At 60.4% G+C, this 57,671-nt stretch carries 50 protein-coding genes, 6 tRNA genes and 2 pseudogenes (1 of these 58 running past the window's edge); 13 read left to right on the forward strand and 45 right to left on the reverse strand.

The window, feature by feature from the left end; all coding sequences use genetic code 11:
* The 9 genes from AACY45_RS21740 to AACY45_RS21780 all read right to left on the reverse strand — a co-directional run.
* Positions 1–255: ABC transporter permease subunit (locus AACY45_RS21740; RefSeq protein WP_339547324.1), on the reverse strand; the 255-nt coding region annotated here is incomplete at its 3' end.
* On the reverse strand, positions 252–980 hold the full coding sequence (locus tag AACY45_RS21745; protein ID WP_339547325.1) for an ABC transporter permease: 729 nt from the start codon (positions 978–980) through the stop codon (positions 252–254). The genes AACY45_RS21740 and AACY45_RS21745, both read right to left, overlap by 4 nt.
* A 55-nt stretch (positions 981–1,035) precedes the next feature.
* Positions 1,036–1,818, reverse strand: coding sequence for a transporter substrate-binding domain-containing protein (locus AACY45_RS21750; protein WP_339547326.1), 783 nt, complete (start codon positions 1,816–1,818; stop codon positions 1,036–1,038).
* A gap of 477 nt (positions 1,819–2,295) precedes the next feature.
* A tRNA-Gly gene (locus AACY45_RS21755) sits at positions 2,296–2,371 on the reverse strand.
* Positions 2,372–2,373: 2 nt separating this feature from the next.
* Positions 2,374–2,449 (reverse strand) — tRNA-Glu (locus AACY45_RS21760).
* A gap of 84 nt (positions 2,450–2,533) precedes the next feature.
* Positions 2,534–2,609, reverse strand: a tRNA-Gly gene (locus tag AACY45_RS21765).
* Positions 2,610–2,612: 3 nt separating this feature from the next.
* Positions 2,613–2,688: transfer RNA gene (locus AACY45_RS21770), tRNA-Glu, on the reverse strand.
* Positions 2,689–2,792: 104 nt separating this feature from the next.
* Positions 2,793–2,868: transfer RNA gene (locus tag AACY45_RS21775), tRNA-Gly, on the reverse strand.
* Between the two features lie 2 nt (positions 2,869–2,870).
* Positions 2,871–2,946 (reverse strand) — tRNA-Glu (locus AACY45_RS21780).
* A gap of 370 nt (positions 2,947–3,316) precedes the next feature.
* Between AACY45_RS21780 and AACY45_RS21785 the strand changes: the two genes are divergently transcribed.
* Positions 3,317–4,075 (forward strand): hypothetical protein, encoded by a 759-nt coding sequence (locus AACY45_RS21785; RefSeq protein ID WP_339547327.1) that lies wholly within the window; start codon positions 3,317–3,319, stop codon positions 4,073–4,075.
* 55 nt (positions 4,076–4,130) lie between these two features.
* On the opposite strand, the gene AACY45_RS29335 is transcribed toward AACY45_RS21785, so the two are convergent.
* The 4 genes and pseudogenes from AACY45_RS29335 to AACY45_RS21800 all read right to left on the reverse strand — a co-directional run bounded on the left by AACY45_RS29335 (position 4,131) and on the right by AACY45_RS21800 (position 8,588).
* Entirely contained in the window at positions 4,131–4,844 is a 714-nt protein-coding gene (locus AACY45_RS29335; RefSeq protein ID WP_445261207.1) for a methyl-accepting chemotaxis protein, read from the reverse strand.
* Positions 4,830–6,098: pseudogene (locus AACY45_RS29340) on the reverse strand (HAMP domain-containing protein); the annotation flags it as partial. The gene AACY45_RS29335 and the pseudogene AACY45_RS29340, both read right to left, overlap by 15 nt.
* A gap of 132 nt (positions 6,099–6,230) precedes the next feature.
* Positions 6,231–7,615 (reverse strand): annotated as a pseudogene (locus AACY45_RS21795) (aminotransferase-like domain-containing protein).
* 211 nt (positions 7,616–7,826) lie between these two features.
* On the reverse strand, positions 7,827–8,588 hold the full coding sequence (locus AACY45_RS21800; RefSeq protein WP_339547329.1) for an SDR family oxidoreductase: 762 nt from the start codon (positions 8,586–8,588) through the stop codon (positions 7,827–7,829).
* A 232-nt stretch (positions 8,589–8,820) separates the two neighbouring features.
* Here AACY45_RS21800 and AACY45_RS21805 point away from each other — a divergent pair, with 232 nt between their 5' ends.
* A complete protein-coding gene (locus tag AACY45_RS21805; protein ID WP_339547330.1) occupies positions 8,821–9,825 on the forward strand; it encodes an NADP-dependent oxidoreductase in 1,005 nt (334 codons plus the stop codon).
* A 193-nt stretch (positions 9,826–10,018) separates the two neighbouring features.
* Here AACY45_RS21805 and pyrF read toward each other — a convergent pair whose 3' ends face one another.
* From pyrF to AACY45_RS21835, 6 genes are all read right to left on the reverse strand, one after another.
* Positions 10,019–10,720 (reverse strand): orotidine-5'-phosphate decarboxylase, encoded by a 702-nt coding sequence (gene pyrF / locus AACY45_RS21810; RefSeq protein WP_339547331.1) that lies wholly within the window; start codon positions 10,718–10,720, stop codon positions 10,019–10,021.
* Between the two features lie 161 nt (positions 10,721–10,881).
* On the reverse strand, positions 10,882–11,934 hold the full coding sequence (locus tag AACY45_RS21815) for an AI-2E family transporter (RefSeq protein ID WP_339547332.1): 1,053 nt from the start codon (positions 11,932–11,934) through the stop codon (positions 10,882–10,884).
* Positions 11,935–12,006: 72 nt separating this feature from the next.
* Positions 12,007–12,813 (reverse strand): DUF4892 domain-containing protein, encoded by an 807-nt coding sequence (locus AACY45_RS21820; RefSeq protein WP_339547333.1) that lies wholly within the window; start codon positions 12,811–12,813, stop codon positions 12,007–12,009.
* 23 nt (positions 12,814–12,836) lie between these two features.
* On the reverse strand, positions 12,837–13,496 hold the full coding sequence (locus AACY45_RS21825; RefSeq protein WP_339547334.1) for a glutathione S-transferase family protein: 660 nt from the start codon (positions 13,494–13,496) through the stop codon (positions 12,837–12,839).
* A gap of 50 nt (positions 13,497–13,546) precedes the next feature.
* Complete coding sequence (locus tag AACY45_RS21830; RefSeq protein ID WP_339547335.1) at positions 13,547–14,398, reverse strand: alpha/beta hydrolase; 852 nt, start codon at positions 14,396–14,398, stop codon at positions 13,547–13,549.
* Positions 14,395–15,201, reverse strand: a complete 807-nt coding sequence (locus AACY45_RS21835) for an alpha/beta fold hydrolase (protein ID WP_339547336.1) — start codon at positions 15,199–15,201, stop codon at positions 14,395–14,397. Before AACY45_RS21835 ends, AACY45_RS21830 begins: the two co-directional genes overlap by 4 nt.
* Before the next feature lie 193 nt (positions 15,202–15,394).
* Between AACY45_RS21835 and AACY45_RS21840 the strand changes: the two genes are divergently transcribed.
* Positions 15,395–18,397: an RHS repeat-associated core domain-containing protein gene (locus tag AACY45_RS21840; RefSeq protein ID WP_339547337.1), complete on the forward strand. Its 3,003-nt coding sequence runs from the start codon at positions 15,395–15,397 to the stop codon at positions 18,395–18,397.
* A 22-nt stretch (positions 18,398–18,419) separates the two neighbouring features.
* Here the strand turns inward: AACY45_RS21840 and AACY45_RS21845 are convergent, their stop codons facing one another.
* The 5 genes from AACY45_RS21845 to AACY45_RS21865 all read right to left on the reverse strand — a co-directional run bounded on the left by AACY45_RS21845 (position 18,420) and on the right by AACY45_RS21865 (position 22,522).
* On the reverse strand, positions 18,420–18,863 hold the full coding sequence (locus AACY45_RS21845) for a hotdog fold thioesterase (RefSeq protein ID WP_339547338.1): 444 nt from the start codon (positions 18,861–18,863) through the stop codon (positions 18,420–18,422).
* Between the two features lie 29 nt (positions 18,864–18,892).
* Positions 18,893–20,560: an AMP-binding protein gene (locus AACY45_RS21850; RefSeq protein ID WP_339547339.1), complete on the reverse strand. Its 1,668-nt coding sequence runs from the start codon at positions 20,558–20,560 to the stop codon at positions 18,893–18,895.
* Between the two features lie 108 nt (positions 20,561–20,668).
* Positions 20,669–21,121, reverse strand: a complete 453-nt coding sequence (sixA, locus tag AACY45_RS21855; RefSeq protein WP_339547340.1) for a phosphohistidine phosphatase SixA — start codon at positions 21,119–21,121, stop codon at positions 20,669–20,671.
* Positions 21,118–21,465, reverse strand: coding sequence for a DUF4389 domain-containing protein (locus tag AACY45_RS21860; protein WP_166590842.1), 348 nt, complete (start codon positions 21,463–21,465; stop codon positions 21,118–21,120). The genes sixA and AACY45_RS21860 overlap by 4 nt, the downstream gene beginning before the upstream one ends.
* 31 nt (positions 21,466–21,496) lie before the next feature.
* Positions 21,497–22,522 carry an NAD(P)H-dependent glycerol-3-phosphate dehydrogenase gene (locus AACY45_RS21865; protein WP_339547341.1) on the reverse strand — a complete coding sequence of 342 codons (1,026 nt, stop codon included), beginning with the start codon at positions 22,520–22,522 and terminating at the stop codon, positions 21,497–21,499.
* 196 nt (positions 22,523–22,718) lie between these two features.
* On the opposite strand from AACY45_RS21865, the gene AACY45_RS21870 reads away from it, so the two are divergent.
* The 5 genes from AACY45_RS21870 (at position 22,719) to fabB (ending at position 29,663) form a co-directional block, all read left to right on the forward strand.
* Positions 22,719–24,842: a TonB-dependent receptor plug domain-containing protein gene (locus tag AACY45_RS21870; protein WP_339547342.1), complete on the forward strand. Its 2,124-nt coding sequence runs from the start codon at positions 22,719–22,721 to the stop codon at positions 24,840–24,842.
* A 16-nt stretch (positions 24,843–24,858) separates the two neighbouring features.
* A complete protein-coding gene (locus AACY45_RS21875) occupies positions 24,859–25,773 on the forward strand; it encodes an ABC transporter substrate-binding protein (protein WP_339547343.1) in 915 nt (304 codons plus the stop codon).
* Entirely contained in the window at positions 25,770–27,668 is a 1,899-nt protein-coding gene (locus tag AACY45_RS21880; protein WP_339547344.1) for an ATP-binding protein, read from the forward strand. The genes AACY45_RS21875 and AACY45_RS21880 overlap by 4 nt, the downstream gene beginning before the upstream one ends.
* Positions 27,669–27,915: 247 nt before the next feature.
* Entirely contained in the window at positions 27,916–28,431 is a 516-nt protein-coding gene (gene fabA, locus AACY45_RS21885) for a 3-hydroxyacyl-[acyl-carrier-protein] dehydratase FabA (RefSeq protein ID WP_010211704.1), read from the forward strand.
* Positions 28,432–28,442: 11 nt separating this feature from the next.
* Complete coding sequence (gene fabB, locus AACY45_RS21890; RefSeq protein ID WP_339547345.1) at positions 28,443–29,663, forward strand: beta-ketoacyl-ACP synthase I; 1,221 nt, start codon at positions 28,443–28,445, stop codon at positions 29,661–29,663.
* Between the two features lie 71 nt (positions 29,664–29,734).
* On the opposite strand, the gene AACY45_RS21895 is transcribed toward fabB, so the two are convergent.
* Both AACY45_RS21895 and AACY45_RS21900 read right to left on the reverse strand, forming a co-directional pair.
* Positions 29,735–30,199, reverse strand: coding sequence for a DUF3859 domain-containing protein (locus AACY45_RS21895; RefSeq protein ID WP_339547346.1), 465 nt, complete (start codon positions 30,197–30,199; stop codon positions 29,735–29,737).
* 70 nt (positions 30,200–30,269) lie between these two features.
* Positions 30,270–31,289, reverse strand: coding sequence for an amidohydrolase family protein (locus tag AACY45_RS21900; RefSeq protein ID WP_339547347.1), 1,020 nt, complete (start codon positions 31,287–31,289; stop codon positions 30,270–30,272).
* A 147-nt stretch (positions 31,290–31,436) separates the two neighbouring features.
* On the opposite strand from AACY45_RS21900, the gene AACY45_RS21905 reads away from it, so the two are divergent.
* The gene (locus AACY45_RS21905) at positions 31,437–31,853 is read left to right on the forward strand and encodes an OsmC family protein (RefSeq protein ID WP_339547348.1); all 417 of its coding nucleotides are present in this window, start codon (positions 31,437–31,439) and stop codon (positions 31,851–31,853) included.
* A 62-nt stretch (positions 31,854–31,915) separates the two neighbouring features.
* Positions 31,916–32,788 (forward strand): pirin family protein, encoded by an 873-nt coding sequence (locus AACY45_RS21910; RefSeq protein ID WP_339547349.1) that lies wholly within the window; start codon positions 31,916–31,918, stop codon positions 32,786–32,788.
* Positions 32,789–32,893: 105 nt separating this feature from the next.
* Here AACY45_RS21910 and AACY45_RS21915 read toward each other — a convergent pair whose 3' ends face one another.
* The 4 genes from AACY45_RS21915 to AACY45_RS21930 form a co-directional block, all read right to left on the reverse strand.
* A complete protein-coding gene (locus AACY45_RS21915; protein WP_339547350.1) occupies positions 32,894–33,622 on the reverse strand; it encodes a dienelactone hydrolase family protein in 729 nt (242 codons plus the stop codon).
* A 66-nt stretch (positions 33,623–33,688) separates the two neighbouring features.
* Positions 33,689–35,593 carry a molecular chaperone HtpG gene (gene htpG / locus AACY45_RS21920; protein WP_339547351.1) on the reverse strand — a complete coding sequence of 635 codons (1,905 nt, stop codon included), beginning with the start codon at positions 35,591–35,593 and terminating at the stop codon, positions 33,689–33,691.
* Positions 35,594–35,681: 88 nt separating this feature from the next.
* Positions 35,682–36,134, reverse strand: a complete 453-nt coding sequence (locus AACY45_RS21925; RefSeq protein ID WP_339547352.1) for a PaaI family thioesterase — start codon at positions 36,132–36,134, stop codon at positions 35,682–35,684.
* Positions 36,131–36,604 carry a PaaI family thioesterase gene (locus AACY45_RS21930; RefSeq protein ID WP_339547353.1) on the reverse strand — a complete coding sequence of 158 codons (474 nt, stop codon included), beginning with the start codon at positions 36,602–36,604 and terminating at the stop codon, positions 36,131–36,133. Before AACY45_RS21930 ends, AACY45_RS21925 begins: the two co-directional genes overlap by 4 nt.
* Positions 36,605–36,763: 159 nt before the next feature.
* On the opposite strand from AACY45_RS21930, the gene AACY45_RS21935 reads away from it, so the two are divergent.
* On the forward strand, positions 36,764–37,003 hold the full coding sequence (locus AACY45_RS21935; RefSeq protein ID WP_339547354.1) for a hypothetical protein: 240 nt from the start codon (positions 36,764–36,766) through the stop codon (positions 37,001–37,003).
* A 64-nt stretch (positions 37,004–37,067) separates the two neighbouring features.
* Here the strand turns inward: AACY45_RS21935 and AACY45_RS21940 are convergent, their stop codons facing one another.
* The 12 genes from AACY45_RS21940 to sdhC form a co-directional block, all read right to left on the reverse strand.
* Positions 37,068–37,469 carry an MAPEG family protein gene (locus AACY45_RS21940; protein WP_339547355.1) on the reverse strand — a complete coding sequence of 134 codons (402 nt, stop codon included), beginning with the start codon at positions 37,467–37,469 and terminating at the stop codon, positions 37,068–37,070.
* The gene (locus AACY45_RS21945; RefSeq protein WP_095167541.1) at positions 37,469–38,206 is read right to left on the reverse strand and encodes a DUF599 domain-containing protein; all 738 of its coding nucleotides are present in this window, start codon (positions 38,204–38,206) and stop codon (positions 37,469–37,471) included. Before AACY45_RS21945 ends, AACY45_RS21940 begins: the two co-directional genes overlap by 1 nt.
* 222 nt (positions 38,207–38,428) lie before the next feature.
* Positions 38,429–39,742, reverse strand: a complete 1,314-nt coding sequence (brnQ, locus tag AACY45_RS21950) for a branched-chain amino acid transport system II carrier protein (protein ID WP_339547356.1) — start codon at positions 39,740–39,742, stop codon at positions 38,429–38,431.
* Positions 39,743–40,125: 383 nt separating this feature from the next.
* Positions 40,126–41,007: a succinate--CoA ligase subunit alpha gene (gene sucD, locus AACY45_RS21955; RefSeq protein WP_053156820.1), complete on the reverse strand. Its 882-nt coding sequence runs from the start codon at positions 41,005–41,007 to the stop codon at positions 40,126–40,128.
* Positions 41,007–42,173, reverse strand: coding sequence for an ADP-forming succinate--CoA ligase subunit beta (gene sucC, locus AACY45_RS21960; RefSeq protein WP_007919879.1), 1,167 nt, complete (start codon positions 42,171–42,173; stop codon positions 41,007–41,009). The genes sucD and sucC overlap by 1 nt, the downstream gene beginning before the upstream one ends.
* Positions 42,174–42,350: 177 nt before the next feature.
* Complete coding sequence (gene lpdA / locus AACY45_RS21965) at positions 42,351–43,787, reverse strand: dihydrolipoyl dehydrogenase (protein WP_339547357.1); 1,437 nt, start codon at positions 43,785–43,787, stop codon at positions 42,351–42,353.
* Between the two features lie 99 nt (positions 43,788–43,886).
* Positions 43,887–45,104 (reverse strand): 2-oxoglutarate dehydrogenase complex dihydrolipoyllysine-residue succinyltransferase, encoded by a 1,218-nt coding sequence (odhB, locus tag AACY45_RS21970; protein ID WP_339547358.1) that lies wholly within the window; start codon positions 45,102–45,104, stop codon positions 43,887–43,889.
* A 42-nt stretch (positions 45,105–45,146) separates the two neighbouring features.
* The gene (locus AACY45_RS21975; RefSeq protein WP_339547359.1) at positions 45,147–47,978 is read right to left on the reverse strand and encodes a 2-oxoglutarate dehydrogenase E1 component; all 2,832 of its coding nucleotides are present in this window, start codon (positions 47,976–47,978) and stop codon (positions 45,147–45,149) included.
* A gap of 262 nt (positions 47,979–48,240) precedes the next feature.
* Positions 48,241–48,945, reverse strand: coding sequence for a succinate dehydrogenase iron-sulfur subunit (locus tag AACY45_RS21980; protein ID WP_046032887.1), 705 nt, complete (start codon positions 48,943–48,945; stop codon positions 48,241–48,243).
* Between the two features lie 11 nt (positions 48,946–48,956).
* Positions 48,957–50,729, reverse strand: coding sequence for a succinate dehydrogenase flavoprotein subunit (gene sdhA / locus AACY45_RS21985; RefSeq protein WP_339547360.1), 1,773 nt, complete (start codon positions 50,727–50,729; stop codon positions 48,957–48,959).
* Between the two features lie 3 nt (positions 50,730–50,732).
* On the reverse strand, positions 50,733–51,101 hold the full coding sequence (gene sdhD / locus AACY45_RS21990) for a succinate dehydrogenase, hydrophobic membrane anchor protein (protein WP_003446906.1): 369 nt from the start codon (positions 51,099–51,101) through the stop codon (positions 50,733–50,735).
* Positions 51,095–51,469, reverse strand: coding sequence for a succinate dehydrogenase, cytochrome b556 subunit (gene sdhC / locus AACY45_RS21995; protein ID WP_095167532.1), 375 nt, complete (start codon positions 51,467–51,469; stop codon positions 51,095–51,097). Before sdhC ends, sdhD begins: the two co-directional genes overlap by 7 nt.
* A gap of 362 nt (positions 51,470–51,831) precedes the next feature.
* Here sdhC and gltA point away from each other — a divergent pair, with 362 nt between their 5' ends.
* Positions 51,832–53,121, forward strand: coding sequence for a citrate synthase (gene gltA, locus AACY45_RS22000; protein WP_339547361.1), 1,290 nt, complete (start codon positions 51,832–51,834; stop codon positions 53,119–53,121).
* 936 nt (positions 53,122–54,057) lie between these two features.
* On the opposite strand, the gene AACY45_RS22005 is transcribed toward gltA, so the two are convergent.
* The 3 genes from AACY45_RS22005 to AACY45_RS22015 form a co-directional block, all read right to left on the reverse strand.
* Complete coding sequence (locus tag AACY45_RS22005; RefSeq protein WP_339547362.1) at positions 54,058–55,716, reverse strand: cation acetate symporter; 1,659 nt, start codon at positions 55,714–55,716, stop codon at positions 54,058–54,060.
* Positions 55,713–56,024: a DUF485 domain-containing protein gene (locus AACY45_RS22010; RefSeq protein ID WP_339547363.1), complete on the reverse strand. Its 312-nt coding sequence runs from the start codon at positions 56,022–56,024 to the stop codon at positions 55,713–55,715. The genes AACY45_RS22005 and AACY45_RS22010 overlap by 4 nt, the downstream gene beginning before the upstream one ends.
* A 218-nt stretch (positions 56,025–56,242) precedes the next feature.
* Entirely contained in the window at positions 56,243–57,091 is an 849-nt protein-coding gene (locus tag AACY45_RS22015) for a glycine betaine ABC transporter substrate-binding protein (RefSeq protein ID WP_339547364.1), read from the reverse strand.
* A gap of 287 nt (positions 57,092–57,378) precedes the next feature.
* Here AACY45_RS22015 and AACY45_RS22020 point away from each other — a divergent pair, with 287 nt between their 5' ends.
* Positions 57,379–57,671: the beginning of a glycoside hydrolase family 17 protein gene (locus AACY45_RS22020; RefSeq protein ID WP_339547365.1), read on the forward strand. The gene runs 1,303 nt beyond the window's last position; the window shows 293 of its 1,596 coding nt (coding positions 1–293); it begins with the start codon at positions 57,379–57,381; the stop codon falls past the right edge of the window.

Here is a 57,671-nt window from a genome sequence, read left to right on the forward strand (position 1 = left end):
CAGGCTGTAGATCCCGGTGTAGCAGATCAGCAACTGGATATACAGCGGCGTACCGCGGAACAGGTAGGTGTAGAACTGCACCGGCCAGCGGATGTAGAAGCGCGGGGAAACCCGGGCAATCGACAGCGGGATCGACACCAGGAAACCGATGCAGATCGAGGCACTGAGCAGCCACATCGTCATCGCCAGGCCAGTGATGTGGTACCCGTCGCTGTAGAAAAACGGTTTCCAGTACTCCTGCAAGAGCTCAATCATCGTACTGCCTCCCGAGAACCCGCCGCGTAATGCTGCTCAAGCCAGCGCAAGACGACGTTCGACGCGCTGGTGATCAGCAGGTAGATCAGCGCCGCCAACACCAGGAAAAAGAACAACTGATAGGTACTTTTGCCGGCGTCCTGGGCGGCCTTGACCAGGTCGGCCAGGCCGATGATCGACACCAGCGCGGTGGCCTTGAGAATCACCATCCAGTTGTTGCCGATACCCGGCAAGGCGAAACGCATCATCTGCGGGAAGACTACGAAGCGAAAGCGCTGGGCGCGACTCAGGCCGTAGGCGGTGGCCGCCTCCATCTGCCCCCGTGGCACGGCGAGAATCGCGCCACGGAACGTCTCGGTGAAATACGCGCCATAGATAAAGCCCAGGGTGATGACCCCGGCACCGAATGGATTGATCTCGATGTAATCCCACTCCATGGCCACCGTGAAACTGGTCAACCAGGTTTGCAGGCTGTAGAAAATCAACAGCATCAGCACCAGGTCCGGCACCCCACGAATCAAGGTGGTGTAGAGCTGGGCGGGAACTCGCAACAGTTTGAGGCTGGACAGCTTGGCGCTGGCTCCGAGCAGGCCAAGCAGCACACTCAGCAGCAGGGACAAGATCGATAACTTGACGGTCATCCAGGTGCCTTCCAGCAACAGAGGGCCAAAACCCTGCAAGCTGAATGCGGAAAGCCCGAGCGTCTGTAAGAGAGCTTCGAACATAATTCACAGGACCTATAGCGATAAAGAAGCGCCCTCACAAGGAGGGCGCGGGACGTTACTTGCCGCTGTAGAGATTCAGATCACCGAAGTGTTTTTTCTGGATCGCCGCGTAGGTGCCGTCATCGTGCAGCGCCTGGATGCCTTTATTGATCAGGGCCTTGAGTTCGGTGTTGCCCTTGGCGATACCCACCGCGGTCTTGGCCGGCAACAGCGGGCTGTCGAGGGGCGGGCTGACTTCATAGCCGACCCCTTGTGGCGACTTCAAGAAACCCAGTTCGGCTTGCAGCATGTCCTGGATCGACGCATCGAGGCGCCCGGAAATCAGGTCGGCGTAAACCTGGTCCTGGTTGGCGTAGGCCTGGGTTTCCACGCCCGCCTTGTCCAGTACCTGCTTGGCATAGGCTTCCTGGATGGTGCCCTGCTCGTATCCGACTTTTTTGCCCTTGAGCGAAGCCAGGTCGATACCCACCGTGGAACCTTTCTTGTAGACCAGGGCGGTAGGGCCGGAGAACAGCTCACTGGAGAAATCGATGACTTTTTCCCGGGCCGGGGTCACGGTCATCGAGGAAATCACGCCGTCGAACTTGTTGGCCTTGAGGCCGGGAATCGTGCCATCGAAATCACTTTCAACCCACCGGCACTTGACCTTCAGCTCGGCGCAGATCGCGTTGCCCAGATCGATATCGAAACCCACCAGGCTGCCATCGGCGGCCTTGGATTCGAAGGGTGCATAAGAAGGATCGACGCCAAAACGCAGCTCCTTATAGTCCTTGGCCAGGGCAGCACCAGCAGCCAGGCAGAGGGTCAGCGCAGAAAGGGTCAGCAATGTTCTTTTCATTATTATCAATTCCTAAAACCACGACGGGCGCTTGTGACGCATGGGTAGGGTCAGGGGAATGGGTGCAAGGCGCTAAACCTGATCCCGAACCTCAAGCGCTAGCTTCAAAAGCAATCCGGTGCGTCGACCTTCGACCTCACACTTACGCACATAGATTTACTTGTACGTACAAGCATATGCAATCACTCAGCCAACTCCTCCGCTCAAGGCCAAACCGATCCTGGCAAAGGCACAAAAGCCCACAGACACTGGGTTTCGCCGCACAAGAAAAGCGTGTTCAGGATCAGGCCGATCAAGGTTAAGGCTGTTACCCGGGGCGGGTTTTGCCCGATATTGGTGCGTCCGGTAACAATTTGAGAGGTTTACCGGTGAGCGGAAACACTCGGCAGGCAGGAGGGGTTGCTGGCGGAATGGGCGGAAAACAGAAAACGCGCACACACAAAAACGCCGCTCAGTGAGCGGCGTTTTTGATGAATATGGAGCGGGAAACGAGACTCGAACTCGCGACCCCGACCTTGGCAAGGTCGTGCTCTACCAACTGAGCTATTCCCGCAATGGCGTCCCCTAGGGGACTCGAACCCCTGTTACCGCCGTGAAAGGGCGGTGTCCTAGGCCACTAGACGAAGGGGACACAGCAACTACTACCCGCAACACATGGCGTGTGCTGCGGTGACCAACAAAAACGCCACTCACTGAGTGGCGCTCTCGTTAAATTTGGAGCGGGAAACGAGACTCGAACTCGCGACCCCGACCTTGGCAAGGTCGTGCTCTACCAACTGAGCTATTCCCGCAAATGGCGTCCCCTAGGGGACTCGAACCCCTGTTACCGCCGTGAAAGGGCGGTGTCCTAGGCCACTAGACGAAGGGGACACGCTACCCGGAACACATGGTGTGTGTTTCGGTGTCCAGAGCCCCATCCGAAGACTGGGTTCTGGTTTCACTCAGCACCGCCCGAAAGCACTGCTGTTTAAAATTGGAGCGGGAAACGAGACTCGAACTCGCGACCCCGACCTTGGCAAGGTCGTGCTCTACCAACTGAGCTATTCCCGCAATGGCGTCCCCTAGGGGACTCGAACCCCTGTTACCGCCGTGAAAGGGCGGTGTCCTAGGCCACTAGACGAAGGGGACACAGCTACAACTTCACTCCCTACCGCGTTTCGCTGTTCGCTTTACGCTGTAAGTGGCGCGCATTCTATGGATGGATTGATGGGTCGTCAACCCCCCGATATAAATTTATTTAAATCAATGACTTCGCTGTCCTTTGCGGGGCGTTTCGAGGTTTTCGGCCGACCGGTGTTTGGCGCCTATATTCTGGCACTCGCCAAGGCGCTATAGTCCTTGGCACATCGATACTGGCATTGTGCATCCATCGACCACCTGCCTCTATCGACCGCTGCAGGGCCCGTTTCAACTCGTCGCACCGCCCTATCCGCCCCCAGGCTTAGCCACTACACTCGCACGCAAACCCAATAAAGAGGTCTTCACGGTGACACCACTCATGATCACCCTGCTAGTAGTAGTCGGGATCGCACTACTGATCGCCATTGGCTACATGAACAATGTGGTGGAAAACAATAAGCTGCAAAAGGCCCGCACCAAGGTTGAACTCAATGACCGCTTGCGCCGCTGCGGCGAAATCACCGAGACCTTCCCTGGTCAGTTGATGACACCCGCCCTCAAGCTGCTGCTGGCCCGCCTGGAACTCAATGTCTGCCAGCGCATGCTCAACCTGGAGAAATCCAGTACCTCCTTGAAAAGCCGTATCGAAGAGTTGAAGGCCTTGATTGCCCAGGGCGAATCGATTCCGGTGAACAATCCGCCCGCGCCGATCCTGACCGAGGCCAAGGCCAAGGACGTGCGTTTTCTGCTCGAAGCCCTGCATGGCCAGGTGACCCGCGCGGCCCACGACGGTTTCCTGCCCACCAACGAGGCGAAAAGCTGGATTCGGGAAATCCGCCACATCCTGGTGCTGCTGCATATCGAGTTTTTCAGCAACCTGGGCCAGCACGCCTTGCAACAGGAACAGCCTGGCCAGGCGCGCCTGGCATTCGAGCGTGGCGTGCAGTACTTGCGCAAGCAACCTGATCCACAGGCCTACAGCGAACAGCTCAAGTTGCTGGAAAAACTCCTGGCCCGCGCCAACTCCATGGTGCTGACCAACATTGCCCCGGTTGAAGGTGATGTGAACGAGTTGACCGAGGGCCTCAAGGAAGTCGAGGCTGAAGCGGACTGGAAAAAGAAAGTCATCTACGACTGATGCCACCTTCGAGGATCGCGGGGCAACAATGACCTGCGATCCTCCTGCCCCCACCTTACAGCCTGAAATGCCCTACCATCCCCTTCAGTTCCACCCCCAACTGCGCCAGCTCAATGCTCGACGCGGCATTGCCCTGCATGGCCAACGAGGATTGATCGGCACTGGCGCGGATGCTGGTGACGCTGCGATTGATCTCTTCGGCCACCGAACTCTGCTGCTCGGCCGCGGCGGCGATCTGCTGGTTCATCTGTTGAATCAGGGAAACGGCCGCCGCGATACTGCCCAGCGCGCTTTCGGTCTGCAGTGCGTCACTGACCGCCAGCTTGACCAACTCGCCGCTGCCCTGGATCTGTTGCACTGAAGACTGCGCCGCGCAGCGCAGGGAAATCACCAGGCGTTCGATTTCCTCGGTCGATTGCTGGGTGCGCTTGGCCAAGGCGCGAACTTCATCGGCCACCACGGCAAACCCCCTGCCCTGCTCGCCAGCCCGCGCCGCCTCGATGGCCGCGTTAAGTGCCAACAGATTGGTTTGCTCGGCCACACTCTTGATCACACTGAGGACACTGCCAATGTTCTGGATCTCGGCGCTCAAGCTGTCGATGCTGGAACTGGCGGAGGTCGCCGAGTCAGCCAGTTGCCCGATCCGCTGCATGCTCTGACGCACCACCTGCTGACCGGTTTGCACCTTGCCGTCAGCGGTTTGGGCGGCCTGCGCCGCTTCCTCGGCATTGCGTGCCACGTCGTGCACCGTGGCCGTCATCTGGTTCATGGCGGTGGCGACTTGCTCGGTTTCCTCTTTCTGGCTGCTGACCTCAAGGTTGGTCTGCTCGGTCCCTGCCGACAGGGACTGCGCGGAACTGGCCAGTTGCTCGATGCCCGCCTGCAGGCCACTGACGATCCGACTCAATCCCGCCCCCATCTGCTGCATGGCCTGCATCAACTGGCCAATTTCGTCACGCCGGGTCACCGCCACACTGGCACTCAAGTCACCGGCGGCAATTTGCTCGGCCAGCCGGATCACGCTGCGCAGGGGCGCAACGATCAGTCGGGTGATCAGCCAGGCGGCGATCAGCCCGACCACCAAGGCCAAGGCCGACGACACAATGATCAGCAACGAGTTGTGCTGCAACTCTGCCTGCATCGCCTGGTCTTGTGCCGCATAAGCCTGGTCGACCCGCTGCACCACTTCGCCGGCGCGTGCATGCAGCTGTTGATACACCTGTTGTTCGCGAGCCAGGAGCCCGGTGTACTCCGCCAGTTTTTCAGTGAAACTGGCGATGTGCCCGGCCACCTCGCTGAGCACCGTCTGATAACCCCCATCCTTGACCACCCCCATCAGCGCTTGCGCCTGGCTCAACGCCTGGTCAGCCTGCTCGATCCTGCCCTGCTCCCTATCCTGCGCGGCGGCCTTGCGGCTCTGGTCCAGGCGCAACCGCGCCTCGTTCATCGCCTGCAGCATCAGTTTCGATACCTGGCTGACCTGGCTGGCTTGCTCGATAAACTCAGCCCCCTCCTTACCCGCAGACTCCTTGAGCGTGTAGGCACCGTCGTCAGCCAGACCCGCCTGTAGGACATCCAGATTGTTGGCGACGCTTGAGACCGACCAACTGGCCATTTCCAGCGCCAGGTCCTTGGCCGACGTCAGCTCGACAAACTCATCGAAGGCCTTGCGGTACGCGTTCAGGGAATGTTCGACCTCAGTCATCACCGGGGCGTTGACCGCCGACTGTGCCTTGAGCTCGGCGGCCTGGTTGATCAAGGCATCAAGGCCCTGGCGCAAGGCCTCGACGCTTTTGTCATCTGCGTGCAAGGCATACTCCTGCTCCAGCAGACGCACCTTGAGCAGGCCACTGTTGAGCGCCGACATCTGCTTGAGCCCGTCGAAACGCTGGCTGATGCTCTGCAGCGACCAGACCCCGATGGCCGCCACCAGGGCCGTCAACAGCAGCACCAGGATAAAACCCAGTCCCAGTTTTTTCGCCATGCCGAGGTTGGCCAAATATCCTTGCACACCTGAAATCATTGCTCGTCACCCTCTTTCAGTGGCCAATGGCAATGGGGGCCATTTTCTCTTCCTGCAGGGTCGCAACCGGGCCCCCTCAAGCACAAGTCTCTGTTGTGGCAATCATGGCAAAAAGCTATGCATGCGTCGTTTTCAGAACGCTTGAGGTCGATCCACCGATGCGCAGGCCTGAAAGAACGCCAGTGCTTGCGCGTCGCCGGCATAGGCCACATTGATGCGCAACCAATCGCCGACCTCGCCGCTGGGGCTGAATTGGGCACTGCCAGCCAGGGTGATACCGTGCCGCTGCGCAAGGGCGCGTACTCGTTTCGGCGGACAAGCCCTGGGCCTGGCCCAGATATACAGGCCTCCCGTGGGTCTACCGAAGACCTCCCAATCGCCATCCTCCAACACCTGCAATGCCGCCGCCATCTCGCGCTTCAACCGCAGCCGCTGGCGTTGCACCAGCTTGCGATAGGCACCGTTGGCCAACAGGGTATTGAGCACCGCCTCACTGAAACAGGACGTCCCCAGGCTGGTGATCTGCTTGACCTGCGCCAGGCGTTCGACCAATACCTGATTGGCCACGATATAGCCGACGCGCAACGAGCTGCTGAGGGTCTTGGAAAAACTGCCGACGTAGATCACACAGCCAGTGCCGCCAGACGGGTCGCGCTGCGCCCCTGAAAGTCGCCGTAGGCATCGTCCTCGACAATACTCACCCCATGGTGCTCGGCCAGCTCCAGCAGCCGTTGCGCCACGGCCGGGGCCAGGCAACTGCCGGTAGGGTTGTGGAACAGACTGTTGATGAACAGAACGCGGGGCTGATGGTTACTCAAGAGCGACTCAAGTACCTGGATGTCCAGACCACGCGGGGTCCGCGGCACCTCGAGCATTCGCACGCCCCACAACTGCAGTTGCTCGAACAGGTTGGTATGCCCGGGCGTCTCCACCACGACACAGTCACCGGGCTTGAGCAGCGTGCGAATGATCAGGTCCAGCCCGTGCGTCGCGCCGGTGGTGGTGAGCACCTGGGATTGCTCGGCGACGATCGCAATCTGCTTCAAGTGCTTGAGAATCTGCAAGCGCAAGGCCGGCAAGCCATACACCGAGCTGTAGCTGAACAGGCCTTGCATGTCAGTGCGTGACACCTGGCGAATGGCGTACCCGAGGTCATCGCTTTCGCGCCAGCTTTGCGGCATGCCTGCACACCCCAGTGGCAAGCGGCCCAGCGGGCTGGCATCCGACTCGTCACGACCGGCCCCACCCGCGAGCGTTTCGTCAGGGCTTCGAGGGGGCGCAGGGGCAAGAACGAAGTAACTTGACCCGTGTCGCGACGCAAGTACGCCCTGTGCCACCATGCGCTCATAGGCTTCGATGACGCACGATTGGCTGAGCAGGTTGTCTCGGGCCAGTTGCCGAATAGAGGGTAACCGCGTTCCAGGCTCGATGGCGCCCTGGCGAATTCTGCCAGCCAGCGCATCGACGATCTGCTGCACGACGGGGACCAGCGCCTGACGATCGATTCTCAATTCCATGAGAGATCAGCTCCGACTGTTTTAGATTATTTCCTGAAGCAGTTAAGCACAGGCTGACGATCCGATCAGTGCGCCCCCCGGGTAAAACCCCCTGGCGCTAACCCTTTGAAACACATTCCCCGAAGACACAAAAAAGCCCACATGACTGCGGGCTTGGTCTTACTTGAACTCCAGCGGTTGCACTGACAAAAACTCGGTTTTCCTCAGTCCATTAAAAAGCCGTCACCCCACCGTCCACCGCCAACGAATGGCCAGTGGTAAACGCCGCACCATCACTGCACAGGTACAGCACCGCGCTGGCAATTTCATCCACCTTGCCAATACGACCCACTGGGTGCATGGCTGCGGCGAAGTCGGCCTTTTTGGGATCGGCTTCATGGGCTCGCCGGAACATGTCGGTATCAATGACCGCAGGACACACCGCGTTGACCCGGATCTTTTTCTTCGCATACTCGATGGCGGCTGATTTGGTCAGGCCGATCACCGCGTGCTTGGACGCAGCGTAGATACTCATCTTCGGTGCAGCACCCAGACCGGCGACCGAGGCGGTGTTGACGATGGCGCCGCCACCCTGGGCCAGCATCAGCGGCAGTTGATGCTTCATGCACAGCCAGACACCTTTGACATTGACCCCCATGATCGCGTCGAACTCATCGAGCGTACCCTCGGCGAGCTTGCCCTTCTCGATCTCGATCCCGGCGTTGTTGAAGGCGTAATCGATACGACCATAGGTACTCACGGCGTGTGCCATCAGGTTTTGTACATCGCTTTCCTGAGTTACGTTGCAACGCACAAACACCGCGTCGCCACCAGCCCCGCGGATCAGTTCTACCGTGCCCTCCCCCCCTGCCACATCGAGGTCCGCCACCACCACTTGCAAGCCTTCGGCGGCAAATGCCTGGGCGGTCGCACGACCGATACCGGCGGCCCCACCGGTCACCAACGCTACCCGGCCAGAAAACGTCATGCTCATTGCTGTGTCCTCGAATGATGGGAGTGATCGCGTTTTCCCAGTCTAGCCACCCGCCCCTGTCACACGTCAGCACTATCAGAAGGCCAGTTGATCGCTCATGAGTGGCAGTGATGAATAGGCCCAACCCACTATCACCGCATTGGATCGGGCTCTATTCGCTGGATCAGCAAACCTTGCGACATCGACCATGAGGGTCTATCAATCAGACTTCCTTCACCCTTGAGTACCCGCCATGACTGCCCAGACCAATCGTCAATTCCTGCTCGCCAAACGCCCGGTGGGGGCGGCGAACCGCGAGACCTTTACCTATCAGCAAGTACCGGTCGGCGAGCCGGCGGCGGGCCAGATCCTGGTCAAGAACGAGTACCTGTCGCTGGACCCGGCCATGCGTGGCTGGATGAACGAAGGCAAGTCCTACATCGCGCCGGTGGGCATTGGCGAAGTCATGCGTGCCCTGGGCGTGGGCCAGGTCATCGCCTCCAACAACCCGGGGTTTGCCGTGGGTGATTACGTCAACGGGGCACTGGGGGTGCAGGATTACTTCCTCGGTGAGCCGCGCGGTTTCTACAAGGTCGATCCGAAACTGGCGCCACTGCCACGCTACCTGTCGGCGCTGGGCATGACCGGCATGACCGCTTACTTCGCGCTGCTCGACGTGGGCGCCCCCAAAGCCGGTGACACCGTGGTGCTGTCTGGCGCCGCCGGGGCGGTCGGCAGCATCGCCGGGCAGATTGCCAAGCTCAAAGGCTGCCGTGTGGTGGGCATTGCCGGCGGTGCCGACAAGTGCCGGTTCCTGATCGACGAACTGGGTTTCGACGGCGCCATCGACTACAAGAGTGAGGACGTGGTGACCGGTCTCAAGCGCGAATGCCCGAAAGGCGTGGACGTGTACTTCGACAACGTCGGCGGCGATATCCTCGACGCCGTGCTCAGCCGCCTGAACCTCAAGGCCCGCGTGGTGATTTGTGGCGCCATCAGCCAGTACAACAACAAGGAAGCGGTCAAGGGGCCGGCCAACTACCTGTCGCTGCTGGTCAACCGGGCACGCATGGAAGGCTTTGTGGTGATGGATTACGCCGCACAGTTCGCGGCCGCCGGGCAGGAAATGGCCGGCTGGATGGCCAAGGGGCAACTCAAGAGCAAGGAAGATATCGTTGACGGACTGGAAACGTTCCCGGAAACCCTGATGAAATTGTTCAGCGGCGAAAACTTCGGGAAGCTGGTGTTGAAGGTTTAATCCAGGTCAGCGTTGCTGGCTTGTCACGCCTTTGCCGGCAAGCCAGTGCCTACAGAAGCCACCACCCAACAGGCCGAGCGTTAGCTCGCCTGCAAACCGGAGGGTGATGCCCCCGGTTTGCCGAAAGTGCCTCGCCGTAAAAGCGAACCCTAAGTAGCCGTTACCGCAGCCACGGATATGCTCACCTAAGCACCTACAGCGCCAACTCAGCCACAACCGCCGCCAACGCCTTGGCCGGATCAGTTGCCTGGCTGATCGGACGGCCAATCACCAGGTAGTCGGAGCCCGCATCCAGAGCCTGGCGCGGAGTGAGGATCCGGCGCTGATCGTCCTGGGCACTGCCCGTCGGACGAATCCCCGGGGTCACCAATTGCAGCGACGGATGCGCCGCCTTCAGTGCCTGGGCTTCCAGCGCCGAGCAGACCAGCCCATCCATCCCGGCTTTTTCTGCCAGTGCCGCCAGGCGCAGGACCTGCTCTTGCGGTTCGATGTCCAGGCCGATCCCGGCCAGGTCCTCACGCTCCATGCTGGTCAGCACCGTCACGCCGATCAACAGCGGCTTGGGACCGCTACGCTGATCGAGCACTTCGCGGCAGGCCGCCATCATGCGCAAGCCACCGGAGCAGTGCACGTTGACCATCCACACGCCCATTTCCGCAGCCGCCTTGACGGCCATCGCCGTGGTGTTGGGAATGTCGTGGAACTTGAGGTCGAGAAATACTTCAAAACCCTTGTCGCGCAGGGTCCCGACGATGTCCGCAGCACAACTGGTGAACAGCTCTTTACCGACCTTGACCCGACACAGCTTGGGGTCCAACTGGTCAGCCAGCTTCAGTGCGGCGTCACGGGTAGGGAAATCCAGGGCGACGATGATAGGAGTCTGGCAGGCGGACATGAGTGGGCTCTCAGGCAAGTCGAAATCGGCGCGCATTGTAGCGGAACGCGAGCCCGTCCGGGACCCGATGATCGGTAAATCATCATCAAGGGTGCCAATGGCTGAAAAAAAGCCTCGATGAGCTGACGCGCTCGCTACTACCCGCGTCAGCCCCGCGCTCTTCAGCGTTTGTCTTCAACCCGTACCTGGCTGTTGCTCCAGTCGATCAGCAGACTATAGGCCACCGCCAACAAGGTCGGGCCGATGAACAGGCCGATGAAGCCGAAGGCAATCAAGCCGCCAAAGACCCCGAGCAAGACGATCACCAGCGGCAGGTTACCGCCCCGGCTGATCAGGTAGGGTTTGAGCACGTTGTCGACACCGCTGATGATGAACATCCCCCAGACACCAAGGAACACCGCAAACCCGTAGTCGCCCTTCCACACCAGCCAGGCCGTGGCCGGAATCCACACCAGCGGTGGGCCCATGGGGATCAGGCTGAGCAGGAAGGTGACGATGCCCAGCACCAGCGCCCCCGGCACACCGGCGATCAGGAAGCCGATCAGGGCCAGTACCGCCTGGGCCGCCGCCGTGCCGATGACCCCGTTGACCACCCGCTGCACGGTGCCAGCCACCAGTTCGATGTAGTAACCGGCCCGCTCGCCGATCAGACGCTCCAGCAGACGGTGGACAAAGCCCGCCAGCCGCGGACCATCGCGGTAGAAAAAGAACACGAAGACGATGCTCAGTGTCAGCTCCAGGATACCGCCACCGATCTGCGCACTGCGCGCCAGCAACCAGTTGCCGACCTGCCCCAGGTAGGGTTTGACCGTCACCATCAGTGCCGCGCCCTGTTGGTCGATACTGTTCCAGATGCCCAGCAGCCGCCCCCCGACCAGGGGAATGGCACCCAGCCAGACGGGCGCCTCGGGCAGGCCATCGACCTGGACATCCTTGATGAAGACCGTGGCATCGCGTACATGGTCCGCCAGGTTGAACCCCAGCCACACCAGTGGCGCCGCCACCAGCACCATCCAGCCCAGGGTCAGCACGGCCGCGGCCAGGGATTCGCGACCATTGAGCCAACGGGTCAGCAGGCGCATCAACGGCCAACTGGCGAACGCCAGCACCGCCCCCCAGAACAGCGCCGACCAGAACGGCGCCATCACCCAGAAGCTGGCACCGAACAACACCAGGAGCAGGATCTGCACCAACAGGCGATCATTATTGAGCATGAAAAATCTCGAACAGGGTTAATCAACAAAAGCGCAAGCGAACGGCCCAAGGCACGTTCGCTTGCACAGAGCTTAACGCAAGAGTTCGAAATGCAAGCCAGGGTCTTTCACTTCACCCAGGTCCAAACGTGCACTGCGCACGCCCTGGGCCACCAGTGCCTGACGCCAGGCCTCGGCCTGGGCCCCGGAAACACTGACCCGCAACGTGGTGTCGAGGTTCAGGCCGCGCGACAGCAGCGTCACCCATGGAGCCTGGGGCTCCCCGGTCAGGCGTGGCAGGTCCAGGGTGCCGGTGTCCTTGAGTTGCCGTAGCAAAGTCGCAGAGGTCGGCAACAGCTCGCCCAACGGGGCACCGGCATCGAACTGCTCGACATGCAGGTATGCTCGGCGATTGCCGCGGGTGATGCTGTACAGCGCCACCAGCGAGTTGTCCTGGGGGGCCGCCAGGCGCAGCAGCAGGTAGGCCTGGCCATTGTCGGCACCATAGAGCTTGGCGTTGCCGAAGACTTCGTTGGCCCACAAGCTGCTTTCGCCGCAGTCCCGAGCCTGGCACCAGAACAACAGCTCGGCGCCCTGCTTCTGCAAGGCTTCGCGGGCTGCCGTGAAGGCGGCGGTGGCGGAATGTTCCGGCGGCAACTCATAGGTCACCGAGGTCATCTGCCCCCGCGCAGTGACTTGCCCGTCAAACCGCAACTGGCCGCTGATCTTGCGGATTGAACCCATTGGGTAAATCCGCTCCAGCTCGGCGGGCGGACGATAATCGGCGATTTGCGCATCGGCCATGCGTGGCACCAGCGGCAGGTCCTGGCTACCCGGCACATCGGCAGCCGACGCCAACGAACTGCAACAGGCAAGTACGAACAAACTGATAAAACGCATGCGCTTCAACCTTGAAGAGACTCTCATCGGATCAACATGGCCTGGGCGCCCTGGATGACACTGGCGTCGTCGATGCGTTGTGGCACCAACAACCCGCGCTGCACGGCCGGGCGCTCGGCCATTGCCGCCATCCAGCGCTGCAAGCTCGGCAAGCCATCAACCGAAACCCCGGACCACTCATGGCCACGCACCCACGGATAGGTCGCAATGTCGGCAATGCTGTAGGTGTCGGCGAGGTATTCGACGGTTTGCAGACGGCTGTCGAGCACCTCGTACAGGCGGCGGGTTTCGTGCTGGTAACGGTCGATGGCGCCCTGCAGTTTTTCCGGGAAATACCGGAAAAACACGTTCGCCTGGCCCTGCATGGGGCCGATGCCGCCCATCTGGAACATCAACCACTGGATGACCCGCGAACGCCCTTGGGGGTCCGTGGGCAGCAGTTGCCCGCTCAATTCAGCGAGGTAGAGCAGGATCGCGCCGGATTCGAACACGGCGAAGTCGCCGTTGGCGCGGTCGACAATTGCCGGAATCCGGCCATTGGGATTGATCTTGAGAAACGCAGGTGCCTTTTGTTCCTTCTTGTCGAAACTCAAGGCATGCACCGTGTAGGGCATGCCGAGTTCTTCGAGCACGATAGAGACCTTGTGGCCATTTGGGGTCGCAGCGGTATAGAGATCTATCATGGTTGTCTCCCATTTCAACCCGCCCAGCCTCGACAGTTGCCCGCTGCAAGTCAAGGAATGGCGAAAAAGCGATTGAAACAGTCTGCAACAAGGGTTGCACCCTCTTCGTCGTTCAGGTGCAAGTGATGCCCGCCCGGTAACTGTTCGTGGCTGAAGGGTAGACGCTCCAGCAACTCCGGATGTTTGCCGAGCATGCCGTCGGCCGCGACCACCAGGTGTGCCGGGCAACCGACACGCCGGGTAAAGGATAGCGCCTGTTCACTGGACAGACGCAGGGGCGAAGGCAGTGTCAGGCGGCTGTCGGTGCGCCAGGTGTAGCCGCCCGGTACCGGCATCAACCCGCGCTCGGCCAGTAATTCTGCCGCTTCACGACTGACCGCCACCAGGCCTTTCATCCTCACTTGCACGGCCTGGTCAATGCTGCTGTAGACCGGTTTGCGCTTGCCTTGCAGGTCCAGTTGCGCCTGCAACGCCATGCCCATGCGCTCGGCCGCGTTGTCATGCTCAGCGGTGGGCGCAATCACCCCGTCGATCAACGCCAGGTGCGTGACGCGCTCGGGCATGGCGCCCGCCAGCACCACCGAGACAATCGCCCCCATGGAATGGCCAAGCAGGGCAAAGCGTTGCCAGCCCATCTGCTCGGCGACGTGCAGCACGTCGTGGGCGTAGTCCCACAGGGCGTAACCGGCCCCCAGGGGGCGGTGCCCGGAATGACCATGCCCGGCCATGTCCAGCGCCAACACGCGCAAGCCCTTGAGCCGGGGCGCCAGCCGGGCAAAGCTGTTGGCGTTGTCGAGCCAGCCATGCAGGGCGATCACTGGCAGGCCGTCTTCAGGCCCGAACAGGTGGGCTGCCAGCTCGATGTGCGGCAGATTCAGGCGCACTTCGGTGACGCTGCTCACGCGCACTCCCGGTCGCTGCGACCGGCCCAGCGCTGGAACAACTCCTTGAGCAGTGCGGCGGTGTCCTGGGGGCGTTCGAGGGGAAACATGTGACCGCCTGGCACGGTCAGGGACTCGCCTTGCGGCATACGGGCCACTGCACTGGCGTGATGACGCATGACCACCCGGCTCTGCCGGCCACGCACCACCGCCAGCGGCACCTGCAACTGCCGCGTGCGACCCGGGCTGGTGTGCGGCACCCCACGGTAGATACTGATCTCGGTGGCCGGGTCAAAACGCAAGCGCAAGCGATCGCCGACCTTGTGCAACCCATGTTGCAGGTAGGCGTCGAAACATTCCGGGTCGAAACCGCGAAACAGACTCTTGCCAGCGAAATAACGCCGGGCCGCCTCGAGGTCGGCAAATTCTTCGCGACGCCCCAGGGTGCGACCGGCGGGGGTCAGGCGGTCGATAAAGCCAAAACGCTTGGCCGCGCGGATGACCCATTGATCGGTACGGGTCAGCACGGGCGAATCAAGCATCACCACCCCGCGATACAACTGCGGGCAACGCAGCGCCGCGTGCAGGTGCAGGACGCCGCCAAAGGAATGCCCCACCCCCCACACCGGGGCCGGTTGCTGCTCCAGGTGGTGGATCAACTCGTCCACCAGGTTGAACCAGTTGTCGTCCGCCGGAAACCGTGGGTCATGGGCGTGCTGCTGCAGATGCGCGACCTGGTACTCCGGCGCCAGCGCGGCAAACAACTTGCCGTAGGTGCCTGAAGGAAAGCCATTGGCATGGGCGAAAAAAATCTGCTGCGGCATAACGACATGTCCATAAACAAAATCAGGGGTTGATTGTCCGCAAGACCCAGCCCCAGGGCAATGACCGTAACTGCCAGGAATGATGACAGTCAGGCCAAGCTAATGGGTCGACCTGTTAGATCTGACAGTTGACAGCCACCTCGAGTAGGCCGACAAAGAGTCACTCCTCAGTCATTGTTGATCCGGACAGCACATGACGCATACCCACACGCCGGTCATTGTCGTCATCGACCCACGCACACGCCCGGTGCGGGCGGTCAGCTACCATCGCCGCGCCGCACACGACCCGGCGCAGGCCTGCATTAGCCAACAGACCCATGATGCCGCCGGACGCGCCGTTCTGAGCCGCGATCCACGCCTGTTCCTCCTGCACCAGGCCGGTCAGGCGACCGCCAGTCAACAGAACGTATACAGCATGTCGGGCACCGTGCTGTTGTCCGTCAACAACGATGCCGGCTGGCGCCTGGGGTTAATCGCCGCGCACGGGCCAGGCGTAGAGGGCTGGGATCAGAAACTCAGCCACAGCCGTATCGAGTATGACCCGCAGTGCCGCCCCGTCAGCACCTTCGAACATGAAATCGGCGAACCTGCGACTTGCACCAGTCGCCTGGCCTACGCTGACGGCCATGCCGATGCGGACCACAATCGACGCGGCCAACTGGTGCGCCACGATGATACGGCGGGCACCCTGCACGTTACCGAGTTCGGCCTCAACGGCGCGCCATTGCACCACAGCCGTACATTCCTCGCCGATCCCCTATGGCCAGTGAATTGGCCGCTGGACCCTGCGCAACGAGAGGTTTTTCTAGAGCCTGAGCCCGCCGTCACCCAGTTCCTGTACAACGCCGTGGGCGAGCCCGTGCACCAGACGGATGCCCTGGGTAACCGACAGCGTTTCATCCACACCCGCGCCGGCCAATTAAAAGAAGTTCGCCTGAAGCTCCGCGGCGCAAATGAAGCGCCGCTGGTCAGTGCTATCCACTACAACGCCGCGGGCCAGATCGAGCACCAACGCGCGCAAAACGGGGTTATCTCCTGCGCAACCTATGGCACTGAAGATGGCCGACTGGAACACTTGAAGGCGTACGTCCCTGGCCAGCCCGCGCTGCAAGACCTGAGCTATCAATACGATGCGACAGGCAATATCCTCTGCATCAGCGACGCCTCCCAAGCCCAGCACTTTCAACGCAATCAGCGCATCGAAGCGTGCACGCGCTACCGCTACGACAGCCTCTATCGCCTGATAGAGTCCTGCGGCCGGCAACTACACAACGCGCCAGGGGGCCCGCAACTACCGCCGTTTCAATGCGCGCCGGACCCCGGGCAAATGGAAAACTACTGCCAAACCTTCACCTACGATGTCGCTGGTAACCTGCTGGTTCTGCAACACCAGGCGGGCAGCGCCAGTCGCACCGAACGCACCGCCGTCGCCCGCCTGAGTAATCGCAGCCTCCCGGCCAAGGCCACAGGCCAGTTACCCGATGAGCAGGAAATTGCCGCCGGCTACGACCTGAACGGCAACCGCACCCGCCTTCAGCCTGGGCAAGGCCTGTCATGGGACCGGCGCAACCAACTGAGCCAGGTTGATCAAGTGGTACGTGAGGACGCACCGAACGATGGCGAGACGTATCAGTACGCCAACGACGGTCAGCGCCTGCGAAAGATCCGCCGGAGTGCCACGGCAAGAGGCTCCAACACTCACGAAACCCGCTATCTACCGGGTATTGAAACCCGCACATCGGCCAACGAAACCTTGCACGTCATCACGGTCGAGGCCGGGCGCGGCACGGTGCAGGTGCTGCATTGGGCAAAAGGCAAACCACCCAGTATCACCCAGGACCAACAGCGTTATAGCTTCACCGACCACCTGAACTCCAGCCTCATCGAACTGGACAGCGCTGCGCAAGTGATCAGCCGCGAGAGTTACTACCCCTACGGCGGTACCTGCTGGTGGGCCGGACGGAACCAGATCGAAGCGAGCTACAAGACCACTCGTTACTCAGGCAAGGAGCGTGACGCCACCGGGATGTATTACTACGGTCATCGCTACTACCTGCCCTGGGCCCAACGCTGGTTGAATGCCGACCCGGCGGGTACCGCCGATGGCTTGAACCTGTATGCGATGGTGCATGGCAACCCGGTGGGGCATGTGGACATCAATGGTTTGGCCACCACCCGCTGGCAAACAGCAGCGGCGGCTGGGGCCACGTTCCTGCGCGATGCGTGGAGCGCAGGCCTGGGTGGGCTGGTTCGTTATGGAGCAAGCATAGCGGTCAGAACGTTGGCGACAACGCCCGGCGATGATCCAGAGACTCCCACCGTCAATGCCACCGCCAACCTGGTGGTAACCGGTGTGGGGATGGTGGCGGGTGCGGCGGCCTGGGGTTCGATGGGGGCCGGGGCTGGCGCCAATGTCGCCGCACGCTACTCCAACAACCCAGCAGTGATCCGCAGCGCAGCCGCTCTTGGGAGTGGCGCTGGCATGGTGGCCGGGGCGGCCCCCGCCCTGATCGCCTATCTGCTGGCACCCAATGAACTGAATACGGTTGCCATCAGTATCCTGACGGCACCTCTGGGCGGCGGCGCCCGAGAGATCAACCAGCGCGCGCTCGCCAATCTGGGCCCAAGAATCGACTTGCCACCGTCGGGCCGCGCCATCCTCGCCAGGACCACGGCCTACACCGCGTTACTGGCCGTTAACGGAGCGGCCAGCGCTGCGATTGCGCCACTTGCCGGGATCGCAGCGGATGCCCTGACCGAAGGCGCGGACGGCGCCTCCATCACCGTCATCAACTCACTGTTTGGTGGGACTCACCACCCCGGGACAAACTCACTCTCCGGAGCCAAGGCGTCGGAAATAGCGTACGGCACCTTGACTCGTGCAGCCGGGTCCACAGTCACCGCAGGGCTAGGGATGCCGACCACCGCCATCGAACCTCCCGTCGCTGCAAGCATCCTGGCGAGCATAGCAGCGGCCCCCACCGAATACCGGACGTACCTGGGCAGGCACGTGCTACAAGGCGCCAGTACGCTGTTCAACCATGAACAACTCGACTTCAAGCCGGACGCCTACACGCCCGGCATGAACCTGTCACCTCAAGCGGGTTACCATCCAGAGATGCCTGCACGCGGGAACATTGAGTTGCAGGCAATGACCCGCGATGGGTCGTTCCGCCACCGACGTGCAAGTGTCTAGACAGGCGCCACGTCACGGCACCCTAACGCGCCGGCGCAACCTCACCCAAGGGCACCACCGCCATGGTCAGGCGCGACACACAACTGGCCTTGCCTTCATCGCTGCTCAGGCGAATGTCCCAGACGTGGGTAGTACGCCCGATGTGGATTGGGCTGGCCACCGCCGTGACCCGCCCGCTGCGCAGCCCGCGCAGGTGGTTGGCGTTGATCTCCAGGCCGACGCAATAGAACTTGCTGGTATCGATGCACAGGTAACTGGCCATCGAGCCCACGGTTTCGGCCAGCACCACGGAAGCACCGCCATGCAACAAGCCGTAGGGCTGATGGGTGCGATGATCGATAACCATACTGGCGGTCAGCGATTGCTCGTCAAACGACTCAAAACGAATATCCAGTACTTCGCCGATGGTGTTTTTCTGAATCGCATTCAGTTGTTCAATGTTCGGAGCGGTACGCCACAGACTCATCTCTTGGTCCCTTATTGCTGTTATTTGCCTCAATCCTGCCACAGCACCGCTTCGCTGCGCGCGCTCCACTCCTCGAAGCGGGCACCGTAGGTGGCCTCGATCACGTTGCGCTTGATCTTCAAGGTCGGGGTCAGAAAGCCGTTCTCCACCGCCCAGCTGTCCCTGACCACCACCAACTGGCGCAGGCGCTCATGTTTGTCGAGGGCCCCATTGACCTCCTCAAGCAGGGTTTCCAGGCTGGCATGCAGGGCATTACGCGCCGCGCTGGCGGCATCCTGCTGCCCCACCGCCGACAGCACACACAGGCCCATGGGCGCACTCAGGCCATCGCCGACCACACACACCTGCTCGATGCGCGAGTGCACCGCCAGGCGATTTTCAATCGGCGCCGGGGCCACGTACTTGCCCTTGCTGGTCTTGAAGATCTCCTTGAGGCGACCGGTGAGGCGCAAATACCCCTCGGCGTCCTGCTCGCCCTTGTCGCCGGTGCGTAGAAACCCGTCTTCGGTGATGGTTTCGGCGGTTTTCTGCGGCTCCTTGAAATAGCCTTGCATGGTGGCGCCGCTGCGCACTTGCACCTCCCCCGTGGTGTCGATGCGCACCTGCCCCCCTGGGCACGGCTTGCCAATCCAGCCGGGGCGCTGCTCGCCGGGCAGGGAAATATGCGAGTAACCACAGTTTTCGGTCATGCCGTAGACCTCCAGCACATCCAGCCCAAGGCGCTTGTACCAGTGCAGCAAGGCCAGGGGCACCGGTGCAGCGCCGGACAGGGCAATGCGCAGGGCATCCAGGCCCAGGCCGGCCAGCACTTTGTGCCCGACACGCTTGCCGATGATCGGCAGGCCCAGCAAAAAGTCCAGGCGCCGGGCCGGGATCTTGCTGTAGACACCCATCTGGAACTTGGTCCAGATCCGCGGCACGCCAAACAACGCCGTGGGCCGGGCGCGCTGCAAATCGACGAGGAAGGTGTCGAGGCTCTCGGCAAAAAACACCGTTTGCCCGGTGTAGATCGACGCCATTTCAACAAACATGCGTTCGGCGACATGGCACAGCGGCAGGTACGACAACAGTCGATCCGACTCGTTGAGATTGAATAACTGGGTGCCATGGGTGGCGGCAAAGCCGAGGTTGGCAAAGCTGTGCATCACCCCTTTGGGCAAGCCTGTGGTGCCGGAGGTATAGATGATGGTCGCCAGTTCGTCGGCACCCGGCGTCGGGTTGTCCTGGATCGGCGAACTGCGCTGCAGGTCGGCCCAACAGTAGTCAAAGGCCGCCGCAGGACACAGCGGCAGGCTGATGGTGGGCAGATCGGCGCTGACCCCTCTGGACATGCCCGGCCAGTCATCCAGCTTACCGATGAAGGCCAGCACCGCTTGCGAGTGCTCCAACACCTGGGCCACCGACTCGGCCGTCAGGTTGGGGTACAGCGGCACCGACACATGGCCGGCCATCCAGATTGCCAGGTCGGCAATGATCCAGTGGGCACAGTTTTTCGAGATCAGGGCAATGTGGCTGCCCTGGGGCAACTCCCGGGCGCGCAGCCAGTGCGCGGCGCACCGGGCCTGGTGGCCAACGTCGGCCCAGGTCAGGGTTTCGACCTGGCCACCGCCTGTCGGCTGGACCATGAACCGCTGGCGCGGGTGGCGGGCTTCACGCTCATAGAACACTTGCAGCGGCAAACGAAAAGCGGCGGGCATGGAATGCGCTCCTGTTTTTGTTCGGTGTCGCCGCAAGCGTAGACCAACCAAGCGATTGCTTGGTTGTCTATTTCAAACAAAAATCCCCGCCCCCTGGCCGCCCGGCTATTACGGGTGTTTGAGGCTATTGAGCGTCATCAGCCCGGCCAGCGGCCACTCGCCTTCGAGCTCCGCCAGGCCCGCCGTGCGCACGGCCACAGGCTCCTGCACATGACCGTGCTGCAAAAACCCCAGCAGATTACCCACCAACGGGTTGTGGCTGACCAGCAGCACGTTGTCCACCGAGGCCAGTTGCTCGGCCACGACTTGCGGGCGATTGTCGGGCGTCAACCATTCGACGATACGAATGCCTGGCTCGAAACCCAGGGCCTCGCGCACCAGCTGTGCCGTTTGCTGGGCACGCCGGTAGGGGCTGGCGTAGATCGCGGTCAGTGGCTCGCCGATCAACCGGGCGGCGCTGCGCAAGACTTCCTCGCAGCCGTGGGGTGTCAACGCCCGCTCCGAGTCCGGACGCGAACCATAGGGTTCGGCTTCACCGTGGCGCAACACCCAGACTTTCATAGTTTGGGCTCCTCATCGCGGACCGGATGCGGTGCCGGCGCGACCGTGTGCGGGGCCTCGCCTTCCGGGGTGCGCGGGGTGGGCCAGTCGGCAAACGGCCAAGGTTTCTGGTCGCTGTGGAAGCTGCCGAAACGGCCGATCTGCGCCAGAAACTGGCTGAGGCTGTCACCGAAGTTCATCAGCCCGGCGCTCGGGGCACCATAAATCAGGCGATAGATCAGTTGCACCAGCACCACCGCACCGAGAATGAATTGCGCCACCTGCCACACCAGGACAAACACCAGCATCCACAGCACACGCAGGAGGATGGACTCGTACCTGGCTTCTACTTTGGGTTCGTTCATGTCTTGCTCCCTGCCCCTTTCCGTCAAGGGCTCAGTTGAAACCGCTGGTGGAGATAAAATCGACATCGGTTTTCGGCTCGCCACGCATCAACAACTCGATCACCTGCTCCAGCGTGCGCCCTTCAAACAGAATGGCGTGCAAGCCGGCGACCAACGGCATATAGACCCCGACTTCCTGGGCCTTGGCCTTGAGTACCTTGAGGGTGTTGACGCCCTCGGCGACCTCGCCCAGGCGGTTCACCGCGTCCTCCAGGCTCAACCCCTGCCCCAGGGCAAACCCCACCTGATAGTTGCGGCTCTTGGGTGAGGAGCAGGTGACAATCAGGTCGCCGACCCCGGCCAGGCCGAGGAACGTCATCGGGTTGGCACCGCGATTGACCGCAAAACGGGTCATTTCCGCCAGCGCCCGGGTGATCAACATGCTCTTGGTGTTTTCCCCCATGCCCAGCGCCACGGCCATGCCGGCGATGATCGCGTAGACGTTTTTCAGCGCACCACCCAATTCAACCCCAAAACGGTCGGCACTGGCGTAGACGCGGAACGTCCGGCCGTGCAGCGCGGCCTGTACACGCTGGCACAGTTCTTCATCTTCACTGGCCACCACCGTGGCCGTCAGGGCGTGCTCGGCAACTTCACGGGCCAGGTTCGGCCCGGAAAGCACACCGATACGCGCTTGCGGAGCAATTTCCTGGAGGATTTCACTCATCAGCATGAAGGTGTGCGCCTCAATGCCTTTGGTCAGGCTCACCAGGAACTTGCCACTCAGGCGCTCGGCATGAGGTGCCAGTACCGAACGCAGGGCGCTGGACGGCAACGCGACGAAACTCAGTTCACAATCGTTGAGGGTAGCCAGCAGATCAGTGACCGGCTCCACGGCCGGATGCACCTTGATACCTTTGAGGTAGCGTGGGTTCTCGCGGTTGACTCGAATGGCCTCGGCCTGCTCCGGGTCGCGCATCCACTGCCGAACCGCATGACCGTTCTCAGCCAGCAGATTTGCCACCGCGGTACCAAAACTCCCGCCCCCCAGGACCGCAATCGGGCGCTGTTCAGTCATATGTAATCCATTAATCCATTCCAGTGGCGATGGCGCATTATACGGGGCGGTCGAACATCGGCCAGCCCCCCGAACAATTACCGACATCTGTAGGAAGCTAGACAGCAAAACAACGGAAAACGCCGACATCGCGACTGGAAAACTCGACCAGCTCGGTTAACATGCCTCCCCATTCAAACGGTATCAAGGCTGTTCCGTGTTTGCTGGTCCCTCCCCCCTTCGTTCTTCGCTGGCCCTGGCGCTGCTGTTCAGCGACACACTGCTGGCCGATGATCTGTTTCTGGAAAACCTGTCGCTGCCGCAAGTGCTGACCGCCACCGGGCTCAAACAGTCGCCTGCGGCCGTACCGGGCAGCATGACGGTGCTCGACAGCGAACTGATCAAGGCCAGCGGGGCGCGGGACATCAGCGAGCTGTTGCGCCTGGTGCCGGGAATGATGGCGGGCAACATCAACGGCAATCAGGCGGTGGTCAACTACCACGGCAGCAATGCCAGCCAGGCGCGGCGCATGCAGGTGCTGATCGATGGGCGCTCGGTGTACCGCGCCGGCCTGGCAACCGTGGACTGGAGCGACATTGCGGTGGCGATGGAGGACATCGAGCGCATCGAGGTGTTTCGCGGGCCCAATACCGTCAGCTACGGCGCCAACGCGCTGATGGCCGTGGTCAACATCATGACCCGTGCCCCGGCCAACAGCCAGGGCACGCGGATCAAAGTCACCCGCGGCCAGCGCGGGATCAATGACTGGTACGCCAGCCACGGCACCGGCTGGGACAGTGGCAACCTGCGCCTGTCGTTGTCGGGCCAGGAAGACGACGGCTTCGACACCGACCAGCGGGGCGCCGACTATCACGACAGCCGACGCCTGGACCGGGTCAATCTGGCCATCAGTCAGGCATTCGACGAACAGCACAGCGTCGACTGGCAGCTCAACGCCAAGGACGGCAGCAACCAGCGGCCCTATACCTACCGTCCGGTGTTTCCCGGCATTACCGCCGCCGGCAACAACTCCGACGTGACCGCCAAGGACTATTCCACCTCCTTGCGCTGGAACCTCGACCTGAACCCCGAGCACAGCCTCTATGTCCAGGGCACGGCGCAGCACTGGGATCGCCAGCAAACCTGGCGCGCCTGTGATGCTGAAATATCGTTCAGCCCGCAACTGGCCGCGCTCTGGCAACTGGACCCCAACTACACCGAGCGCCTGGCGCGCAACATGGACAGCTTTACCGCCAGCGGTGCCCCGAGTTCCACGCCAGAGCAGGAGACACTGGCCAACCAGGCCCTGGAGCAGTGGCGAGGCGGCGCCAACCGGACCGTCTGCGGCACCATCGACCAAAGCACCCGGGAATCGCGCTACGACCTCGAACTGCAGGACACCCTGAGCCTGTCCGATAGTCTGCGCCTGGTCAGCGGCTTGAACTATCGTTACGACCGGGCCGACTCCGAGACCTACTTCAATGGCACCCTTGATGACACCTCCTCGCGCCTGTTCGGCCAGTTGGAGTGGCGTGCCACTGAGCACTGGCTACTGCAGGGCGGTGCAATGTACGAAAAAACCCGCTTGATCGGCGACTCGCTGACCCCGCGCTTCGCGATCAACTACCTGATCACCCCGCGCCACGGCCTGCGTGCGGTGTACTCCGAAGCCGTGCGCTCGCCCGATATGTTCGAGAACAACGTCAACTGGAGTTATCGGGTAACCGGGCTCAACCCCACGGCCTATGGCAGGCCCAGCGCCCGTTATTTCGTCAAGACCCGTGGCCCCGGCGATCTCGAGCAGGAACGCATGCGCTCGCGCGAACTGGGCTACAACGGCTACTTCGCCCAGTTGGGCCTGAATCTCGACGTCAAGCTGTTCCACGACGAAATCACCGGGATGATCAGCGAATCGCTGCGCAACAATCAATTCATTGCCAGCAACTCCAACAGCGCTCGCTTTCAAGGCGCGGAAACCCAACTCGACTGGCGCCTGAGTGCGGCCGATCGGTTGCGCCTGACCTACGCCTATGTCGATGCCGAGGCCAGCAGCCCCCAGGACCAGCAATTGACGGCGCGCAACAGTGGTTCCGCCGGCTGGCTGCGCGATTGGGGCAGCGGCTGGAACAGCGCACTGTTCTACTACGGCGACGATGCCCTCAATGGCTACCGCTTCGAACGGCTCGACTCGCGCCTGGCCAAGCGTATTGCCCTGGGCAAGGCCAGCCTGGAGCTGGCCGGCACCCTGCAGCAACGCCTGGACAATCAACCCAACACCTTCGCCGACAATTACTACGACTCACGCCATGTGCTGTATTTCAGCGCCGAGCTCGTGTTCTGACATGGGCCTTGCGCGGATGTCGACCAGCCTGCTGAGCAACCTGCGTTATTGCCTGGGGTTGCTGCTGCTCGGCTGCCTGGCCACCCTGCCCGTGCGGGCGGCCGATGTCCTCTTGACGGGGGTCGAGGACAGCCCCGGGGTGCAGGCCTTTACCCAGGCCCTGGCCCAGCAGCGTCCCAAAGACAACGTACGCTTCCTGCCGTTGAGCGAATTACCAGCGCCCTCCCGCATCCCCTGTGCGACCCGCCTGATCCTGCTGGACCTGGCCAGCCTCGACTGGCGCCTGCAAGACCACCAGGGCCCTCCCACCCTGGTGCTGCGGATCAGCCGCCTGCAAGCCAATCAGCGGGTGGGCGACACCCGCCCGCTGCACCTGAGCCTGCTGTGGCGTGATCCACCGCTCAGCCGCCAGTTGCGCCTGACCCGCAGCCTCCTGCCGCAAGCCAGGCGCATTGGTGTGTTGTTCGGCAAGGACAGCGAGTTCCTGCTCAAGGAACTGCACGGCGCCGCCCATCGCCTGGGCATGGAAGTCATCGCCGAGCGCTGGGACAACACCACTGACAGCCGGCCTCTGCAAGCGCTACTGAAAAACAGCGATGTCTTGCTGGGTCTCGACGACCCGGACCTGTACAACCCGAAAACCGCGAAGAACCTGTTACTCAGCAGCTATGCCCAGCAACGGGCGCTGATCGGCCCTAATGCCGGGTTCGTCAAGGCGGGCAGCCTGGCCAGCAGCTACAGCGACCAGAGTGACTGGCTGGCGATCCTCGACGAACTGCTCGACCGCCCGCCGGCCAGTTGGCCCCGCAGCCTCTACCCGACGCGTTTCAAGGTCGCTACCAACCCGCAAGTGGCGCGTTCCCTGGGCCTCGAACAGATCGACCCCGTGGCAGTGGCCATCCAACTGGCCGAAGGAGACACCTGGCCATGACCTTCCGCCGCCACTGGGGGATCAACACCCGCACCCAGGCCATCAGCCTCGGCCCGGCCCTGCTGCTGACCTTGCTGCTGATCAGCTTTTTTACCTTCGTGCGCATCCAGGACTTGCGTCAGGAACTCAATAACACCGGCCAACTGGTGGCCAATCAACTGGCCCCGGCCACTGAATACGGGGTGATTTCCGGCAACAAGGAGGTGCTCGAGAGCCTGATGAAGGCCACGCTGGCCACGCCTCACGTGCGTTTCCTGCAAGTCCAGGACAGTGCCAACAACGTCCTGATGTACGTCGAGCAACCGTCGCTTTCCCGCGGGGAGCCACAGCAGGTCGAGGTGTTCCAGGCACCGGTGCGCCTGCAACGCATCCAGCTCAACGACGACTTCCTCCAGGCCGTGCCCCCGCCCAGTGGCATCACTGAAGACTACCTGGGGCGGGTGATTGTCGGCATGTCCAACGATGCCTTCAGTCAGCGCCAGCAGGAGATAGTCCTCAAGGCGGGCATCCTGGCGCTGTTCGCCCTGCTTTTTACCTTCCTGCTGGCCCGGCGCCTGGCGGCCAGCCTGTCGGAGCCGATCAGCGCCATGGGCAACGCGGTGAAGGCCATCCAGCAAGGCGACTACAGCACCCCGCTGCCGATTGTCGACGATGCCGAGTTGGGCAGCCTGTCACGGCATATCAACAACCTGGCCGGTGGTCTGAAGCAGGCCAGCCGTGAACAGCAGCAGGCCATGGCACAACTGATCCAGACCCGCGAAGAAGCGGAAAAGGCCAACAGCGCCAAGTCCGACTTCCTGGCGATGATGAGCCACGAACTGCGCACCCCCATGAACGGCGTGCTGGGCATGTTGCAGCTTCTGGAAACCACCCAGATGACCGACGAGCAAGTCGAGTACGCGGCACTGGCGTCGGAGTCCACCGAGCACTTGCTCAAGGTGATCAACGACATACTCGATTTCTCGCGCATCGAACGTGCCCCCCTGGAACTGGAGCATATCCCGTTCAACCTCGCCGAACTGATCAACAGTTGTGCCCAGGCGTTCACCCACAGTGCGCAGCAACGCGGCTTGAACCTGCAACTGCAATTGGCCGATGGCATGCCGGCCCTGCACGTCCAGGGCGACCCGACGCGCATCCGGCAGATCCTGGTCAACCTGATCGGCAACGCCCTGAAATTCACCGAGCACGGTCAGGTGGCCATCCAGGCGCAGTGGCAGTCGCTGGACCACGAACTGCTGTGGTTCACCTGCACGGTGCGCGACAGCGGCATCGGCATCTCGCCGGACAATCTGGAGCAGATGTTCAACGCGTTCCAGCAGGCCGACAGTTCGATTTCCCGGCGCTATGGCGGCACCGGCCTGGGACTGCCGATCGCCCGCACCCTCGCCGAGCGCATGGGCGGCACCCTGCGCGCGCAAAGCGTGGAAGGCCAAGGCTCGGTGTTTACCCTGGAGATGCCGCTGGCCCTGTCCCGCCAGACCTTGCCCGCACCGGTTCCGACTGCGCGTGCGCCGGGAGGCAATGGCGAGGGGCGCAATGTGTTGCTGGTGGAGGACAACCCCGTCAACCAGACCGTGATCGAGGCCATGCTGCGCAGCCTGGGCTTTACCGTCAGCGTCGCCAACGACGGCGCGCAGGCGGTACGCAGCGCCGAGAGCCTGATTTTCGAGGCGATCCTGATGGATTGCCGACTGCCGATCATCGACGGCTACGAAGCCACGCGGCAGATCCGTCAACTGCCCGGCTGCAGCGAAGTGCCGATCATCGCCCTGACGGCCAATGCCTTGCAGGGGGACCGCGAGGCCTGTCTGGCAGCGGGAATGAACGATTACCTGGCCAAGCCTTTCAAACGCACTGATCTGCAGCAAATTCTCCAGCGTTGGCTGCAGTAGTAGCGCCTAATCAAGCATCTGCGACTGGCGCGAAAACCGAAAGTGCGGCAGTCTTAGTCACCTCGACAGGCTCGATTTTGGGCTTGAATAATAATTTCAGTGCACAAGTGTACATTCATGTCCCTTGTCCTGTGACTTTCACCACAACGCAATAGTCTATGAGTAGGCTGCCGGTTCAAGGCATGAATGCTTTGATCGGCCGGGAAGATTTGCCCCACCTGCCGCATGGGACTATTGAGGAGCTCGCATGACCAAACAAAACGCCTTTACTCGGGAAGACCTGCTGCGCTGCAGTCGCGGTGAGCTGTTCGGCCCAGGTAACGCGCAACTGCCCGCCCCGAACATGTTGATGGTGGATCGCATCACCCATATCAGCGAAGAGGGTGGCAAGTACGGCAAAGGTGAATTGGTCGCAGAGCTGGATATCACTCCGGACCTGTGGTTCTTCGCCTGCCACTTCGAGGGTGATCCGGTGATGCCGGGCTGCCTGGGCCTCGACGCCATGTGGCAACTGGTCGGCTTCTTCCTCGGCTGGCAAGGCTTGCCAGGCCGCGGCCGCGCCCTGGGTTCGGGCGAAGTGAAGTTCTTTGGCCAGGTCCTGCCGACCGCCAAGAAAGTCACCTACAACATTCAGATCAAGCGTGTACTCAAAGGCAAACTGAACCTGGCCATCGCCGATGGTTCGGTCAGCGTTGACGGCCGCGAGATCTACACCGCCGAAGGCCTTCGGGTCGGCGTTTTCACCTCCACTGACAACTTCTAAGGGTTATCCGCATGCGCCGCGTCGTTATCACTGGTCTGGGCATCGTTTCGTGCCTGGGCAATGACAAAGAGACCGTCTCCGCTAACCTGCGTGCAAGCCGCCCTGGCATCCGGTTCAACCCGGAATATGCCGAAATGGGTCTGCGTAGCCAGGTTTCCGGCTCCATTGACCTTCCCCTCGAAGAACTGATCGATCGCAAGATTTATCGCTTCGTCGGCCACGCGGCGGCTTACGCCTACCTGGCCATGAAAGACGCCATCGCTGACTCCGGCCTGACCGAAGAGCAGGTGTCCAACCCGCGTACCGGCCTGATCGCCGGCTCCGGTGGCGCATCGACCCTGAACCAGATGGAAGCGCTGGACATCCTGCGCGAGAAAGGCGTCAAGCGCGTCGGCCCATACCGCGTGACGCGGACCATGAGCAGCACCGTTTCCGCGTGCCTGGCCACTCCATTCAAGATCAAGGGCCTGAACTACTCCATCGCTTCTGCCTGCGCCACCAGTGCTCACTGCATCGGTACCGCCATGGAACAGATCCAGATGGGCAAGCAGGACATCGTGTTCGCCGGCGGCGGTGAAGAAGAGCATTGGAGCCAATCGTTCCTGTTCGACGCCATGGGCGCACTGTCCAGCAAGCGTAACGACACCCCGGAAAAAGCCTCCCGCGCCTACGACGCCGACCGTGACGGTTTTGTCATCGCTGGCGGTGGCGGCATGGTGGTGGTTGAAGAGTTGGAACACGCCCTGGCTCGTGGCGCGAAGATCTACGCGGAAATCGTCGGCTACGGCGCGACCTCCGACGGCTACGACATGGTCGCACCAAGCGGCGAAGGCGCTATCCGCTGCATGCAGATGGCGATGTCCACCGTTGATGCACCGATCGACTACCTGAACACCCACGGCACCTCGACTCCGGTCGGCGACGTCATGGAGATGAAAGGCGTGCGTGAAGTGTTCGGCGCCAAGGCACCGGCCATCAGCTCCACCAAGAGCCTGTCGGGTCACTCCCTGGGCGCCGCCGGCGTTCACGAAGCGATCTACTGCATGCTGATGATGGAAGGCAACTTCATGGCCGGTTCGGCCAACATCGACGAGCTGGACCCGGAAGTGGCTGACATGCCGATCCTGACCAAGACTCGTGAAGACGTAGCCTTCAACACCGTGATGAGCAACAGCTTCGGCTTCGGCGGCACCAACGCCACCCTGGTCCTGCAGCGCTGGCAGGGTAAGTAATACCCCGCCGCACCGCCGCACAAAAAAACGCCCCGACTGGTTCGGGGCGTTTTTTTGTCTGCCGTTTCTATCTAGCGCACGGTGAAGCGTTGCTGAGTCAGCAGGCGATCGCCCTGGAACACCATGAAACGCCACTCGCCCGGCACCACTTCGTGGCTTTCGGTGAACTCATAGGCCATCACATCCTGCGGGGCACCAGGCAGCAGCTTCTGGACCACTTCCAGCTTATCGTGACGCACACCGTCGGGGGTGCGAATGCCCGGAGTGAAATACAGCAACGTCAAGGGCTGCCCCTCGGCGGCCTTGCCGGCCAACTGATAGCGGATACCGAACTTGGTGCCCAGCTTGGCCGGCACCGTTTCGGTCTGGCGGATCGACTCGTTGCTGCGCCGCAACACCCGCTCCCCCGATTGCAGATCGGCCTTGGCCCCTTCGAACACACCATATTCCACTGGACCTTGCACGCTGACCTCGGCACGGACCAGCCCACTGAGCAGCATCAGCGTCGCCAATGCAGTTAAACGAGTGAAGGACATTTCGCGCTCCTTGATTGAGATGGGCGCGAGGGTATGACACCCGGGTGACAGGCTGATGACAAACCGCCACTCAGCGTACCCCTTGCATCACCGCGCGCGGCAGGACCGCCAGGAAGTTGTCCCGCGCCACCCGGCGCGCAACCTCGGGCGGCAAGGCATCGAGAAAGGGGGTAAAGCCGTGCAGTTGCTTGCCCAGGGTCTTGAAACGTCCGACCACGTCGGAACCCAGCATGAAACGCTCCGGGAAGCGCGTCACCAGGCTTACCCACTCCGGGCGAGGCTGCCCCGCCTCATCCAGCAGATAGGGCGTGAGCACGCTCCAGGACAGGTCGATAAACAGATTGGGGTAGGCTTCGAGCAGACGCGTCAGGGTCGGCAGCAGGAAATCCAGCTGCGTCTGGTGCCGATGGATCTCCAGGCTGGTGCCGGCGTGCGCCCAGATAAACCGGGTATGGGGATGATTGCGCAGCGGTTCTTCGATTTCGGCCAGGTACAGCGGATTTCTCTCGCGTTTGGAGGTGATATTGGAATGCACCAGCACCGGCAAGTCGTGCTCCGCCGCCAGGTGATAAATCTGCGTCATGGCCTCGTTATTGGCCCGCGGCGTGTCGCCGGAGGTCAGTGCGGTCAGGTCGTCATGCCGGGTAAACACCTCGCCTATGCCCTGCCACAGGCCGGGATTGAGGTCGAGCATGCGCTGGATATGCGCTGCCGAGTTCTTGTCGTTGGGATTGAAGCCTGAAAGGAACGGATGAAAGTGCTGGCGCTGTTCGGGGGTCAGCGCGTTCACCGCGGCGGCGACAATCACGTCAGTGGCACTGTACCAGTAGGCATCGGCATCATCCCCGGCGTAATAGCGCGGGCGCTTGGGTTCGTCTTCATGCCACTTCTTCGCCACCGGAACGCCGGAAATCATCACATGCTCGATGCGATTGTCCGCCATCGCCTTGAGCAGCTTCGGCATGCCGGCGGTTTCCTGGAAAAAATCCACATAGTGCAGATGGGCATCGCTGTAGGCGTACTCACGGGCGTCCGCCAGCCCGCAGAGCAACACCAGCAACCAGGCCGCCTTCCAGGGTTTCAAAGACACAAGCGCACTCCCCCAACAGATGAACAGGGTAGACCCCGCAGCGCGCCCAAGGGTTCAGCCATAAAGAAAGTGGAACGCCCGATTGCGTGGATGCTCTATAACTGCAAGGTGTTTTTCCGTCGTCTCCCACTGCCCGAGAGGTTAACCATGACCATTACCGTCAATACCGAGTCCAGTGAAGGTTTTCGCCACAGCGTGCAGATCGATGAGCATGAACTGTTTTCCGATGTCCCGGTGTCCGCAGGCGGTAAAGGCTCCGCGCCTGAGCCCCACGACTACTTCGACGCCGCTCTCGGGGCGTGCAAGGCACTGACCCTGAAGCTGTACGCGCAGAAAAGAAACATCCCACTGACCGGCGTCACGGTCGAGGTCAAGCATGACAACAGCGAAGAGCAAAAAGGCAAATACGCCCTGCACGTCAAGCTGACCCTCAAGGGCGTACTCACCGACGCCCAGCGTGACGAACTGCACCGGGTGGCCGATCGCTGCCCGATCCACAAGCTGATGACCAGCAGCGAAGTGAGCATCGAAACCCACCTGTCCGAAGGCGCCTTCAGCCAATAGCGGCAAGTGCCGGCTGTGCGGGTTATGCTCAACGGCATCTTTCGTACAGCCTGGAATGCCCCATGAACGCTCCGCTCGTGATCCGCCCGCGCCCTGAAGAGGTCGAAGGCCAGCCGATCCTGCGCCCGCTGCCCTCGGCCAAATGCCGCAGCGTCGGGCCTTTCGTATTTTTCGACCACATGCTCCACACCCGCTACCCCGCCGGCCACGGCATGAACATCCGCCAACACCCGCACATCGGCCTGTCGACCCTCACCTACCTGTTCGAAGGCGAACTCCTGCACAAAGACAGCCTGGGGTCGGAGCAGCTCGTCAAGGCCGGCGACGTCAGTTGGATGACCGCCGGCAGCGCCATAGCCCACGTCGAACGCACCCCTGCCGAACTGTGGGACAAAGACTTTGCGATGCACGGCCTGCAAATCTGGCTGGCCTCGCCCAAGGAGCACGAACAAGGCCCAGGCCACTACAGCCACCACCCGGCCGCCAGCCTGCCGGTCAGCGATAACCTGGGCGTACAAATCCGCATGATCGCCGGCACCGGCTTTTGCCTGGAATCCCCGGTCCCTGTGCTCTCCCCGACCCTGTACGCGGAACTGCATCTGCAAACCGCCACCACCCTGCTGATCCCCACCGAGCACGCAGAACGCGCGCTCTACATCCTCAGCGGCGACGCCCAGCTCAACGACGAACCTCTCGAAGCCCACGCACTGGTTGTCCTGCCGAGCGACGAAGCAATGAGCCTGTACGCCGACAGCGACTGCCACGCCATCCTCTTCGGCGGCGCCCCCCTGGACGGCCCGCGCCGGATCAACTGGAACTTCGTCGCCAGCGACCCGACAGCCATCGAAGAAGCACGCCGGCGCTGGGCAGAAGGCGACTGGCCAAGTGTTCCGGGGGAAAGCGAGAGAATTGAGTTACCCAAAGGCAAAAGCTGAGGCCAGTCGAGACTTTTCTGCATGGGGCTGCACTGCAAAGACGTTGTCCTCGAACGCAGCCTCGCGGGCTCGGTATCTGCTACAGGGGGATTGGGATATGCCCCCCTACCGCGCAAACACCTCATCCAACAAATCATGCATCGACCTGAACGCCCGCCCCGCCACCTTGGCGTCATACATCATCATGCCCGGCACATTGGCATGAGGATCGGTGAACGAGTGAACGGCCCCGCCATAACTCAACAACTGCCAATCGACACCCGCCGCATTCATCTCAGCCTCGAAAGCCGGTAACTGCTCCTTGGGCACCAACGGATCAGACGCCCCGTGCAACACCAACACCGAGCCCTTGATGTTGTTCGCATCACTGGCATCCGGCGTATCCAGGGTACCGTGGAACGACACCGCCGCCTTCACTGGCGCCCCCGTACGGGCAAACTCCAGCGCACAGCAACCGCCGAAGCAGAAGCCAAACGTCGCCAGCTTCGATGTATCGACCGCTGCCTCAGCCTGGCCCTGCAACTGCTGGAACGCCACCTGCATGCGCTCGCGCAGCAACGCTCGGTCATTCTTCAGCGGCATCATCGCCGCACCCGCCTGATCGTTGTTCTGCGGCCGAACCGCCTGACCATAGAGGTCGGCAATCAACACCACATAGCCCTTGGCCGCAACCGCCTTGGCAATCTCCTCGGCGCCAGCCCCGACGCCCATCCAGTTCGGTGCCATCAACAGGCCTGGACGCGGACCTGAGTGAGCGGCATCGAACGCCAGGCGACTTTCATATGGCTGACCATCAATCTGATAGACCACGGAACGCACAGTGATTTGACTCATGACTCACTCCCGTCAACAAACACCAGAATGAAAAAACCCGCCGAAGCGGGTTTTTCTACAACCTGTTTACACCGACAGCTCAACCAGCAGCTTGTTCAGCCGGCGCACATAAGCGGCCGGATCCTTGAGACTGTCGCCGGCCGCCAGGGCCGCCTGATCGAACAGGATGTGCGACAGATCGCCAAAACGCTCGTCGCTCTGCTCCGCGTCGAGTTTCTCGATCAGCGGGTGAGCCGGGTTGAATTCGAAGATCGGCTTGGAATCCGGAACCTTCTGCCCACTGGCTTCAAGGATCTGGCGCATTTGCAGACCCAGGTCCTGCTCACCGATGGCCAGGATCGCCGGCGAATCGGTCAGGCGGTGGGAAACCCGTACTTCGGCAACAGCGTCGCCCAGCGCGGTTTTCAGACGCTCAACCAGGCCTTCCTTGGACTTGGCGATTTCTTCAGCCGCTTGCTTGTCTTCTGCCGAGTCCAGGTTGCCCAGGTCCAGGTCACCCCGCGCCACGTCGACAAAGCTCTTGCCGTCGAAATCGCTGAGGTAGCTCATCAACCACTCGTCGATGCGGTCGGTCAGCAGCAGCACTTCGATGCCTTTCTTGCGGAAGACTTCCAGGTGCGGGCTGTTCTTGACTTGCGCGTAGGTTTCGCCGGTCAGGTAGTAGATCTTGTCCTGACCTTCCTTGGCGCGTGCCAGGTACTCGGCCAGGGAAACCACTTGCTCGCCTTCTTCACCTTGGGTAGAGGCAAAGCGCAGCAGGCCAGCGATCTTCTCTTTGTTGGCGAAATCTTCGGCTGGGCCTTCTTTCATCACCTGGCCGAAGTTCTTCCAGAAGCCTTTGTATTGCTCAGGGTCGTTCTTCGCCAGTTTTTCCAGCATGTCCAGTACGCGCTTGGTCAGCGCCGACTTCATCGAATCGATGACCGGGTCTTTCTGCAGGATTTCCCGCGACACGTTCAGCGACAGGTCGTTGGAGTCGACCACACCCTTGATAAAACGCAGGTACAGCGGCAGGAACGACTCTGCCTGGTCCATGACGAACACCCGCTGCACATACAGCTTCAGGCCCTTAGGCGCTTCACGCTGGTACAGGTCGAACGGAGCACGGGCCGGCACGTACAGCAACGAGCTGTATTCCAGCTTGCCTTCGACCTTGTTGTGGCTCCAGCTCAGCGGATTTTCGAAATCGTGGGCGATGTGTTTGTAGAACTCCTGGTATTCCAAATCCGCAATCTCGGTACGCGGACGCGTCCACAGGGCGCTGGCACGGTTGACGGTTTCCCATTCAACGGCAGGCGTCTCTTCACCTTCGGCCGCCGTGACTTCTTTCGGCAGCTCGATCGGCAGTGCGATGTGGTCGGAGTACTTCTTGATGATGTTGCGCAGGCGCCAGCCATCGGCGAACTCGTCTTCACCGGATTTGAGGTGCAGGACGATGCGGGTACCGCGCTCGGCTTTCTCAACGGTCGCGACTTCGAAATCGCCTTCGCCCTTGGACGACCAGTGCACACCTTCGCTCGCGGCGAGGCCGGCACGGCGGCTGAACACTTCAACCTGGTCGGCAACGATGAACGCGGAATAGAAACCCACGCCGAATTGGCCGATCAGGTGCGAATCTTTCTTCTGGTCGCCCGTCAGGTGCTTCATGAAATCGGCGGTGCCGGACTTGGCGATGGTGCCCAGATGCGTGATCGCATCTTCGCGGCTCATACCGATGCCGTTGTCTTCGAGGGTGACGGTTTTGGCGTCTTTGTCGAAGCTCACACGGATTTTCAGTTCCGCGCCGCCTTCCAGCAACTCAGGCTTGGACAGGGCTTCGAAACGTAATTTGTCGACAGCGTCAGAGGCGTTGGAGATGAGTTCGCGAAGGAAAATTTCCTTGTTGGAATACAGCGAATGGATCATCAGGTGCAGCAGTTGCTTTACCTCGGTCTGGAAGCCCAGGGTTTCCTTTTGAGTTTCCACGCTCATGGTCATCAAACTCCGATTGGATGGCAGTGGCCGCGCCCTGAAGGGTGGCGGCGGGATGTCATTCAAGTTGGGGGCGCCACCGAGGATTTCAAGGGCTGGGTGTTTCCCAGATTTTGAAATGCGCCCGCGCCGTGGCAATCGGTTCGGCTTCGGTGCTCTGCCAGGCGGTTATCGCCACGTTGGCGACGCGCCGGCCCTGTCGGCACACCTGGCATTTGGCGTAGGTATCGCGAAACTGCCCGGCACGCAGGTAATCGAGGGAAAAATCGATGATTTTCGGCACCCCCGGCGAGCCGGTAAACACCATCAGGTGCAGGGCTGCCGCCAGCTCCATGAACCCTGCAATCACCCCGCCGTGGATCGCCGGCAATAACGGGTTGCCGATGTTGTCCTTGTTCGCCGGCAGGCGAAACAGCAACTCATCGCCCAGGCGCGAGCATTCAATACCAATCAACTTGGCGTACGGGATCAGGTGCAGCAGCGAGGCATAGTCGCCACGCTCATGGGCCTGCTGCAATTGGGTCTTGAAGTTATCGTTCATGGTTGCCCCCCGATCGAACCACCGAAGCCCTTGGTGCCCTTGATCCCTTTGCCCATGCGCATGAAGGTCCCGACCACATGGGCGATGGGCTGCTGCGGATCATCCTGATAGGCAAAACCGCGGGTAAAGATCACATCGGTGGTCACCCGGTAGCACTGGGCAAAGCCGTACACATCCTTATGGGGTTCGGCCGGGTGCATGTAGTCGATGCGCAGGTCCAGGGTCGGACACACTTCGAACTCCGGCAGCACGCACAGGGTGGCCATGCCGCAGGCGGTGTCCATCAGGGAGGTGATGGCGCCGCCGTGAATCACCCCGGTCTGCGGATTACCGACGATCTGTGGGCGGTAGGGCAAGGTGATGGTCACGCCGTCCTGGCTGGCACTGTGCACATGCAAACCGAGGACCTGGCAATGGCGCAGCGCCGATAAAAAGCGCATCGCACGCTCAAAAATGGGGTTATCCGACATTCGCTATAGGCTCTGATTAGTGTTGTTGCTTAGCGGTTATGGGCGCAAGGAAAAGTTCCCGCAAGAATAAACTTATATATCGGTGAGAAACATGGAACTTAACCCCTCAGGCTATGCTCGAAAGGCCAAGTAGATATTTTCCATAAGGAGAAACACCCCATGCGTAAGACTTTAGCTATTGCCTTGATGTTGACCGCTTCCCTCGGTCTCGCTGCCTGCGATAAAAAATCCGAGGACAAAGCTCAAGATGCTGCCCAACATGCCGAGCAAGCTCAGCAGGACATGAACAAAGCTCAGGATAAAGTGAACGACGCTGCGAAAGAAAACGCCGAAGCTGCCAAAGCTCAGGCTGAATCGAACAAAGCCGCTGCCGAAGAAGCCGCTCCAAAAACCAATTAATGGTTTTAGCGCTGCACAATAAAGCCCGCCAAGTGCGGGCTTTATTGTGCGCGTTATAAACGTATTAGAGCAGCACGCTGCGGAATGTCGGGCTGAGCATCAGCAGTAATGAACAGACCAGGCCGATGCACCACACCAGGCTGCGCTGCCAGGCCAGGTCCGCCCAATAGCACAGCAAATAGATCACCCGCGCAACCACGAAGACAATGGCCAACCCGTCGATCAACCATCCCGCCGTCTGCGTGGTATGGGCCATCAACACCCCCACCGCAAACAGGATGAACGCCTCGAAACTGTTCTGGTGGGCCGCCACGGCCCTGGCACCCAATCCGCTCAACTGCGCCTGTTGCTGGCGCGGCAGGTGATTGTTGTAGCCGCCCTGCTCTTTCATGGCCTTGGTCACGGGCACACGCGCGACAAAAATCAGCAAGGCGCTGATCAATACGCACCAGAACGCAATACTCATCAGCTCACCTCTTTATTGGCTTCAGGCAATGGCGCCTCAGTAGGGGTATAGACCATTACCTCTAGAACGTCGGAATGAAACTCCCGGCGATACAACACAAATACCACCCCGGCACTCATCGACATGAACAACCAGGGGCTGACAAACCAGGCCAGCATGGTCATGCCGAAGTAATAAGAACGCAGGCCGAAGTTGAATTGGTTGGCCGCCATCGAAATCACCCGCGCCGCCCGCGCGGCAAATGCCTTGCGCTCCTGCTCGGAGACATGGCGCTCACCGACCATGGGTGCCGACCCCACCAGGATCGCGGCGAAGTTGTACTGGCGCATGCACCAACTGAAGGTGAAGAAGGCATAGACAAATACCAGCGCCAGGCACAACAACTTGATCTCCGACATGCCCTGGGAGGCCTGCTGCACCATTGGAATGTCAGCCAGCAGCGACACCGCACGCTCGGACGCGCCGAGCACCGTGAGAATACCGGCGAGAATAATCAGGGTGCTGGAGGCAAAGAACGACGCGTTGCGCTCCAGGTTGCCAATCACGCTGGCGTCGGCAATGCGGTTGTCGCGTAGCAGCATCCGGCGCATCCAATCCTCTCGGTACAGGTGCAGGACGCTGGCCAGGCACGCCGTGTCGCGCCCCTTCCAACTGGCATAACGGGTATAGCCGCCCCAGCAGATGACAAACCAGAGCGCGGCCAGCAGATGGATCAGATTGGCATGGATAAACGACATGTAATTCCTTGGAGGCGTTGATTAAACCCGTAGGCGCATGGCTTGCCCGCGATGGCGTCCTGGAGATTGTCATCGCGGGCAAGTCATGCGCCTGCAAGTTAGATGTTCGACGTTAGCTCAGGGAAAAAGGCACGGCCAGGCGCCCATAAAAAATGCCCCGTATCAGTGGATACGGGGCATTTCGGTTTTTCGCGCCAGCCCACTTGTGACGGGCGGCGTCGTTTACGCCAGGGCTTCGCTGCGCTTGCCCAGCAGGCGGTCGCAGGCCACCGCCACCACCAGGGTGAAGACGCACGGCACCAGCCACGCCAGGCCTTGCTCGGCCAGCGGCAAGTGGGTCAGTTGGGTCGGCATCCAGTCAGCCAGGCCAGCGCCCTTGAGCGCGTCGATCAGGCCGAACAGGAACGACACCAGCATCACCGGACCGACGATACGGCCCTGCTCCAACCAGAAGTCTTTGCAGAAGCTCAGGGCCACCAGCACGATGCACGGCGGGTAGATCGCAGTCAGCACCGGGATCGAGAACGCAATCAGCTTGGTCAGGCCCAGGTTGGACACCACCAGGGAGAACACCGCCAGGATCACCACCAGGGTCTTGTAGGACAGTGGCAGCACACGGCTGAAGTACTCGGCACAGGCACAGGTCAGGCCGACGGCCGTCACCAGGCAGGCCAGGGAGATCAGCACCGCCAGGAAACCGCTGCCCAGGGAGCCGAAGGTGTGTTGCACGTAGGCATGCAGGACCGCCGCGCCGTTGGTCGCGCCCATTGCCACTTCATGGCTGCCGGAGCCGAGACGGAACAGGCTGACATACACCAGCGCCAGGCCCACACCGGCAATCAGGCCGGCAATGATCGCGTAGCGGGTGATCAACGCCGGCGACTCGACGCCACGGGAACGAATAGCGTTGACGATGACGATGCCGAACACCAGGGCGCCCAGGGTATCCATGGTCAGGTAACCATTGATGAAGCCCTGGGAGAACGGCGCCGCCACGTACTCCGGCGTACCGTGCCCGATATCCCCGGCCGGCAAAGCGAACGCGGCGATCCCGAGCACTGCCAGGGCAATGATCTTCAGGGGGGCGAGGAAACGGCCCACGGTGTCCAGCAGACGACCCGGGTACAGAGAGATGAAGAACACCAGCAGGAAGTACACCGAACTGTAGAGGAACAGCGCCAGCGGGCTTTCGCCGGTCAGGGGCGCGAGACCCACTTCGAAGGACACGGTGGCGGTACGCGGCGTGGCGAACAGTGGCCCCACGGCGAGGTAGCAGGCAGCCGCCAGGATGCCACCGGCGATCTTGCCGATCGGACTGCTCAGGGCGTCCATCGCCCCCCCGACCTTGGCCAGCGCGACAACGGTGATCACTGGCAAACCCACTGCCGTGATCAAGAAGCCCAGCGCCGCCATCCAGACATGAGGCCCGGACTGCAAACCGACGATAGGCGGGAAGATAATGTTGCCAGCCCCGACGAACAGGGCAAACGTCATAAAACCAAGTGCCAGAATGTCCTGGCCTTTCAACACTTTCATTAAGGAAATACCACACTACTGAATCGGAATTTAGAGAGGGATTTCCCTGATGGGTGAGGGAAATGCTGTCGGTCCGTATGGGACTGACCCGTTTAGCGCGCAGCAACCTTGTGGGACGCAAACGCAAAATGGCGGCTAGCCTACCGAATTCGGCTGAAAAACGCACTGTTAAAGGGCGAACTATCCGATATGCGACATTTCGATGTCGCGTTTTTGCATGTAAATGGTGGGTGCCTGCAAGCTCGCTCCCACATTGGAATGCGTCCATCTGTAGGAGCGGGCTTGCCCGCGAAGAGGCCAGCACAGCCAACACAAATGCCGGAAACGACAAAGGCCACCCGAAGGTGGCCTTTGTTTGGTAAAGCGTCAGCTAAGCGCGAGGCTTACTTGACAGCCCAACCGGTCAGCTCGGACAAGGCCTTGCCGATGTCTGCCAGCGAACGCACGGTTTTCACGCCTGCGTCTTCCAGGGCAGCAAACTTCTCGTCTGCAGTGCCTTTGCCGCCAGAGATGATTGCGCCAGCATGGCCCATGCGCTTGCCCGGAGGAGCAGTCACACCAGCGATGTAGGAAACAACCGGCTTGGTCACGTGTGCCTTGATGTAGGCAGCCGCTTCTTCTTCAGCCGAACCGCCGATCTCACCGATCATCACGATCGCTTCGGTCTTCGGGTCTTCCTGGAACAGCTTCAGGATGTCGATGAAGTTCGAACCCGGGATCGGGTCACCACCGATGCCGACGCAAGTCGACTGACCGAAACCGGCGTCAGTGGTCTGCTTCACAGCTTCGTAGGTCAGGGTGCCGGAACGGGAAACGATACCGACCTTGCCTGGCAAGTGAATGTGACCTGGCATGATGCCGATCTTGCATTCGCCTGGGGTGATCACGCCTGGGCAGTTAGGGCCGATCAGGACTACGCCCAGCTCGTCGCACTTAACTTTAGCGTCCAGCATGTCCAGGGTAGGAATGCCTTCGGTGATGCACACGATCAGCTTGATGCCGCCGAAAGCAGCTTCCAGGATCGAGTCTTTGCAGAAAGGAGCCGGAACGTAGATCACGCTGGCGGTGGCGCCAGTGGCAGCTACAGCGTCTTTCACGGTGTTGAACACTGGCAGACCCAGGTGCTCGGTGCCGCCTTTGCCTGGCGTTACACCACCCACCATCTTGGTGCCGTACTCGATGGCTTGCTGGGTGTGGAAACTACCTTGCGAACCGGTAATACCCTGGCAGATAACTTTGGTGTCTTTATTGATCAGGACGCTCATTATTTGCCCTCCGCAGCTTTGACAACTTGTTGAGCAGCGTCGGTCAGGCTGGTAGCAGCGATGATGTTCAAACCGCTTTCTGCCAGTACTTTAGCGCCCAGCTCAGCGTTGTTGCCTTCAAGGCGAACAACAACCGGGATTTTCACGCCGACTTCTTTCACCGCGCCAATGATGCCTTCGGCAATCATGTCGCAACGAACGATGCCGCCGAAGATGTTGACCAGTACGGCCGCGACGTTAGTGTCGGACAGAATGATCTTGAACGCTTCGGTAACGCGTTCTTTGGTAGCACCGCCGCCCACGTCGAGGAAGTTGGCTGGTTTGCCGCCATGCAGGTTGACGATGTCCATGGTACCCATGGCCAGGCCAGCACCGTTGACCATGCAACCGATGTTGCCTTCCAGGGCTACGTAGTTCAGTTCGAACTTGGCAGCGTGCGCTTCGCGCGGATCGTCTTGCGACGGATCGTGGAAAGTCTTCAGCTTAGGCTGACGGTACATGGCGTTGGCGTCGATGTTGATCTTCGCGTCCAGGCAGTGCAGATCGCCGTCAGCCTTGATCACCAGCGGGTTCACTTCCAGCAGAGCCAGGTCGTGATCCTTGAACAGTTTGGCCAGGCCTACGAAGATCTTGGCGAACTGAGCAACTTGCTTGCCTTCCAGACCCAGCTGGAATGCCAGCTCGCGACCCTGGAATGGCTGAGCGCCAACCAGTGGATCGATAGTGGCCTTGAGAATTTTTTCTGGAGTGTCGTGAGCGATTTTCTCGATGTCCACGCCACCTTCGGTGGAAGCCATGAACACGATGCGACGGCTCGAACGGTCAACGACAGCGCCCAGGTACAGCTCTTTAGCGATATCAGTGCACGATTCAACCAGGATCTTGGTGACTGGCTGACCATTGGCATCAGTCTGGTAAGTCACCAGACGCTTGCCCAACCACTGTTGAGCGAATGCTTTAGCGTCTTCTTTGCTGCGAACCAGCTTGACGCCGCCCGCTTTACCGCGACCACCGGCGTGAACCTGGGCTTTGACAACCCACTCGCTGCCGCCGATTTTGTCGCAAGCTTCTGCTGCTGCTTCCGGGGTGTCTACCGCGTAACCGGTGGATACTGGAAGGCCGTACTCAGCGAACAGCTGCTTACCCTGATACTCGTGAAGATTCATGCTTATTACCGTCTTCGTTAGGTACTGCGCATTCGGTGCTGCACTGTGGAGTGCCGCACCACCTGTGACTGCTGCTTGCGTAGCAGGGCTACGCAAGGCTGCGTCCAGCGGATATTCCGCGGTGAGTCTTGCATGCAAGGCTCACGACGGGCCATACCGCCGTGGTTTCTTATTGTCTTAACGCTTCTTGCGGTTGGCGATGTGAATGGCGCCGCCATTCACTGCCAGAGCTGCTTCGTGCAAGGCTTCGGACAGGGTCGGATGGGAGAAGACCATCATGCCCAGGTCTTCAGCGCTGGTGCCGAATTCCATGCCGATTGCGCCCTGCTGAACCAGTTCTGCGGCGCTCGGGCCAATCACGTGGACGCCCAATACGCGGTCAGTCTTGGCATCGGCGATCACTTTGACGAAACCGCCGGTATCGTTGGCTGCCATGGCACGGCCACTGGCTGCGAACGGGAAAGTGCCGACGTTAACTTCAACGCCTTCAGCTTTCAAGGCCTGCTCGGTTTTACCGACCCATGCAATTTCCGGGTGAGTATAAATAACCGAAGGGATCAAATCATAGTTCATCTGGGCTTTGTGGCCCTTGATGCGCTCGACGACCATGATGCCCTCTTCCGAGGCCTTGTGCGCCAGCATCATGCCGCGAACCACGTCGCCGATGGCGTAGACACCCGGCACGGTGGTCGCGCAGTGATCGTCAACGTGCACAAAACCGCGCTCGTCGAGGGTCACGCCGCAGTCAGCCGCCAGCAGATCAGTGGTCACCGGACGGCGACCAACGGCTACGATCAGCTTGTCGAAGGTAATGGTCTGTTCGCCATTGGCGTCGGTGTAGGTCACAACCACTTCTGCGCCGTTGACCTTGGAACCGGTTACGCGAGCGCCCAGCTTGATGTCCAGACCTTGTTTGGTCAGGGTTTTCAGTGCTTCCTTGGAAACGGCGGTGTCGGCAGCCATCAGGAAGGTGTCCAGGGCTTCCAGGACAGTCACTTCAGCGCCCAGGCGCGACCATACCGAACCCAGTTCCAGGCCGATCACGCCAGCGCCGATCACGCCCAGACGTTTTGGCACGGCCTGGAATTCCAGGGCACCGGTCGAATCGACGATCACGTTCTGGTCAACCGGAGCCGGTGGAATGTCGATCGGACGCGAACCTGGAGCCAGGATCACGTTCTCGGCTTCGATGATTTCTACCGAACCGTCAGGCTTGGTGACTTCGACTTTCTTGCCAGCCAGCAGTTTGCCGTGGCCCTGGATCGAGGTCACGCCGTTGGCCTTGAACAGGGTGGCAACACCCGAGGTCAGGCCTTTGACGATGTTGGCTTTGCGGCCAACCATGGCTGGAACGTCCATGGTCACGCCAGCGTGGTTGATACCGTGGATCGCGAAGCCGTCTTGTGCTTCGTGGAACTTCCAGGAGCTGTCCAGCAGTGCCTTGGATGGAATGCAGCCGACGTTCAGGCAAGTACCGCCCAGAGCCAGCTTGCCTTCCTTGTCGGTGTACTTCTCGATGCAGGCCGTCGAAAGACCCAGCTGAGCGGCCTTGATGGCTGCTACATAGCCGCCAGGGCCGGCACCGATCACTACTACGTCAAATTTCTGCGACATTGAAAAAAATCCTCTTTAGCGAAAAGCCTGAAGCCGCGAGCCACAAGCCAAACTGCCGTCAACCAGCAGCTTGAAGCCTGCAGCTCGCGGCTGCTTCGATCAGATATCCAGCAACAGACGAGCCGGGTCTTCCAGCAGGTTCTTGATGGTCACCAGGAAAGTCACAGCTTCTTTGCCATCGATCAGACGGTGATCGTAGGACAGAGCCAGGTACATCATCGGACGGATTACCACTTGACCGTTGATCGCCATGGGACGCTGCAGAATGTTGTGCATGCCCAGGATCGCTGCTTGCGGCGGGTTGACGATCGGGGTCGACATCATCGAACCGAAAGTACCACCGTTGGTGATGGTGAACGTACCACCGGTCATTTCGTCCATCGACAGTTTGCCGTCACGGGCCTTCTTGCCGAAGGTGGCGATGCCGCCTTCGATTTCAGCCAGGCTCATCAGTTCGGCATTACGCAGAACCGGAACCACCAGACCGCGGTCGCTGGAAACAGCAACACCAACGTCGGCGTAGCCGTGGTAAACGATGTCTGCACCGTCGATCGAAGCGTTGACAGCCGGGAAGCGTTTCAGCGCTTCGGTAGCCGCTTTCACGAAGAACGACATGAAGCCCAGGCGTACGCCATTGTGGGACTTCTCGAACAGATCCTTGTACTTCGAACGCAGGGCCATGACTTCGGTCATGTCGACTTCGTTGAACGTAGTCAGCATTGCCATGTTCGATTGGGCTTCAACCAGGCGCTTGGCCACGGTGGCCCGCACGCGGGTCATCGGAACGCGCTTCTCGATGCGGTCGCCAGCAGCGAACACAGGAGCAGCGGCAGCCGGAGCAGCGGCCTTGGCAGGCGCGGCAGCCGGAGCGGCTTTCTTGGCAGCAACGGCTGCAACCACGTCTTCCTTGGTCACACGACCGCCCTTGCCAGTGCCGGCAACGGAAGCAACGTTGATGCCGTTCTCTTCAGCCAGCTTGCGCGCGGCTGGAGCGGCAACAGGATCGTCTTCGCCAGCAGCAGCCGGTGCAGCTGCTTGTGCGGCGGCGGCAGGCGCTGCGGCAGGCGCGGCAGCAACGCCGCCCGCTTCGATGGAGCCCAGGACTTCGTCGGACAGAACGGTGTCGCCTTCGTTCTTGACGATAGCGCCCAGTACGCCGTCAGCGGTAGCCAACACTTCCAGTACGACTTTATCGGTCTCGATGTCGACGATCAGCTCGTCGCGCTTGACCGCGTCGCCCGGTTGTTTGTGCCAGGTGGCAACGGTGCCATCGGCAACCGATTCCGGGAAAGTGGGGGCTTTGATCTCGATAGCCATTGTCTGTGGTTCCTTAAATTCGGTTTCAGGTGCGCGAAGGCGTTAAACAGTAAAGGCGTCTTGCAGCAGTTTTTCCTGCTGCTCAGCGTGCATCGATGCATAACCACAAGCCGGTGCAGCGGAAGCCTCACGACCGGCGTACTCGAGGACGAGTGCCTTGTTGTGATTGCCAACGATGCGACGCATGTGGTGCTGGCTGCAGTACCAGGCACCCTGGTTCATCGGCTCTTCCTGACACCAAACGATATGCTTGAGGTTGGTGTAAGGCGCCAGGACTTCGTTCAAGTCGTCCTCAGGGAATGGGTACAGCTGCTCGATACGCACGACGGCGATATCGTCACGGCCTTCGGCACGGCGTTTTTCCAGCAGGTCGTAGTAGACCTTGCCGCTACACAGGACAACGCGCTCGACCTTTTTCGGGTCTTGGGCGTCGATTTCCGCGATAACGGTCTGGAACGAACCTTCGGCCAGGTCTTCCAGGGTCGAGATGGCCAGCTTGTGACGCAGCAGCGACTTCGGCGTCAGGACTACCAATGGCTTGCGCAGCGGGCGAATCACCTGACGGCGCAGCAAGTGGTAGATCTGGGCTGGCGTCGTCGGCATGCACACCTGAATGTTGTGCTCGGCGCACAGCTGCAGGTAACGCTCCAGACGAGCCGAGGAGTGCTCAGGGCCCTGACCTTCATAACCGTGCGGCAGCAGCATGGTCAAACCGCACAGACGGCCCCACTTGTGCTCGCCACTGGTGATGAACTGGTCGATAACAACCTGGGCACCGTTGGCGAAGTCGCCGAACTGGGCTTCCCAGATCACCAGCGCGTCAGGCGTGGTGGTCGAGTAACCGTATTCGAACGCCAGTACAGCTTCCTCGGAGAGGAACGAATCGTACAGGTCGAAACGTGGCTGGCCTTCGTACAGGTTCTGCAGCGGGATGTAGGTCCCCGCGTCTTTCTGGTTGTGCAAGACAGCGTGACGGTGCGAGAACGTACCGCGACCGATGTCCTGACCCGTCATGCGGATCGGATGACCTTCGAACGCCAGGGTCGCGTACGCCATGGTTTCGGCGTAACCCCAGTTGATCGGCAGGCCGCCGGCTTGCATCTTCTGACGGTCTTCGTAGATTTTCGCAACCTGGCGCTGAACCACGAAGCCTTCTGGAATTTCCAGCAGCTTGGCGGACAGTTCCTGCAGGGTCTTGAGGTCGAAGCGAGTGTCGTGACGCGCAGTCCAGGCATGGCCCAGATACGGACGCCAGTCCACGAACAGCTCTTTGTTCGGCTCTTTGACCAGGCTTTTTACAACATGCAGGCCGTTGTCCAGTGCGTTGCGGTATTCGTCGATTTTCGACTGCACACGCTCTGCATCCAGCACGCCGCTTTGAGTCAGGCGATCGGCATACAGCTCACGGGTGGTGCGCTGTTTGGTGATCTGCTGATACATGATCGGCTGGGTGCCGCTTGGCTCGTCGGCCTCGTTGTGGCCGCGACGACGGTAGCAGACCAGGTCGATCACCACGTCACGCTTGAACTGCATGCGATAGTCGATGGCCAGCTGGGTCACGAACAATACGGCTTCCGGATCATCACCATTCACATGGAGGATCGGCGCCTGGATCATTTTCGCAACGTCGGTAGCGTACTCGGTGGAACGCGAGTCCAGCGGGTTGCTGATGGTGAAACCGACCTGGTTGTTGATCACGATGTGCACGGTGCCGCCGGTCTTGAAACCGCGGGTCTGCGACATCTGGAAGGTTTCCATCACCACGCCCTGACCGGCGAATGCCGCATCGCCGTGGATGGAGATTGGCAGAACCTTCTCACCGGTAGGGTCGTTGCGACGATCCTGGCGGGCGCGAACCGAACCCTCGACCACCGGGGAAACGATTTCCAGGTGGGACGGGTTGAACGCCATGGCCAGGTGAACTTCACCGCCGGTGGTCATTACGTTGGACGAGAAACCCTGGTGATATTTAACGTCACCGGAACCCAGCTCAACCTTCTTCTTGCCTTCGAACTCATCGAACAGCTCGCGCGGGTTCTTGCCGAAGGTGTTGACCAGCACGTTCAGACGGCCACGGTGGGCCATGCCAATGACGATTTCCTTGGTGCCGTAGGAACCGGAACGCTGGATCAGCTCGTCGAGCATCGGGATCAGGCTTTCGCCGCCTTCCAGACCGAAACGCTTGGTGCCCGGGTATTTGGTGCCCAGGTATTTTTCCAGGCCTTCACCGGCGGTCACGCGCTCGAGCAGGTGGCCCTTGATGTCCGCGGAATACGTCGGACGGCCACGCACGCTTTCCAGACGCTGCTGGAACCACTGGCGCTGCTCGGAATCGGTGATGTGCGTAAACTCAGCGCCGATGGTGCGGCAATATGTCTGCTGCAACGCTTCGTGAATTTCGCGTAGGCTCGCTTCCTCTTTGCCGATGAACAGGTCGCCGGCACGGAAGGTCGTATCAAGATCGGCATTGGTCAAGCCGTAATGATTGATCGACAGGTCTGCAGGTGCTGGACGCTGCCACAACCCCAGCGGGTCAAGCTGGGCTGCCTGGTGGCCACGCATACGGTAGGCCTGGATCAATCGCAGCACTTCAACTTGCTTCTTCTCGTGCTCACTGCTCACGCTGCCGGCGGAAACCGGTTGGGCGCGGCGCTGGTTCTTTGCCAGCAGCACAAAATGGTCGCGAATCGTGGAGTGCGAAACATCGATGGCAGAGTTGCCGTCTGTTGGCAACTTCTGAAAGTAGGTGCGCCACTCTTCTGGCACAGCGTTAGGGTCGTGCAGGTAGAGCTCGTAGAGCTCTTCCACATAGGCAGCGTTACTACCGGATAGGTAGGCGCTGTTCCACATGCGCTGCATCACGCTTTCTTGCATGCTTGGTCACCCTCGGTTAGGGGAACACCATCGGCGAAGACACCGAGCGAGCTTGCAGAAGTCCGAGTGCAGCGACCAAAACAAGCCACTTAGGATCACGCTGATAGTCCGGGTACCAGCCCGGATGCCCCTGCTTGTCTCATTTCTTCAAAATAAGAGCTGCAGCTTTATGGGCTACTGCTCTGGTTATAGCCAGGGCGCGGGTTGAAGCCCGCGCCTTGGCCTCTACGGGTACAGCGGTCCTACGGGTACAACAGCTGAATCACACGCCGCTTTGCAGAAGCATGTTACGAATGTGACCGATGGCCTTAGTCGGGTTCAGGCCTTTCGGACAAACGTTGACGCAGTTCATGATGCCGCGGCAGCGGAATACGCTGAACGGATCATCCAACGAAGCCAGACGCTCGGACGTCTTGGTGTCGCGGCTGTCTGCCAGGAAGCGGTAGGCTTGCAGCAGAGCAGCTGGACCCAGGAACTTGTCCGGGTTCCACCAGAAGGACGGGCACGAGGTCGAGCAGCAAGCGCACAGGATGCACTCGTACAGACCGTCGAGCTTTTCACGCTCTTCAGGGGATTGCAGACGCTCGATGGCCGGAGCCGGCGTATCGTTCTGCAGGTAAGGCTTCACCTTCTCGTATTGCTTGTAGAAGATGCTCATATCGACGACCAGGTCACGGATAACCGGCAAACCTGGCAGAGGACGAACGATCAACTTGTTACCTTTTACGACAGCGGACAGCGGCGTAACGCACGCCAGGCCGTTTTTGCCGTTGATGTTCATGCCGTCGGAACCGCAAACACCTTCACGGCAAGAGCGACGATAGGAGAAACCCTCGTCCTGCTCTTTGATCAGGGCCAGCACGTCCAGCACCATCAGGTCTTTACCACCGGTATCGACCGAAAATTCCTGCATGAACGGCGCAGCGTCCTGATCAGGGTTGTAACGATAAACGCTGACTTTCAACATGGCGGCCACCCTTAATAAGTCCGAATCTTAGGTTCAAAAGTCGGAACAGTCTTCGGCGAGAAGTTCACAGCACGCTTGGTCACGCGCTTGTCACCCGGGAAGTAGAGGGTGTGGCACAGCCAGTTTTCGTCGTCACGGTCTTCGAAGTCTTCACGGGCGTGCGCACCACGGGACTCTTTACGTACTTCTGCAGCGATGGCGGTGGCTTCAGCCACTTCCAGCAGGTTCTGCAGTTCCAGCGCTTCGATCCGCGCAGTGTTGAACGCCTGCGACTTGTCGCTGATCTTGACGTTGGCGATACGCACGCGCAGGTCTGCCAACTGGGCAATACCCTTCTGCATGTATTCGCCGGTACGGAATACACCGAAGTAGTTCTGCATGCAGCTTTGCAGCTCACGACGCAGGGTTGCCACGTCTTCGCCATCAGTGCGCTCGTTCAGAGCGGACAGACGCGCCAGGGCAGCTTCGATGTTGGCGTCGGTGGCGTCGTCGTATTCAATGCCATCGGTCAGTGCTTTTTCCAGGTGCAGGCCGGCAGCGCGGCCGAATACCACCAGGTCGAGCAGCGAGTTGCCGCCCAGGCGGTTGGCACCGTGAACCGATACGCACGCCACTTCACCCACAGCGAACAGACCAGGAATGATCTGATCCACGCCTTCGTCGTTCTGGGTGATCGCCTGGCCGTGAATGTTGGTGGCAACGCCGCCCATCATGTAGTGGCAAGTCGGAACAACCGGAACCGGAGCAACAACCGGGTCAACGTGGGCAAAGGTCTTCGACAGTTCGCAGATGCCTGGCAGACGGCTGTGCAGCACTTCCTCGCCCAGGTGGTCGAGTTTGAGCATTACGTGGTCGCCATTCGGACCGCAACCGTTGCCGGCGATGATTTCCTTAACCATCGAGCGAGCAACCACGTCACGACCGGCAAGGTCCTTGGCGTTCGGAGCATAACGCTCCATGAAACGCTCGCCGTGCTTGTTGATCAGGTAACCACCTTCACCACGGCAACCTTCGGTGACCAGTACACCGGCGCCGGCGATGCCGGTCGGGTGGAACTGCCACATTTCGATGTCTTGTACCGGAACGCCAGCACGCAGCGCCATACCAACGCCGTCACCGGTGTTGATCAGGGCGTTGGTGGTGGACGCGTAGATACGACCCGCACCGCCGGTAGCCAGAACGGTAGCCTTGGCACGGATGTAGGTGGTTTCGCCGGTTTCGATGCAGATCGCGATAACGCCGACGAACTCGCCTTGAGCGTTTTTCACCAGATCAACAGCGTAGTACTCGTTCAGGAACGTGGTACCGGCTTTCAGGTTGCCCTGATAAAGGGTATGCAGCAGCGCGTGACCGGTACGGTCGGAAGCGGCGCATGTACGGGCAGCCTGCCCGCCTTTGCCGTAATCCTTGGACTGACCACCGAATGGACGCTGGTAGATACGACCTTGTTCGGTACGGGAGAACGGCAGACCCATGTGGTCCAGCTCAAACACCGCGGCCGGGCCTTCCTGACACATGTATTCGATCGCGTCCTGGTCACCGATGTAGTCGGAACCCTTGACGGTATCGTACATGTGCCAGCGCCAGTCATCGTTCGGATCCGCAGAAGCGATAGCGCAGGTGATACCACCCTGGGCCGATACCGTGTGCGAACGCGTCGGGAAAACCTTGGTGATCACGGCAGTCTTGTGACCGCCTTGTGCCAGTTGCAGCGCTGCGCGCATGCCAGCACCGCCGCCACCAATAATGATGGCGTCGAAAGAAATCGTTGGAATGTTAGCCATGAATCAGATACCCCAGAGAATCTGCACACCCCAGACGAAGTAAGCGAACATCGCAACGCCGCATACTGCCTGGAAAAGGAAACGTACTGCAGTCGCGGACTTGCCCAGCGCCATTGGCGTCAGGTAGTCGGTCGCGATGGTCCACATGCCGACCCAGGCGTGAGCGCCCAGGGCCACCAGGGCCAACAGACTGAAGATACGCATCCAGTTGCTTGCGAACAGCTCGTGCCATTGGGCGTAGCCAATGCCAGGGTTCGCAACGAGGTACCCGATCAGGAAGATGAAATAAGCCGCGAGAACGACCGCAGACACACGTTGTGCCATCCAGTCATAGAGGCCCGAACGCGAAAGGTTCGTAACGCTGGTTACCATATCCAAACTCCTGCCAGAACGATCAACACCACGGAAACCGCGATGATAATTTTCGAGCCCAGGCGGCCGCCTTCCAGCGTCTCACCGATGCCCATGTCCATGATCAAGTGGCGCACACCGGCTACCAAGTGATACAGCAGAGCGGACAGGAGGCCCCATGCTACGAACTTGGCCAGCGGGCTGGTCAAGCATGCCTTCACCTCGGCGAAACCTTCCTCGGAACCCAGGGATTTGCCCAATGCATACAGCATGAAGCCAAGGCCCAGGAAGAGAATGATGCCGGAAACACGGTGAAGAAACGACGTAACGCCGGTGATGGGGAGTTTGATGGTCCTTAGGTCTAGGTTTACAGGTCGTTGGCTATTCACGGCTTTTTTTCACACTGAAGAGCCCCTAACAATCAGGGCAAAGTTGTTGGGGAGTGCACTGGTCAGGTAACCACCACCCAGGGATGCGACCCCCATCAAAACAGGCCCAAAAGCCCTTGGCGGTCGGCTGCCGAGTATAGACAGTTAGGTTACTAATGACAACGCAAACACCTTCCCCTAATAGCTGATTGCACAAGCGGGATAAAAGGCGTAAATGGCAGGCAATTTCGAGGAAAAAGTATGGTTAAAGCCTTCTGGGGCAAGACTTTAGGCAAATTGACATTCGAATTTATCTCACTATAGTGGTGCGGGCCCTGCGTGGGGGGTCTGTCTGATGATTTCAAGCATAAATAGGAGGCCACATGGCTGACAAAAAAGCGCAGTTGATCATCGAGGGCGCAGCCCCCGTCGAGCTGCCCATTTTAACCGGCACCGTTGGTCCCGATGTTATCGACGTCCGGGGCCTGACCGCCACGGGCCGCTTCACCTTTGACCCAGGTTTCATGTCGACCGCCTCTTGCGAGTCGAAGATTACCTATATTGACGGCGATAACGGCATCCTGCTGCACCGCGGCTACCCGATCGAACAACTGGCTGAAAAGTCGGACTACCTGGAAACCTGCTACCTGCTGCTCAACGGCGAACTGCCGACTGCAGAGCAGAAGGCCCAGTTCGTCGGCACCGTGAAGAACCACACCATGGTTCACGAGCAACTGAAGACCTTCTTCAACGGCTTCCGTCGCGACGCCCACCCGATGGCCGTCATGTGCGGCGTAGTCGGCGCCCTGTCGGCCTTCTACCACGACTCCCTGGACATCAATAACCCGCAGCATCGCGAAATCTCCGCGATCCGCCTGGTTGCCAAGATGCCAACCCTGGCAGCGATGGTTTACAAGTACTCCATGGGTCAACCCATGATGTACCCGCGCAACGACCTGTCGTACGCGGAAAACTTCCTGCACATGATGTTCAACACCCCGTGCGAGATCAAACCGATCAGCCCGGTACTCGCCAAGGCCATGGACCGGATCTTCATCCTCCACGCCGACCACGAGCAGAACGCGTCGACCTCCACCGTCCGCCTGGCAGGCTCCTCGGGTGCCAACCCGTTCGCCTGTATCGCTGCCGGTATCGCCGCACTCTGGGGCCCAGCTCACGGCGGCGCCAACGAAGCAGTGCTGACCATGCTCGACGAAATTGGCGATGTCTCGAACATCGACACGTTCATCGCCAAGGCCAAGGACAAGAACGATCCGTTCAAACTGATGGGCTTCGGCCACCGCGTCTACAAGAACCGCGACCCGCGTGCCACCGTCATGAAACAGACCTGCGACGAAGTGTTGAAGGAACTGGGCATCCAGAACGATCCGCAACTCGAACTGGCCATGCGCCTGGAAGAGATCGCCCTGACCGACCCGTACTTCATCGAACGCTCGCTGTACCCGAACGTCGACTTCTACTCGGGGATCATCCTCAAGGCGATCGGCATTCCAACCAGCATGTTCACCGTGATCTTCGCCCTGGCGCGGACCGTAGGCTGGATCTCCCACTGGAAAGAAATGCTCTCCAGCCCGTACAAGATTGGCCGCCCGCGCCAGCTGTACACCGGCTACGAGTCGCGTGACATTACCAAGCTGGAAGACCGCAAATAAGATTTGTCTTGCGATGATGTCTTAAGTTGCACCGGAAACGGCCTCTATGTGAATGGAGGCCGTTTTTGTTTGTGTGGGGTTTGGGTTTGGGTGTATATCCATTGCTGCGGTAACGACTTACTACGGCTCCGCCCTTACGGCGGGTCACTTTTTCCAGACGCCGAAAAAGTAACCAAAAAGGCTTCCTCCTGACGTACGGCACTTCGCTAAGGCTCAGTGTTCCCTCGCTACGGTGCCCATCCGGGGGCATCGCCTCCGGTTTGCTTCGCTGCACCTCCTCTCGATGTATGCGGCTACGCCGCACAGCGCTACGCGCCTCCCCCGGATGAACACCTCCGCTCGGCCTGCCGATGGGGCAGAAGATCAAAAGCAGCGTCTAAAGCCAAAGCCAAATCAAAAGCTCGCAGCCTTGCGCAACTCCCACAGCTGACCACATCAAGAAAATGGTCGGCTGACAGGCCGCCGCCGCGAGCAAGCTCAGCGCCTACGAAAATCAAGAATCAAATGTGCCGTGCTTCTCACCACTCAACAGGATGAGCGTTAGCTCGGCTGCAGCTCTTGATCTGCAGGCCCGTCGGCAGGCTGAGTGGAGGGATTTATCAGGGGGAAGGAGCGAAGCGACGTTCGACGCAGTCGAACACATCGAGAGGAGGTGCAGCGAAGCAAACCGGAGGCGATGCCCCCGGATGAATCCCGGAGCGAAGGAACTCCGAGCCCCAGCGAGGAGCCGTACGTCAGGGCAAAGCCTTTTTGGTTACTTTTTCGGCGTCTGGAAAAAGTGACCCGCCGTAAGGGCGGAACCCTAGAGCAGCCGTTACCGCAGCAACGGATATACACCCAATCAAAAAAACACACCGACGTCCGATAACCGCCAAAAAAAATGCCCCGATCTCTCAACCGGGGCATTCAGCACAACATTACAAAACCATCAAACCATCAATGCGAAACCGCCCCGCTCGCCCCCAGCCCAGTCTGCGACCGAACAAACTGCGGGAAGAACAGCGCCCGCTCATTGTCCGCCGCTGCCGACTTGTCAGTGATCGAGAAGAACCAGATCCCGACAAACGCAATAATCATCGAGAACAACGCCGGGTACTCATAAGGGAAGATCGCCGTCTCATGATGCAGAATCTGCACCCAGATGGTTGGCCCAAGCACCATCAGCCCCACTGCACTGACCAGCCCCAACCAGCCACCAATCATCGCCCCACGAGTCGTCAGCTTCTTCCAGTACATGGAAAGCAGCAGCACCGGGAAGTTGCAGCTGGCCGCAATCGAGAACGCCAGGCCCACCATGAACGCAATGTTCTGGCTTTCAAACAGAATACCCAAGCCAATCGCCAGTACCGCCAACGCGATAGTGGTGATCTTCGAGACACGGATCTCGTCCTTCTCGTTGGCCTTGCCCTTCTTGATCACACTGGCATACAGGTCATGGGACACCGCCGAAGCACCGGCCAGCGTCAGACCCGCCACCACCGCCAGAATGGTCGCGAACGCCACTGCCGAGATGAAGCCGAGGAAGATGCTGCCGCCCACCGCATTGGCCAGGTGCACCGCCGCCATGTTGTTGCCGCCCAGCAGAGCGCCGGCCGCATCCTTGAATGCAGGATTGGTGCTGACCAGCAGGATCGCGCCAAAGCCGATGATGAAGGTCAGGATGTAGAAGTACCCAATGAAGCCGGTAGCGTACAGCACGCTCTTGCGCGCCTCTTTGGCGTCACTCACGGTGAAGAAGCGCATCAGGATGTGCGGCAGGCCCGCGGTACCGAACATCAGCGCCAGACCCAAGGAGAATGCCGAGATCGGATCCTTCACCAGGCCGCCCGGGCTCATGATCGCCTCACCTTTAGGGTGAACCTTGATCGCCTCGGAGAACAGCATGTTGAAGTCGAAGTTGACGTGCTTCATCACCATCAGCGCCATGAACGAGGCACCGGACAGCAGCAGCACCGCCTTGATGATCTGCACCCAGGTAGTCGCCAGCATGCCGCCGAACAGCACGTACATACACATCAGCACACCGACCAGAATCACCGCAACGTGGTAGTCCAGGCCGAACAGCAGCTGGATCAACTTGCCAGCACCGACCATCTGCGCAATCAGGTAGAACGCCACCACCACCAGCGAACCGCAGGCAGACAGGGTGCGGATCTGGGTTTGCCCAAGGCGGTAGGACGCCACGTCGGCAAACGTGTACTTACCCAGGTTACGCAGACGCTCGGCGATCAGGAACAGAATGATTGGCCAGCCCACCAGGAAGCCGATCGAGTAGATCAGGCCGTCGTAGCCGGAGGTGAACACCAGCGCGGAAATCCCCAGGAAGGACGCTGCCGACATGTAGTCGCCGGCAATCGCCAGACCGTTCTGAAAGCCGGTGATCTTGCCGCCCGCCGCATAGTAGTCGGCCGCCGAGTTGTTTTTCTTCGAGGCCCAGTAAGTGATGCACAACGTCGCGCCGACAAAGGCCACGAACATCAGGATTGCTGGAATGTTCAGCGGCTGTTTGGCCACGGCACCGGTCAGGGCGTCAGCCGCCCAGGCACCCGGCGCGAACGCTGCAACGCTCAATAGAGCCAATAGACGCCGGATCATTGCTTGGCCTCCTTCAGAATTGCATTGTTCAGATCGTCGAACTCGCCGTTGGCGCGTCGCACATAGATAGCGGTCAGGATGAAGGCCGACACAATCAGCCCCACGCCAATCGGAATGCCCCAGGTGATCGACGACTCAGGGCTGATTTTTGCCCCCAGTAGATGCGGCCCGTAAGCGATCAGAAGAATGAATCCGGAGTACAGCCCAAGCATGATCGCCGAGAGAATCCAGGCGAACTTTTCTCGTTTGCGAACCAGCTCCTTGAAGCGCGGGCTGTTTTGAATCGAGAGGTAAATGCTGTCGTTCATTGTTTTTATCCTCGCAGCACAGCTATTAGTTGGAACGTTATCCACTCTATGCGGCTCAAGGAGAGGTTCCAGACGACCTTAGTCTTAGAGCCAAGTGTCGCTTTCGCCAATTTACCCCGGACATAAAAACCACTGCTTTGACGCCAGAAACACAAAGGCCCGCTTGGCAAACATGCCAAACGGGCCTGGAAGATGCTGACTAGACGCGTCGAATCAAATCATTTGATCCACTCGGCGACACGCTCGGGGTGCTTCGCGACCCAATCCTTGGCCGCAGCGTCAGGCTTGGCACCATCCTGAATTGCCAACATCACCTCACCAATTTCGTCTTTCGAAGCCCATTGGAAGTTGTGCAGGAACTTGGCCACTTCCGGCGCCTTGGCTTCCAGGCCTTTACTGCCGATGCTGTTAACGGTTTCCGCCGCACCGTACACGCCTTTTGGATCTTCAAGGAAACGCAGTTTCCATTTGGCAAACATCCAGTGCGGCACCCAACCGGTCACGGCAATGGAATCTTTCTTGTCTTCGGCACGGGTCAGTTCGGCAATCATTGCGGCGCCCGAACTGGCTTGCAGTTTGTAGTCCAGGCCGTAGTCCTTGATCGCCTGGTCGGTCTTGAGCATCACCCCTGACCCGGCATCGATGCCAACGATCTTGTTCTTGAAGGTGGTGTCGGTCTTGAGGTCGGCAATAGAGACCGCCTTGACGTACTCCGGCACGATCAGGCCGATTTTCGCGTCCTTGAAGTTGGGACCGTAGTCGACCACCTTGTCCTTGTTCTTGGTCCAGTACTCACCATGGGTCACTGGCAACCAGGCCGAGAGCATGGCGTCGAGTTTGCCGGTGGCCACACCCTGCCACATGATCCCGGTCGCCACGGCCTGCAGCTTCACGTCGTAGCCCAGCTTCTGCTTGATGACTTCCGCCGCCACATGGGTGGTCGCCACGCTGTCGGACCAACCGTCGACATAGCCGATGCTCAGGGTTTTGCTGTCGGCAACAGCCAGAGTGGAGCCCATCGCCAGTGCCAGAACGGCACCGGCACCTAAGAGTCGTCGCATCTTCATCGTTACTTCCCCGAAAGTGCTGCGCCCGACGGATGCCGAGCGGCGTCAACGTATTGTTATGGTGCACAGCGCCCCCATCACGCTTCACCGCAAACTCGTTCGAACATCAGCGGAGTACTGATGCTTCGATCATCAACCTCGCGCCCAAGGCGACCTGCTCTGTCAGCGACCTCAAGGCAGCGAGAAACGACATCAGAAAGCCAGTAACGACAGCCATGGGTAAAACCCCGACCGATCCCGCCCGAACCTTGCATGGCAAAACCACGCAGCCCCCAGGCCGTCGGCAAATGCAGGTAAGATGCGCGACTTTGCTCCCAGACGGTCTGACCATGCCCGCCACCGCGCGTTTTCCTTTTTTCGCTTATGTATTTGCCTGCCTGCTCGGCCTGTTTGCCCTGGGTGGCTACTGGTACGGCCTCGGCCAACCGGTGGTGCTGCCGGACGTCGCCAGCGCCACGCACAAACTGCAGTGCGCCTCCTATACCCCCTTCGATAAAGACCAGTCGCCGTTCGACCAGCCGTTCAACCTGCGCCCCGAGCGCATGGACGCCGACCTGGCCTTGCTGGCAACCCGCTTCGA

This window comes from Pseudomonas sp. RA_35y_Pfl2_P32 (assembly GCF_963970735.1).
In the GTDB taxonomy this organism is placed as follows: domain Bacteria; phylum Pseudomonadota; class Gammaproteobacteria; order Pseudomonadales; family Pseudomonadaceae; genus Aquipseudomonas.

Coding starts and splice junctions, on each gene's coding strand:
- sucC (WP_007919879.1), bottom strand. CDS start 42,173: ATGAATCTTCACGAGTATCAGGGTAAGCAGCTGTTCGCTGAGTACGGC.
- fabA (WP_010211704.1), top strand. CDS start 27,916: ATGACCAAACAAAACGCCTTTACTCGGGAAGACCTGCTGCGCTGCAGT.
- AACY45_RS21915 (WP_339547350.1), bottom strand. CDS start 33,622: ATGAGTCAAATCACTGTGCGTTCCGTGGTCTATCAGATTGATGGTCAG.
- AACY45_RS21895 (WP_339547346.1), bottom strand. CDS start 30,199: ATGTCCTTCACTCGTTTAACTGCATTGGCGACGCTGATGCTGCTCAGT.
- sucD (WP_053156820.1), bottom strand. CDS start 41,007: ATGAGCGTCCTGATCAATAAAGACACCAAAGTTATCTGCCAGGGTATT.
- odhB (WP_339547358.1), bottom strand. CDS start 45,104: ATGGCTATCGAGATCAAAGCCCCCACTTTCCCGGAATCGGTTGCCGAT.
- AACY45_RS21825 (WP_339547334.1), bottom strand. CDS start 13,496: ATGATAGATCTCTATACCGCTGCGACCCCAAATGGCCACAAGGTCTCT.
- sixA (WP_339547340.1), bottom strand. CDS start 21,121: ATGAAAGTCTGGGTGTTGCGCCACGGTGAAGCCGAACCCTATGGTTCG.
- sdhA (WP_339547360.1), bottom strand. CDS start 50,729: ATGGCTAACATTCCAACGATTTCTTTCGACGCCATCATTATTGGTGGC.
- AACY45_RS21800 (WP_339547329.1), bottom strand. CDS start 8,588: ATGAGCATGACGTTTTCTGGCCGGGTAGCGTTGGTGACCGGTGGGGCC.
- gltA (WP_339547361.1), top strand. CDS start 51,832: ATGGCTGACAAAAAAGCGCAGTTGATCATCGAGGGCGCAGCCCCCGTC.
- AACY45_RS21930 (WP_339547353.1), bottom strand. CDS start 36,604: ATGTCGGATAACCCCATTTTTGAGCGTGCGATGCGCTTTTTATCGGCG.
- AACY45_RS21865 (WP_339547341.1), bottom strand. CDS start 22,522: ATGACTGAACAGCGCCCGATTGCGGTCCTGGGGGGCGGGAGTTTTGGT.
- sdhD (WP_003446906.1), bottom strand. CDS start 51,101: ATGGTAACCAGCGTTACGAACCTTTCGCGTTCGGGCCTCTATGACTGG.
- htpG (WP_339547351.1), bottom strand. CDS start 35,593: ATGAGCGTGGAAACTCAAAAGGAAACCCTGGGCTTCCAGACCGAGGTA.
- AACY45_RS21980 (WP_046032887.1), bottom strand. CDS start 48,945: ATGTTGAAAGTCAGCGTTTATCGTTACAACCCTGATCAGGACGCTGCG.
- AACY45_RS21945 (WP_095167541.1), bottom strand. CDS start 38,206: ATGTCGTTTATCCATGCCAATCTGATCCATCTGCTGGCCGCGCTCTGG.
- AACY45_RS21750 (WP_339547326.1), bottom strand. CDS start 1,818: ATGAAAAGAACATTGCTGACCCTTTCTGCGCTGACCCTCTGCCTGGCT.
- AACY45_RS21875 (WP_339547343.1), top strand. CDS start 24,859: ATGTCGACCAGCCTGCTGAGCAACCTGCGTTATTGCCTGGGGTTGCTG.
- AACY45_RS21805 (WP_339547330.1), top strand. CDS start 8,821: ATGACTGCCCAGACCAATCGTCAATTCCTGCTCGCCAAACGCCCGGTG.
- AACY45_RS22010 (WP_339547363.1), bottom strand. CDS start 56,024: ATGAACGACAGCATTTACCTCTCGATTCAAAACAGCCCGCGCTTCAAG.
- brnQ (WP_339547356.1), bottom strand. CDS start 39,742: ATGAAAGTGTTGAAAGGCCAGGACATTCTGGCACTTGGTTTTATGACG.
- AACY45_RS21935 (WP_339547354.1), top strand. CDS start 36,764: ATGCGTAAGACTTTAGCTATTGCCTTGATGTTGACCGCTTCCCTCGGT.
- AACY45_RS21860 (WP_166590842.1), bottom strand. CDS start 21,465: ATGAACGAACCCAAAGTAGAAGCCAGGTACGAGTCCATCCTCCTGCGT.
- AACY45_RS21815 (WP_339547332.1), bottom strand. CDS start 11,934: ATGCTCAATAATGATCGCCTGTTGGTGCAGATCCTGCTCCTGGTGTTG.
- AACY45_RS21850 (WP_339547339.1), bottom strand. CDS start 20,560: ATGCCCGCCGCTTTTCGTTTGCCGCTGCAAGTGTTCTATGAGCGTGAA.
- AACY45_RS29335 (WP_445261207.1), bottom strand. CDS start 4,844: ATGAACCAGATGACGGCCACGGTGCACGACGTGGCACGCAATGCCGAG.
- AACY45_RS21840 (WP_339547337.1), top strand. CDS start 15,395: ATGACGCATACCCACACGCCGGTCATTGTCGTCATCGACCCACGCACA.
- AACY45_RS21905 (WP_339547348.1), top strand. CDS start 31,437: ATGACCATTACCGTCAATACCGAGTCCAGTGAAGGTTTTCGCCACAGC.
- AACY45_RS21835 (WP_339547336.1), bottom strand. CDS start 15,201: ATGCCGCAGCAGATTTTTTTCGCCCATGCCAATGGCTTTCCTTCAGGC.
- AACY45_RS21910 (WP_339547349.1), top strand. CDS start 31,916: ATGAACGCTCCGCTCGTGATCCGCCCGCGCCCTGAAGAGGTCGAAGGC.
- AACY45_RS21845 (WP_339547338.1), bottom strand. CDS start 18,863: ATGAGTCTGTGGCGTACCGCTCCGAACATTGAACAACTGAATGCGATT.
- fabB (WP_339547345.1), top strand. CDS start 28,443: ATGCGCCGCGTCGTTATCACTGGTCTGGGCATCGTTTCGTGCCTGGGC.
- lpdA (WP_339547357.1), bottom strand. CDS start 43,787: ATGTCGCAGAAATTTGACGTAGTAGTGATCGGTGCCGGCCCTGGCGGC.
- AACY45_RS21925 (WP_339547352.1), bottom strand. CDS start 36,134: ATGAACGATAACTTCAAGACCCAATTGCAGCAGGCCCATGAGCGTGGC.
- AACY45_RS21940 (WP_339547355.1), bottom strand. CDS start 37,469: ATGAGTATTGCGTTCTGGTGCGTATTGATCAGCGCCTTGCTGATTTTT.
- pyrF (WP_339547331.1), bottom strand. CDS start 10,720: ATGTCCGCCTGCCAGACTCCTATCATCGTCGCCCTGGATTTCCCTACC.
- AACY45_RS21880 (WP_339547344.1), top strand. CDS start 25,770: ATGACCTTCCGCCGCCACTGGGGGATCAACACCCGCACCCAGGCCATC.
- AACY45_RS21785 (WP_339547327.1), top strand. CDS start 3,317: ATGATCACCCTGCTAGTAGTAGTCGGGATCGCACTACTGATCGCCATT.
- AACY45_RS21975 (WP_339547359.1), bottom strand. CDS start 47,978: ATGCAAGAAAGCGTGATGCAGCGCATGTGGAACAGCGCCTACCTATCC.
- AACY45_RS21820 (WP_339547333.1), bottom strand. CDS start 12,813: ATGCGTTTTATCAGTTTGTTCGTACTTGCCTGTTGCAGTTCGTTGGCG.
- AACY45_RS21745 (WP_339547325.1), bottom strand. CDS start 980: ATGTTCGAAGCTCTCTTACAGACGCTCGGGCTTTCCGCATTCAGCTTG.
- AACY45_RS22005 (WP_339547362.1), bottom strand. CDS start 55,716: ATGATCCGGCGTCTATTGGCTCTATTGAGCGTTGCAGCGTTCGCGCCG.
- AACY45_RS22015 (WP_339547364.1), bottom strand. CDS start 57,091: ATGAAGATGCGACGACTCTTAGGTGCCGGTGCCGTTCTGGCACTGGCG.